Annotated in this window: 55 protein-coding genes; 42 read left to right on the forward strand and 13 right to left on the reverse strand. The window is 60.5% G+C overall.

Going from position 1 to position 56,721, the window contains the following annotated elements:
* Window positions 1–56: 56 nt before the first annotated feature.
* A complete protein-coding gene (locus VGO04_RS09400; protein ID WP_327495676.1) occupies window positions 57–1,196 on the reverse strand; it encodes an IS481 family transposase in 1,140 nt (379 codons plus the stop codon).
* Window positions 1,197–1,560: 364 nt separating this feature from the next.
* On the opposite strand from VGO04_RS09400, the gene VGO04_RS09405 reads away from it, so the two are divergent.
* Complete coding sequence (locus VGO04_RS09405) at window positions 1,561–2,334, forward strand: NAD(P)-dependent oxidoreductase (protein WP_327495677.1); 774 nt, start codon at window positions 1,561–1,563, stop codon at window positions 2,332–2,334.
* 55 nt (window positions 2,335–2,389) lie between these two features.
* Here the strand turns inward: VGO04_RS09405 and VGO04_RS09410 are convergent, their stop codons facing one another.
* The 7 genes from VGO04_RS09410 to VGO04_RS09440 form a co-directional block, all read right to left on the reverse strand.
* The gene (locus VGO04_RS09410; protein ID WP_327495678.1) at window positions 2,390–3,040 is read right to left on the reverse strand and encodes a hypothetical protein; all 651 of its coding nucleotides are present in this window, start codon (window positions 3,038–3,040) and stop codon (window positions 2,390–2,392) included.
* A gap of 605 nt (window positions 3,041–3,645) precedes the next feature.
* On the reverse strand, window positions 3,646–4,989 hold the full coding sequence (locus tag VGO04_RS09415) for a phosphoribosyltransferase-like protein (RefSeq protein ID WP_327495679.1): 1,344 nt from the start codon (window positions 4,987–4,989) through the stop codon (window positions 3,646–3,648).
* Between the two features lie 13 nt (window positions 4,990–5,002).
* Entirely contained in the window at window positions 5,003–5,956 is a 954-nt protein-coding gene (locus VGO04_RS09420; protein ID WP_327495680.1) for a hypothetical protein, read from the reverse strand.
* A gap of 542 nt (window positions 5,957–6,498) precedes the next feature.
* Window positions 6,499–6,879, reverse strand: coding sequence for a hypothetical protein (locus VGO04_RS09425; RefSeq protein WP_327495681.1), 381 nt, complete (start codon window positions 6,877–6,879; stop codon window positions 6,499–6,501).
* Between the two features lie 61 nt (window positions 6,880–6,940).
* Window positions 6,941–8,293 carry a TniQ family protein gene (locus VGO04_RS09430; protein WP_327495682.1) on the reverse strand — a complete coding sequence of 451 codons (1,353 nt, stop codon included), beginning with the start codon at window positions 8,291–8,293 and terminating at the stop codon, window positions 6,941–6,943.
* Window positions 8,286–9,449: an ATP-binding protein gene (locus VGO04_RS09435; protein WP_327495683.1), complete on the reverse strand. Its 1,164-nt coding sequence runs from the start codon at window positions 9,447–9,449 to the stop codon at window positions 8,286–8,288. The genes VGO04_RS09430 and VGO04_RS09435 overlap by 8 nt, the downstream gene beginning before the upstream one ends.
* 2 nt (window positions 9,450–9,451) lie before the next feature.
* The gene (locus tag VGO04_RS09440) at window positions 9,452–12,055 is read right to left on the reverse strand and encodes a Mu transposase C-terminal domain-containing protein (RefSeq protein ID WP_327495684.1); all 2,604 of its coding nucleotides are present in this window, start codon (window positions 12,053–12,055) and stop codon (window positions 9,452–9,454) included.
* On the opposite strand from VGO04_RS09440, the gene VGO04_RS09445 reads away from it, so the two are divergent.
* From VGO04_RS09445 to VGO04_RS09610, 34 genes are all read left to right on the forward strand, one after another.
* Window positions 12,000–17,873 carry a DUF3990 domain-containing protein gene (locus VGO04_RS09445; RefSeq protein ID WP_327495685.1) on the forward strand — a complete coding sequence of 1,958 codons (5,874 nt, stop codon included), beginning with the start codon at window positions 12,000–12,002 and terminating at the stop codon, window positions 17,871–17,873. The two genes, VGO04_RS09440 and VGO04_RS09445, sit on opposite strands and share 56 nt — an antisense overlap.
* Window positions 17,870–18,178 (forward strand): hypothetical protein, encoded by a 309-nt coding sequence (locus tag VGO04_RS09450; protein WP_327495686.1) that lies wholly within the window; start codon window positions 17,870–17,872, stop codon window positions 18,176–18,178. Before VGO04_RS09445 ends, VGO04_RS09450 begins: the two co-directional genes overlap by 4 nt.
* 5 nt (window positions 18,179–18,183) lie before the next feature.
* Window positions 18,184–18,702 (forward strand): hypothetical protein, encoded by a 519-nt coding sequence (locus VGO04_RS09455; RefSeq protein ID WP_327495687.1) that lies wholly within the window; start codon window positions 18,184–18,186, stop codon window positions 18,700–18,702.
* Window positions 18,703–20,137: 1,435 nt separating this feature from the next.
* Window positions 20,138–20,380 carry a flagellar biosynthetic protein FliQ gene (locus tag VGO04_RS09460; protein WP_327495731.1) on the forward strand — a complete coding sequence of 81 codons (243 nt, stop codon included), beginning with the start codon at window positions 20,138–20,140 and terminating at the stop codon, window positions 20,378–20,380.
* Window positions 20,381–20,452: 72 nt separating this feature from the next.
* Window positions 20,453–21,262, forward strand: a complete 810-nt coding sequence (gene fliR / locus VGO04_RS09465; RefSeq protein ID WP_327495688.1) for a flagellar biosynthetic protein FliR — start codon at window positions 20,453–20,455, stop codon at window positions 21,260–21,262.
* On the forward strand, window positions 21,262–22,356 hold the full coding sequence (locus VGO04_RS09470) for an EscU/YscU/HrcU family type III secretion system export apparatus switch protein (RefSeq protein WP_327495689.1): 1,095 nt from the start codon (window positions 21,262–21,264) through the stop codon (window positions 22,354–22,356). Before fliR ends, VGO04_RS09470 begins: the two co-directional genes overlap by 1 nt.
* Window positions 22,353–24,452 (forward strand): flagellar biosynthesis protein FlhA, encoded by a 2,100-nt coding sequence (gene flhA / locus VGO04_RS09475; protein ID WP_327495690.1) that lies wholly within the window; start codon window positions 22,353–22,355, stop codon window positions 24,450–24,452. Before VGO04_RS09470 ends, flhA begins: the two co-directional genes overlap by 4 nt.
* 36 nt (window positions 24,453–24,488) lie before the next feature.
* Window positions 24,489–25,277, forward strand: coding sequence for a flagellar hook-basal body protein (locus tag VGO04_RS09480; protein ID WP_327495691.1), 789 nt, complete (start codon window positions 24,489–24,491; stop codon window positions 25,275–25,277).
* Between the two features lie 55 nt (window positions 25,278–25,332).
* Entirely contained in the window at window positions 25,333–26,127 is a 795-nt protein-coding gene (gene flgG, locus VGO04_RS09485; RefSeq protein ID WP_327495692.1) for a flagellar basal-body rod protein FlgG, read from the forward strand.
* Window positions 26,124–27,170 carry a flagellar basal body P-ring formation chaperone FlgA gene (gene flgA, locus VGO04_RS09490; RefSeq protein WP_327495693.1) on the forward strand — a complete coding sequence of 349 codons (1,047 nt, stop codon included), beginning with the start codon at window positions 26,124–26,126 and terminating at the stop codon, window positions 27,168–27,170. Before flgG ends, flgA begins: the two co-directional genes overlap by 4 nt.
* On the forward strand, window positions 27,167–27,766 hold the full coding sequence (locus VGO04_RS09495) for a flagellar basal body L-ring protein FlgH (RefSeq protein WP_327495694.1): 600 nt from the start codon (window positions 27,167–27,169) through the stop codon (window positions 27,764–27,766). The genes flgA and VGO04_RS09495 overlap by 4 nt, the downstream gene beginning before the upstream one ends.
* A gap of 5 nt (window positions 27,767–27,771) precedes the next feature.
* Window positions 27,772–28,914 (forward strand): flagellar basal body P-ring protein FlgI, encoded by a 1,143-nt coding sequence (locus VGO04_RS09500; protein ID WP_327495732.1) that lies wholly within the window; start codon window positions 27,772–27,774, stop codon window positions 28,912–28,914.
* Window positions 28,915–28,937: 23 nt separating this feature from the next.
* Entirely contained in the window at window positions 28,938–29,330 is a 393-nt protein-coding gene (locus VGO04_RS09505; RefSeq protein ID WP_327495695.1) for a hypothetical protein, read from the forward strand.
* A gap of 23 nt (window positions 29,331–29,353) precedes the next feature.
* Entirely contained in the window at window positions 29,354–29,767 is a 414-nt protein-coding gene (gene flgC, locus VGO04_RS09510; RefSeq protein WP_327495696.1) for a flagellar basal body rod protein FlgC, read from the forward strand.
* A complete protein-coding gene (fliE, locus tag VGO04_RS09515) occupies window positions 29,764–30,090 on the forward strand; it encodes a flagellar hook-basal body complex protein FliE (RefSeq protein WP_327495697.1) in 327 nt (108 codons plus the stop codon). The genes flgC and fliE overlap by 4 nt, the downstream gene beginning before the upstream one ends.
* 46 nt (window positions 30,091–30,136) lie before the next feature.
* Entirely contained in the window at window positions 30,137–31,618 is a 1,482-nt protein-coding gene (fliF, locus tag VGO04_RS09520; protein WP_327495698.1) for a flagellar basal-body MS-ring/collar protein FliF, read from the forward strand.
* Between the two features lie 2 nt (window positions 31,619–31,620).
* Window positions 31,621–32,316 carry a hypothetical protein gene (locus VGO04_RS09525; RefSeq protein WP_327495699.1) on the forward strand — a complete coding sequence of 232 codons (696 nt, stop codon included), beginning with the start codon at window positions 31,621–31,623 and terminating at the stop codon, window positions 32,314–32,316.
* Window positions 32,313–33,227, forward strand: a complete 915-nt coding sequence (locus VGO04_RS09530; protein ID WP_327495700.1) for a FliH/SctL family protein — start codon at window positions 32,313–32,315, stop codon at window positions 33,225–33,227. Before VGO04_RS09525 ends, VGO04_RS09530 begins: the two co-directional genes overlap by 4 nt.
* Window positions 33,224–34,645: a FliI/YscN family ATPase gene (locus VGO04_RS09535; protein ID WP_327495701.1), complete on the forward strand. Its 1,422-nt coding sequence runs from the start codon at window positions 33,224–33,226 to the stop codon at window positions 34,643–34,645. Before VGO04_RS09530 ends, VGO04_RS09535 begins: the two co-directional genes overlap by 4 nt.
* On the forward strand, window positions 34,642–35,151 hold the full coding sequence (locus VGO04_RS09540; protein WP_327495702.1) for a hypothetical protein: 510 nt from the start codon (window positions 34,642–34,644) through the stop codon (window positions 35,149–35,151). The genes VGO04_RS09535 and VGO04_RS09540 overlap by 4 nt, the downstream gene beginning before the upstream one ends.
* Complete coding sequence (locus VGO04_RS09545; protein ID WP_327495703.1) at window positions 35,151–36,239, forward strand: hypothetical protein; 1,089 nt, start codon at window positions 35,151–35,153, stop codon at window positions 36,237–36,239. Before VGO04_RS09540 ends, VGO04_RS09545 begins: the two co-directional genes overlap by 1 nt.
* On the forward strand, window positions 36,236–36,634 hold the full coding sequence (locus VGO04_RS09550; RefSeq protein ID WP_327495704.1) for a flagellar hook assembly protein FlgD: 399 nt from the start codon (window positions 36,236–36,238) through the stop codon (window positions 36,632–36,634). Before VGO04_RS09545 ends, VGO04_RS09550 begins: the two co-directional genes overlap by 4 nt.
* A gap of 32 nt (window positions 36,635–36,666) precedes the next feature.
* A complete protein-coding gene (gene flgF, locus VGO04_RS09555; protein WP_327495705.1) occupies window positions 36,667–37,842 on the forward strand; it encodes a flagellar basal-body rod protein FlgF in 1,176 nt (391 codons plus the stop codon).
* Between the two features lie 3 nt (window positions 37,843–37,845).
* Complete coding sequence (locus VGO04_RS09560; protein ID WP_327495706.1) at window positions 37,846–38,718, forward strand: flagellar motor switch protein FliM; 873 nt, start codon at window positions 37,846–37,848, stop codon at window positions 38,716–38,718.
* A gap of 110 nt (window positions 38,719–38,828) precedes the next feature.
* On the forward strand, window positions 38,829–39,179 hold the full coding sequence (locus tag VGO04_RS09565; RefSeq protein ID WP_327495707.1) for a FliM/FliN family flagellar motor switch protein: 351 nt from the start codon (window positions 38,829–38,831) through the stop codon (window positions 39,177–39,179).
* 47 nt (window positions 39,180–39,226) lie between these two features.
* Window positions 39,227–39,574 (forward strand): flagellar biosynthetic protein FliO, encoded by a 348-nt coding sequence (locus VGO04_RS09570; RefSeq protein WP_327495708.1) that lies wholly within the window; start codon window positions 39,227–39,229, stop codon window positions 39,572–39,574.
* A gap of 149 nt (window positions 39,575–39,723) precedes the next feature.
* On the forward strand, window positions 39,724–40,335 hold the full coding sequence (gene fliP / locus VGO04_RS09575; RefSeq protein WP_327495709.1) for a flagellar type III secretion system pore protein FliP: 612 nt from the start codon (window positions 39,724–39,726) through the stop codon (window positions 40,333–40,335).
* Between the two features lie 19 nt (window positions 40,336–40,354).
* A complete protein-coding gene (locus VGO04_RS09580) occupies window positions 40,355–41,173 on the forward strand; it encodes a sigma-70 family RNA polymerase sigma factor (protein ID WP_327495710.1) in 819 nt (272 codons plus the stop codon).
* A gap of 74 nt (window positions 41,174–41,247) precedes the next feature.
* A complete protein-coding gene (locus VGO04_RS09585; protein ID WP_327495711.1) occupies window positions 41,248–41,841 on the forward strand; it encodes a tetratricopeptide repeat protein in 594 nt (197 codons plus the stop codon).
* A 40-nt stretch (window positions 41,842–41,881) separates the two neighbouring features.
* Window positions 41,882–42,292 (forward strand): hypothetical protein, encoded by a 411-nt coding sequence (locus VGO04_RS09590; protein ID WP_327495712.1) that lies wholly within the window; start codon window positions 41,882–41,884, stop codon window positions 42,290–42,292.
* Window positions 42,293–42,745: 453 nt separating this feature from the next.
* Entirely contained in the window at window positions 42,746–43,177 is a 432-nt protein-coding gene (gene tnpA / locus VGO04_RS09595) for an IS66-like element accessory protein TnpA (RefSeq protein WP_327495713.1), read from the forward strand.
* Window positions 43,174–43,509 carry an IS66 family insertion sequence element accessory protein TnpB gene (tnpB, locus tag VGO04_RS09600; protein ID WP_327495714.1) on the forward strand — a complete coding sequence of 112 codons (336 nt, stop codon included), beginning with the start codon at window positions 43,174–43,176 and terminating at the stop codon, window positions 43,507–43,509. The genes tnpA and tnpB overlap by 4 nt, the downstream gene beginning before the upstream one ends.
* Window positions 43,510–43,584: 75 nt before the next feature.
* Window positions 43,585–45,090 carry an IS66 family transposase gene (tnpC, locus tag VGO04_RS09605; protein ID WP_327495715.1) on the forward strand — a complete coding sequence of 502 codons (1,506 nt, stop codon included), beginning with the start codon at window positions 43,585–43,587 and terminating at the stop codon, window positions 45,088–45,090.
* A 417-nt stretch (window positions 45,091–45,507) separates the two neighbouring features.
* Window positions 45,508–45,894: a hypothetical protein gene (locus VGO04_RS09610; RefSeq protein ID WP_327495716.1), complete on the forward strand. Its 387-nt coding sequence runs from the start codon at window positions 45,508–45,510 to the stop codon at window positions 45,892–45,894.
* 16 nt (window positions 45,895–45,910) lie between these two features.
* On the opposite strand, the gene VGO04_RS09615 is transcribed toward VGO04_RS09610, so the two are convergent.
* The gene (locus VGO04_RS09615; protein WP_327495717.1) at window positions 45,911–46,150 is read right to left on the reverse strand and encodes a hypothetical protein; all 240 of its coding nucleotides are present in this window, start codon (window positions 46,148–46,150) and stop codon (window positions 45,911–45,913) included.
* A 178-nt stretch (window positions 46,151–46,328) separates the two neighbouring features.
* Here VGO04_RS09615 and VGO04_RS09620 point away from each other — a divergent pair, with 178 nt between their 5' ends.
* From VGO04_RS09620 to VGO04_RS09635, 4 genes are all read left to right on the forward strand, one after another.
* Entirely contained in the window at window positions 46,329–46,976 is a 648-nt protein-coding gene (locus tag VGO04_RS09620; protein ID WP_327495718.1) for a hypothetical protein, read from the forward strand.
* A 17-nt stretch (window positions 46,977–46,993) separates the two neighbouring features.
* Window positions 46,994–48,208 (forward strand): PfkB family carbohydrate kinase, encoded by a 1,215-nt coding sequence (locus tag VGO04_RS09625; RefSeq protein WP_327495719.1) that lies wholly within the window; start codon window positions 46,994–46,996, stop codon window positions 48,206–48,208.
* The gene (locus VGO04_RS09630; protein WP_327495720.1) at window positions 48,205–48,828 is read left to right on the forward strand and encodes a 7-cyano-7-deazaguanine synthase; all 624 of its coding nucleotides are present in this window, start codon (window positions 48,205–48,207) and stop codon (window positions 48,826–48,828) included. The genes VGO04_RS09625 and VGO04_RS09630 overlap by 4 nt, the downstream gene beginning before the upstream one ends.
* A gap of 157 nt (window positions 48,829–48,985) precedes the next feature.
* Window positions 48,986–49,459 (forward strand): hypothetical protein, encoded by a 474-nt coding sequence (locus VGO04_RS09635; protein WP_327495721.1) that lies wholly within the window; start codon window positions 48,986–48,988, stop codon window positions 49,457–49,459.
* Window positions 49,460–49,508: 49 nt separating this feature from the next.
* Here VGO04_RS09635 and VGO04_RS09640 read toward each other — a convergent pair whose 3' ends face one another.
* Both VGO04_RS09640 and VGO04_RS09645 read right to left on the reverse strand, forming a co-directional pair.
* A complete protein-coding gene (locus VGO04_RS09640; RefSeq protein ID WP_327495722.1) occupies window positions 49,509–52,259 on the reverse strand; it encodes a phosphoribosyltransferase-like protein in 2,751 nt (916 codons plus the stop codon).
* A 13-nt stretch (window positions 52,260–52,272) separates the two neighbouring features.
* Window positions 52,273–52,680 carry a hypothetical protein gene (locus VGO04_RS09645; RefSeq protein ID WP_327495723.1) on the reverse strand — a complete coding sequence of 136 codons (408 nt, stop codon included), beginning with the start codon at window positions 52,678–52,680 and terminating at the stop codon, window positions 52,273–52,275.
* A 172-nt stretch (window positions 52,681–52,852) separates the two neighbouring features.
* Here VGO04_RS09645 and VGO04_RS09650 point away from each other — a divergent pair, with 172 nt between their 5' ends.
* Genes VGO04_RS09650 through VGO04_RS09660 form a run of 3 tightly spaced genes read left to right on the forward strand, consistent with a single transcriptional unit; the run spans window position 52,853 to window position 55,007 of the window.
* Window positions 52,853–53,185 (forward strand): hypothetical protein, encoded by a 333-nt coding sequence (locus VGO04_RS09650; RefSeq protein ID WP_327495724.1) that lies wholly within the window; start codon window positions 52,853–52,855, stop codon window positions 53,183–53,185.
* Complete coding sequence (locus tag VGO04_RS09655; RefSeq protein ID WP_327495725.1) at window positions 53,185–54,402, forward strand: PfkB family carbohydrate kinase; 1,218 nt, start codon at window positions 53,185–53,187, stop codon at window positions 54,400–54,402. Before VGO04_RS09650 ends, VGO04_RS09655 begins: the two co-directional genes overlap by 1 nt.
* A complete protein-coding gene (locus VGO04_RS09660) occupies window positions 54,399–55,007 on the forward strand; it encodes a 7-cyano-7-deazaguanine synthase (protein WP_327495726.1) in 609 nt (202 codons plus the stop codon). The genes VGO04_RS09655 and VGO04_RS09660 overlap by 4 nt, the downstream gene beginning before the upstream one ends.
* A 57-nt stretch (window positions 55,008–55,064) precedes the next feature.
* Here the strand turns inward: VGO04_RS09660 and VGO04_RS09665 are convergent, their stop codons facing one another.
* The gene (locus tag VGO04_RS09665) at window positions 55,065–55,889 is read right to left on the reverse strand and encodes a hypothetical protein (protein ID WP_327495727.1); all 825 of its coding nucleotides are present in this window, start codon (window positions 55,887–55,889) and stop codon (window positions 55,065–55,067) included.
* The gene (locus VGO04_RS09670; RefSeq protein WP_327495728.1) at window positions 55,886–56,467 is read right to left on the reverse strand and encodes a DNA adenine methylase; all 582 of its coding nucleotides are present in this window, start codon (window positions 56,465–56,467) and stop codon (window positions 55,886–55,888) included. The genes VGO04_RS09665 and VGO04_RS09670 overlap by 4 nt, the downstream gene beginning before the upstream one ends.
* Window positions 56,468–56,721 lie beyond the last annotated feature (254 nt).

A 56,721-nucleotide genomic window follows, 5' to 3' on the forward strand; every position in this document is an offset into this window, starting at 1 on the left:
TGTACAGACTGGGGACATAGTGAACACCTGTGCGGGGACATGGTGAACACTTTTCATTAGACGGCGTTCGTGCTGGCCAGGTCAATCACCAGGCAGCGATGGTGGGCAAAGAACACCTCATAGCAACCATCCTTGCCAGGCTTGGCCCGGATGCCCACCCGGTGGCGATGCAGGGCATTGCTCAGCTTGTAGCGCCTGCCCCTGAACCGCACGATCCCGTTCCAGTCGACCGTGCGCACTTCGTCTTCGCTGGTGTACTCAGGCGGGCTCAACTGCTCAGGGAACTCCCTCTTGCTGGGGCGGTAGCGGGTGACCGGCGTGGCTCCGTTCAGTGCCTCATGTGGGCGCTGTTGGTTGTAGACCGTGCGCCAGCCATCCAGAGCCTTCTGTACTCTCTCCAGACTCTCAAAGCACCGGCCCCTGAGCACTTCAAGCTCCAGCGTGCGATGAAAGCGCTCGTCCTTGCCGTTGGTCTGCGGGTGGTAGGGCCGGCTGTGGCTCAGGCGGATACCCAACTGCACCAGCCACACCCCCAGCGCTGTGAGCTGGCCCGGTGCGCTCGGTGAACCCCAGGGGGCGCCGTTGTCGAAGTTGATCTGTGCTGGCAGGCCGTAGCGGCGAAACACCTGTGTCATATGGGCCTGGACGACCTCGGTGGAGGTCCTGCCACAGGCCTGCAGCGCCAGGTTGAAGCGCGAGTGGTCATCCAGGATGGTCAGCGGTGAGCAGCGCCCCTCGAACGTCTCAAAGTGGCCCTTGAAGTCGGCTTGCCACAGCGCGTTGGGCTCTGTGTGCTCAAACCGCTGCCAGTGCCCGGCGGCCTCGCTGGCCTCGGGCGTGATCAGGCCGTGGCGCTTGAGGATCGAGGTGACGGTGCTGGTGGCTACAGCAGGCCCTCCCAGGTTCTGCAGGCGCCATCTGATCTTGCGGCTGCCCCAGGCGGGGTGTTCGCTGCGCACTGCAACGACGGCAGCCTCCACTTCTGGTGATGAAATGGTGGGGCTGCTCAAGGGCTTGCGTGAGCGATCTGCCAGCCCCTCATGCCCTTGCTCTTCAAAGCGGTTGAGCCACTTGTAAGCAGTCGCAGGGCTGATGCCAAAGCGCCGGCACAACTGGCGCCGGTTGGCGCCCTCTTGCCGAGCCAGTTCGATGAATTCCTGTCTCAGGTTCATGGTGTTGCGAGCCTTCCATGGCATGGGGACCTCCGGCGAAAGTTCGCCCAAAGTGTTCACCATGTCCTCGCACACCTGTTCACCATGTCTCCGGTCTATACACGACGCAAGAGAAAGTTACTGCGCCGCCGGGCGCACATCCCGGCTCCCGCCCCCAACAAAGGCACGCGGCCACTACAGAACACGCCCCGTGAAATCCATCACAAACCAGGCAATGCGATCCGAACATGCATCGGCGGCGACGGCAACAAATGCAACCCAAGCCGTGAACAAATTCACCGCCTCGCCAATGCATCACAGCTCGGGGCGGTGACATCCAGGGGGACTGCATGGAATGATCGCGCCCAGGCTCTCGAAGCCCTCCACACCAACCATCCATTCAGACCCCATGAAACGCATCCTCATCCTCGGCGCCACCGGCTCCCTCGGCCGCCATGTGCTCGAACAGGCCGTCGCCGCCGGCCACCAGGTCTCCGTGCTCGTGCGCAACCCCGCCAAGCTGCCCACAGAAACCCGCGCCCTCATCACCGTGCACCAGGCCGACCTCGGCCAGATCGCCACGCCGGACCTGGCGGCCCTCGTGCGTGGCCACGACGCGCTCATCAACTGCGCGGGTATGGTCACCGAAGGCCAGGTGTTCGTGGACCTGGTGGGGCACATCGCCGAGGCGGTCGAATCCCTGCCAGCCATGGAACGGCCCGTCTGCTGGTTCCTGGGCGGCGCTGCGGCGCTGGACATCGGCAACACCGGCCGCAAGGGCGTGACCCTGCCCAAGGTGCGCGACACCTACTGGCCGCACGGCAAGAACTACGAGCGCATCTGCGCATCGCCGCTGGACTGGCGCATGCTGTGCCCGGGGCCCATGGTGGAGCAGCCGGCACTCGGCCAAGGCCGCATGCGGATCTCCACGGAACACCTGCCCGTGCACATACCCGGCTTGGCACGTGCGCTGCCGGCCCCGCTGCTTTTGCTGGTCTTCGCGTCCAGGATTCCGCAGATGATCGTGCCCTACGCCGATGCCGCAGCGCTGATGCTCGCGCACCTGGAGCCCGCTGACGCGATGTCACGCCACCGCGTGGGGCTGGCACTGCCCGAAGGCATGCGCGGCAAGAAGGACACCTGGGCCGCCCGGCCGGCCGCATCATCATCAGCAGCAGCATAAGGAATCTGGGCCGAAAGCAACGCCTGCCAGGCCCATCCGCCGCAGACGACCCCGCCTATTGGAGCGACAGGTTGAAAAAATACCTCTTGGGTTCGTCCCTGTAGACGCGATCCCAAGGGTCGCGCTTGAGAACCACCGCCGTTTCGCTCCATTGAAGGACATCCTCAATGCGCCAGCCTTCAGGGGTCTTTGCCAGCACGTATCGGTACTGGAAACCGTGCTCAACGCCTTTTTTCGCGTAATTCGGCACCACTTCATCCGGCTTGGGACCTATAGCGTCCCGCATCACCACTTCGATGACGGAACGAGTCTCCGTTTCCATGTGAACCTTCTTGATCTGCCGGTCAATTTTCGTTTTCTGACAGCCACCGAAAAGGGACTGCCGGGCTTTGAGTGGATCGCCGGCGAGCAGAAGGCCGAGAGAGTTGCGGAACTCCGTGACTTCGGATGAGAGCTTTTGGCACGTACGGTACTCGTACTCTTGCTGCTCATCCAGATAGGCCCACCAGGACTTCAAGGCAAAGTCGGGGGTTGACGTATCAATCTTCGGCACAACTGGACTGGGAGCACCGCCAACAGCTACCGCAACGGTATCTTTCAAGCTCGGCGAGTTCGGCGACTCAACAGGCGCCTTGTCCGAGCACGCCGTCACGGCCGCAGCCACGAACACCCATCCGACCATCTTTTTCTGCACGTTGGTCCCCATCTTCTGCTCCCTTCAGCAGGTTCAATTGCAATACCGCGCGGAAGCGCGTTTGCCCCATGGGCTGGCGCATGTGGCCCCGCCCGGCCCAAATCAGACACGGCAATCGGCTCCCGAGTGGTCACCAAATGCCTGACGGGAGACGGGCACACGGAGTCTTGCAATGCCCACGGTTCGGCACCGCAATGCAAAGCACCTTGGCAAGCGTGCCGAGCGCCTTGGCTATTTGTCTATTTGCCAGGCTCAAGCAGGAGCGGTGGAAGCACGAACATGCCGCGCAGCGTGTCGCTGGAAGCATATCCGTTCCAAGAGGCAACCCATATACGTTCCGCCTGATCAATTTAGCCAGTGCGCGCAGGTGCTGCGTACTTCGGATCTTTTAGCCATCCGTTCCGGCACCGTGGACGCCGAGTTCGGCACCATGAGTGGAGGAAAGTAGATTGCCGGCGAACTCCTCCTAGAGGAACTGTTGTGGCAGTGGGCTAGCTAGACTTGCGCTATCGGCCAAAGCAGTCTGTGACGGGAGATGAAAGCGGACGCTCGGTTTGCCACTTTTCGTCTGAAGCCTTGCCCGAGTTGGTGCCTACAAGGACCGCCATCACCACCGGTCAGCTGTTGGGGAAAAGCGGGCTCCAGTTGACTTCGGATCCGTTGAGTTGAACTTTACCGCTGCCCCAAAATAGTGGGAGGCTTGCTTTGGGGATGGAATGGGAGAAGCCGTGCGTCAGGCCAAGTCCATGCATTCCCACTGAGGCGCGCTCGATCTTCTCTGGCGCCCAAGCAGACCAGCCGGCGGTCACTTTCATGGCATCTACATAGTTGCTGAAAAGCTGGGCTCCCACCGTTTTTGAGAATGCAACAGCGCGTGCAACGTCACCGTGCGACATGCCTTGCCCTTTCAGGGCCTCAAAAACGTGTGGCCGCAACAGGGCACTCTCAGGTCCCGCGTCCCTGATGGACGACAGTGCGAATGATGGGTCTCTCATCTGCGCGAGCAACTCTGGCTGAGCGATCTGCAGCACGTCAGAGCAGTGGATCTCTACGTTTGGCAGCTCATTATCGTCTAGGTACCTGCGCAGCAGTGCCTGGCCATAGTCGGTGCCGACGGCATAGGCAAGCCTGAAACTCGTTTCACGCAGCAGTTCAGGCACCTGCAGACGAGCAGTCTTCAGCTTGGAATCGCGCCTGCCCAGCAAGCTGTCGATGATCCCCATTGCCTCTGTTCCCGACCATAGTCCGTCTTCAAAGAGCACCACACGTCGCTGGCCACCGATTTCGATCGCAGCCGCAGGTGACGGGTGCACCTTGCGGCCAATGAATCGCTTGTGAAGCATGTTGCCCAGCACATCAGCAGATTTGAATCCGCCCCGAGGTTCGCGGCTGACGCAGATAGCCGCGTCAGGGTCGACAGTCATATTGAACAGTGTTTCGCTCAGGGCAGCACTCGATGTCAGCCTGACCTGGCCAAGTAGCGCCTTGCCGATCCAGCCATTGCGGTCAAGACGCACGAATTGCTGAAGCCAATGCTCCACGTGGGCACGATTGAGCGACGCGTGTGACCATTGTTGCGCCATAGAAGAGGCAGCGCTCACAACGTCCAAGCCGCTTCCCGTGATGAGCGACTTGACCAACGGGTTGCCCCGATTCTCTCGCGCAGTGAGGGAGGCAGCACTGGTGATTCTGAGGTCGAACTTCAGCGGGACCTTGAGTGCTGGCAGTTCAAGAAACCTAGCGATCTCGCGTGTTGCTACTACTTGGCAGCCTTCATTGGCCTTGCGCGCTTCGAGTACCCACGAAATGACTTGATTCTGGGCCTCTTGCATCACGAGGTCCGGGTTTACCGCGTATGCGGTGACCATCGCGCCGATCAACTGCGGATGGGCGTGAGCTTGGATATGGACGAGCACATCCGCAAGATGCCGCGGCTCGCAGAGGATGAGCACAGGACGCATGGGTCTGGTGCCCTTACAGTGTCGATGGTTCGACCAGGCTGATCCAGGTACCTGCAGAAATGTTGATGGCCTGCAGTTCGCTCAGGGTCATTACGTCGACCGCGCTGTGCAGCAGCTTTCGCATCCTGGCCAGCTCATCACTTGGTGCGGTTGATTCTGCTGCGTCGGCCGACAAGGTGCGTGAGCCTCTTGCGATGAGCTGCGCAATTGGCTGCTGCTCGATCGCAGAGTACAGCTGAATCGTAGGTGGGCGTACCGGCCTTCCCACTGGCCTGGCCAGACGCAAGATTTCCGCTACGCGTGACGCTTCGACACCAGCCTGTTCAAGCTCGGACTTCAGGTGGCTGGCCACCTTTTCCGTACGCAAGATCTCCCACTTTTTAAGAAGGTTGACGGCATGCGCGTGTGATTTGCGCAGTCCTGGAATCCAGGCCCTGTAGAAGTCCTCTGTCTGGCTTGCAGCGGCAAACAGGTCCTGCAAGGAGTGCTCATTGGCAAAGTCGCCAGCCCATTGCTGATATTCGCGGGCCTCTACTCGGCGCAGGCGCACGGCGTGTTCTGCCACTGGCGCGTCCAACGGCGACACCATGACCACACCAGCCGGCGTGGCGGTGACTATGCAATCGAGTTTGGGGTTGGAGAAAAAGCGCCACAGATCTGCGCCGGAGACCTCGCGCTCGTGCTGAGGGGGCTGCAAGGGCCGCTTGGTGCTTGCGTTCGATGAAATGATCTCGTAGACGAAGTCGTTGGACTTGGCGGCCGTAGTTACCAAGCGAACGTGCTCGCTCAATTGGTCTTGCACCACAGATCGCAACCCACCGAAATCTTTGGTGTTCTGCGGAGCCAAGGCGTCATTGATGAGAATGCCCAGCTGAGAGCCAAGGATCACGGGGCCACTCGCGGCGGCACGCAGCCCAAGTTCCACAGCAATTTTGGCGATGGACTCGCCAGGCAGGATAGTCAGCATATCAACACCTCGTACGAACAAATCACCTCAAGCGAATACGCCTGAGGTGATCTATGGAAAATGTTCTGGATTGAGGCACAGCGGGTACGCTGCGGAAGGCATGACCTTCTGTCGCTCGACCTGTGAAAACCACAGCCGTTCGTAGCCAAACGGGAGCTTTTGATCCAAGGCACCCTGGGGAGGATCAGCATTCCAGGAGTGGAGTTTTCGCGAAAAACTCAGAATCGAACCCTGAAAAGGGTGCTAGCAGCCGAAAAGATAGAGGAAGAGATCCCGTATCACTCGTCGAATGTCTGCATTTTCCATACTTTTTGCTGGTCAGTCAACACTTCGACGACACAACCATTTGACGCAAAGCGAGTTTTGAGCTTGGGATTCGGCCGGCAGCTAACCGAACGTCGACATGACCTCCTCCCAGATCGAAATTAGTCGGCGTCCTCATGCGGCCCGCTCATCCAGGCTTGGGCGGGCCGCAAAAGCTTTGCGCGCAAGAATGACGATATCCTGGGCGGTCGTCGGTGGCGATGTTCTGTGCGCCGACACTACCTCACACTCCGCGAGAACAGATCATCTCGCGCCGGCCATTGCAGCTGCCTGGCCGTATGCCGCACCACCCATTCGGCTTGCTCGCGCGAGCACCAGCCCTTGCCCAGCAACGCCTCGAACACAGCGTTGAGCGTTGCCTCCTGATTCCCGTTGAACTTCTCCAGCTTGCGCTGACAGTAGGGAATCATCTGCTGGACGAGATCCTCACAGACCTCGTAGGCCTCGTGGGCCTCCGAGGGTGAGGTACCCACCGCGTAGTAGCGGCCGTCCTCCTGCACCATGCTCAGCTTCGGCTGCACGCCGCCGAGTGCCGACTGCATGGCTCCGATCGGAAAGTCCTCCGGCACGCCGGGATACAACGATCTGTCGACTGACATTGGAAGCTCCTTTCACATACATGGCGGGCCCGCTCGCTGCCTCTGCGGGTCCCGATTCCTCTCAGCGCCCATAGACTGCAGCCCTCATCTCTTCGTAGGCATGAAAAAGATCGGGCCGCATCAGCGAGATGCGCCTGGCAGCAAGTTCACTGTTCACCCGCATCCGGCTGGGATATTGGCCCGAGGCCAACAAGCGCTGAAACGCGGCCTTCAGCAGTTCGTGGTCAGTCCGGTATCGCAACTCAAGCCGGCGGACCTCGCACGCACGGTTCTTGCGCACGATCTCTGCGCACTGCGTCGGGAACCAATACTTGAGGACGGCACTGGTGAAGCCGACCTGCTGGGCGATGGCCTTCAACCGCCGGTTGTCGTGGGGGTCGGCCAAAATCAATGCCAGCTGCTTTTCGATGTCTTCGCGCTGCTGAAATCCAATAAAGGGATTGGACTGGCGCGGTTGGACCGGCGCGCAAATGGGAGTCTCCCGGCTAACGTGCTCCAGGACGTCCGGCAAAAACATAGCGGATGGCATGACGCCAACGCCGTAGCAAAGCCGAAGCAAGACAGAAACGGATGGCCTTTGGACTTTGCCGAACCAGTGGTTCAAGCCGTAGATCCCCATCCCGACAGCGCTGCAAAGCCCCACCTTTCCTGAATCCGAGAAGTGATCCACGAGCACATTGACGTTGTGCCGGAACTGGGCCAGGCTACCGCGTGCCTGTAGAACCTGGCGCTTCGCCACCAGGTCCTCCAATGCGATCGCGCACCAGATCTCAAACTCGTCCTGCGCGGGCTCCAAGCGCGTCGATTTTCCTGGTGGAAGACTCACCATGGATGCCTGGCACTCACTGCACACCAGAACGCTGGGCAGCGTTGGAATACTGGACTGTAGTGACCCGCACGCAAGGCAACGCTCCAGCATCACCGCCTTGTGCCTGGTACACACTCGATAGAACTCAAACGACCACACCAAGGGCCGGTACGGCCGCCGTCCCGACCGCAACTGTTCACAAAGACAGAGGGGACACCAGCGAGGCTGCTTGGCAAGGAGACCCACCCCCTTGCGCGCGAGCAGATGAGACAAGGGAAGAAGCGTGAGCTCACTGCAGGTCCGCTCGCCGGTAACGTCGCCCAGAACCTCAACGAACAGCTTGGCATATCCGTCCATCCCGTTGGCGGTCAAGCTGTGGTTCAGATAGAAGCTCGCACCAATGTTCATGAGGCGATGCTCTGGCGTACTCCTTATGAGGTGCGAGATGAACGGACGGGGATTCACACAGTGCGCATGGGCAAGTGCGAACATCCACGAGAGCATGGCCTCAGGGGCCTGCGGCTCGCCTTCAGGCGCAACGCTGTAAAGTGAAGGCCTTGATGCTCCAAGCACCTCGCCATTGTCGATATCAAGCTCTTTAGGCATTGGGCCCTCCGCGGACTGGATCGCGTGAAGGATTGCGCTCACCGATGCGGCGCGCCCCTCGGCCCTCGCCGCTGCTTGCCTTCTTCTTGGGTGGATCAATGGGCGGCGCTTCCCTGGCGAAGACCCTTTCGAGATCCTCGAACTTCGAATCCACCAGGAGGGCCTCGCCGGAAAATGCATCGCGGGCCATCCATGTGGCGGAATTGTTGTGTGGAGCGTGCTTCAGAATCAGCTTCTCATCCATGGTTTCACCGTCGAGCAGCGCGGTTTGGTAGGCGCGCAAAAGCGCCTCCTTCAGCGCCCCAATGCAACCGATGGTTCTTTTGTGAAGCTCGGCCAATGCGTCCTCGCTCAGCGCGGGGATACGCTGCTCAAGTGGCATCTGCCCGAGGAAGTTTTCCACAGCCGCGAGGAAGAATCCGTACTCCTCTGGATCTTTTTCCTCGTAACGCCGAAAGTGAATGATGTGCTCGCGCATGAGCCAGACAGAAGGAACGCACTGGCGCACCACGTCATAGCTCCCCACCAAGACGAAACGGGTGTTGGTTTGCGACGCAAGATCGGTGAGCATCTGCTGGCTGGAACGGCAGGAAGCACGGTCCCCTTCAGGAAACAGACGCTCCGCGCGGTCTATCAACACCACTTTCGTGCGGCGTTGCTGCAGGCCATTGATGGCTCTGAGCATCAACATGTCCACTGTCTTTTCCTTGAGGACTGGAGCCGTTGGGGTAGCCAGCATCCGAAAGCTCTGCGGATCCATGAACATACGTTCGTCGAACAGGCGCTCTCCACAGCCTTGGAGAATCAGCTTGAGAAACGTGACCCAGTAGGTCTTGCGAAGCTTGCCGGCGTGGTTCGGCGCATCGATCAAGATGGAGGCCGGGCTCCTCTCCGCGTCGGCAGGCATGTGCCCATCAACCGCATTGGGCTGGTAGTGCTCCCAGATCCTGCGAGCCAACAAAGACTTGCCGACTCCGGTAGGACCGACTACCGCCACGATGCGGTGAGCGGAGGAGCGGTCAATACAATCAAGTGCAAACTGCCGCGAGCTTTTCAGATGCGCATGGGCAATGAGCTTGCGGTCGAAGTAGTCGCACTTTTCTTCGGCGCTGGCGGACAACAGAGCGGGATTGAACAGGGGGTCGATCAACGGCATTGTCAGAAGTCCTCCAGAATCTCAAACTTGTAGTTGCTTGGCAGTTGGGGCAGGTCGTGCCCCTGGCCACGAGGGAGCTTTTTGTTTGGGAAACTCAAGACATTCGTGACGTCGCTCGCGGGCACGTCGATCACGTTCCCATCCTCCACAGCACCCCGCTGTATCCGGTCGCGCTTGGCCTGCAGTTCGCTTGCCAGCAATGACTCGGTCGCCTTCACCTGCTCATTGAAAGCCCCCAGGGCATCTGCCTTTGCCAAGGACCGTGCGTAGGCGCGCGAGTTGTTCACACCGATTTCCAGGGAAAGCTGCGCAATCTCCTTGGCCGAGCGCCCAGCGAGCTGGTCTGCATACATGCTGATTCCTTCAATCCAACCGTTGGCCCCCATGACGAAGGCATGCGAAACATCGAACGGGTCATGCCGCACTTCCAGGTCTTGCCCAACGTAGGACCGCAACTCGTGGGCAAAGAATTCGATCGACTGCGCCTTGAATGAGGAATTTTTCTGAATCCTGGCAGTCCCCTTGGTGGTGGTCGGCAGGGTTGCGATCACGAAGTTACGGTCGTAGACGATCCACGTATGCCTGCGGGCGCCGGAGTGCAGCAACCCGAGCTCTCGGGCTTTGAGGGGGGACAGGCCCAGAGCCGGGTGCTCGACCACGTGGTACACCGTGTCCAGATAGCCCTGAAAGGCGGCGCTGAATGCCCGCAGGTTCCAGATAGCCAGTTTGCGTGGATCGTGGGATGGAGACATCCTGCGCGGATTCAGCAGAGCCTTGTTGTTGCCCATCAGGTTGTGAATGAACTCCTCGTTCGTAAGACCGAAGAAGCGCTCGATCACGTTCCCAAAGCGCGGTTTGCTCTTGGGCCGCAGGCGCTTGTTCACCCCCAGGAAGGCCAACAAGCGGTCAAAGTGGCTGCTTATGAAATCGCTGCCGTGGTCCACGATGATGGTGCTTGGAAGACGGCCGTGCAGCTTCACGCAACGCCGGATCACCAACATGCAGCTGCGGTAGCTGGGCGGATCAAAGAGCAGTACCCAGGCGAGGACTTCCCGGACGTTTGAGTCCATCATCACCGTGAGCCAGGCCTTGCCCATATTCACACCCGTCTCCTCGTCGACAAACTGAAGGTCCATCTCGGTGTGGTCGATATGGGCATGGTCGAATGGCCTGGTGCCATGCTTTGGGGTTTCCCGCTTCAGGCTCAGGAAAGGCAGCTCAAGGTCATAGCCCGCCTTCTCACCCTCCCGGGCCTTCTTGAAATCCTCGGGCGCGAGCAGGCGCTTGACCTCGGCCATGAAAGTCTTCTGGCTCGGTTCAAGAACTCCGGCCGCAGTGCACTTTTTTCTCGCACTGATCCAGCAGTTGACCAGCCCCTTGGCCGCAGGGGAAGTGACCTCGGTTCTGATCACCTCGTGCATGATCTCTAACGTGCGGGGGTCCAACTTGCGCAGGCGGTTGCCGCGCTTGCGGATGGCGGGGAGCAGACCCACAAACCCGTTGCCGTACAGCGCCAGACCATCACGCTCAAACCGCCGCCACTTGCGCAACGCACGGTCGGAGGCGGAGTAGCGCTTCTTGTCGTCTGGGCGGCTCTCAGGATGCAGGCAGTAGTGGCGATACATGGCCTGCTCCACTTCTGCACTCGTCGCTGAAGCCAGCAGGGCGTTCGCGGTCGCGCGCCGGGGGTCGGCCGTGAGCTCGTTGGCTGCCACCAGGTTTTCAGCGACCAGCACCTGGAACTCCGACAACGGCATGTGTTTGATCGCAGGGCTCTTTCCAGACCGCATGAAGATCTGGCTTTCACCGACGTTCACCACTTCCCACGGCTCCCCGTCCCAGACCACGGTGGCGCCAGGCTCCACCGCTACCTTCGAGACGGGGTTGGTCTCAGCCGGCACCTCACTGAGGTCAGCCAGCCACTGGTGGCGCGAATCGAACAGCGCCTGCGAGCTGAACACCCGGACATTGCGCGACTCGTTCATGAGCGATGCAACGCTCAGGTCGACGAACAGCTTTTCGTCAACGATCAGTTTGTGGACAACATCCGCGGTGAGCACAGGGTCGCTGCCCACCAGGTCGACCAGCCAGCACCATCCGAGTTCGCGCATCTGATACCGGGCCAGCTCCAGCTGCTCATCCGTGGACGGCGGGCATTCCTCCAAGAAGTAGTCGGCCAGGTCGGCGATGTTCTTCCCCTGGATGGGGTCGCTGTCAGCAGAGGACCACACAGCAAACTGGAGTCCCACCTCCTGTGCGTAGCGCTCCGCCGGCGGGCAACGCCAAACGCCTTGCTCGTCGCGGACGAAGTCGTGCCTGGCCTTCTTGGTCTGGTCCTGGAGCCAGCCCTCGGCTTTGCATTCCACCCACCCGATGAAGTCCTTGGACAGGACGAAGAAGTCCGGCGTGTACAGGGTGGCAGTCTTCCTGCCGTCGGCCCGCTCGTAGATCTTTTTGATCTTCGGAGGCTGGTCATAGAACTCGTAGGTCACCTTGTCGTGGTCCCACTCGTAGAGCGCGGCCAGTTCGGTGCGCATGGCCTCGGCCTTGATGACCCGGCGCCTGGGCAATGTGCTCACCACCACGGATGCGCTCAACAACGTCACCACCAACACCTACGATGCGTTGGGACGACTGGCCTCAAGCGATGGCCCTGCCTCGCCAATGACCCGGTTTGTGCGCGACGCGCACGGCAACGCCATCTCCGTCACGGAGGAAGGCGGCTATTACGATGGCGGCAACCGCGTCACCCTGACGAAGTACGACAGCCACAGCCACGCGCTGCAGGTCACTCGCGTCAGCGCGGATGCACAAGGGAACAGTACCTCCAGCAGCAGCTTCCAGTCCTTTGACGCCCGTGGCCAGGTCTCGCGCCAATGGCAAGTGGTGCAAGGCAACTCGGGCGCAACGCAGACCTTGTTCAAGGGTTTCAAGTACGACGCACTCGGCCGCACGACCCACACCTACACGCCGGTCGGCATTAGCAGCCTGAGCGCCAGCTCCGCTGCGCTGGCTGCCCAGCAAGGCGCTGGCTTCGTGGACCAGGACCAGGAGTACAACGCCTTCGGCGAAGTCATCAGCCGAGGCACGAACGGCTACGAGGCTCGTGAGACTTATCTCTATGACAACGGAGGAAACCTGGTGCGCAGCTACGCTGCGGGGCAGGAAGCCGCGAGCAGCGGCAAGGGTGCACTCGTCACGTTCACTCTGTACGACCTGCTGGGCCGCCAGACGGTATCTATCGAAAGCGATGGCGAGCATGGCCTGAGCGAGGTCCTGGACGCACCGACCGCCGATGCTTTGAGCCACGCTGACGTGCGCCGCACCGACTACCAGCGCGATGTGCTTGGGCGGGCCGTGCAGATCAAGCTCGCGCTTCGCGAAGGCAATGGAGGTGGTGCTGCGACCCGTCCAGCCGTACTCCAGACGTTTGACCGTTGGGGTAACACACTCAGCCAAAGCGATCCACGCTCGCCCGACTGGGTCACGCACTACCAGTACAACGCCTTCAATCAGGTCGTTCAGCGCGTGCAGCCCGTGGTGGGCACCCTGGGCTCTGGCGAAGGTGCAGGTCAGGTCACGCCCACCACGGAATACTTCACCGATGCGCTGGGCCGCCAGATCGCCGAGCGCGATGCCAACGGCAACCTCAATGGGAAGATGCTTGATGCTGCCGGTCGCATCACGCGTGAGATGCACGCCGATGGCGGCAACGTGAACTACGCCTACAACTCGTTCGGTGACCGCACGCAGGTGACCGACGCGATGGGCTATGTCACCAAGTACACCTTCGACCAGCAGGGCCGCCAAACGGAGATCATCAACGACTCCCTGGAAACCTATGCCTTGAGCGGCGACAACGTCGTGAGCCAGGGCAACCTGCAGATCAAGACCAAGATCGTCTACGACCAGGCTGGCCGTGTGCTGAGCAAAACCAACGGCGCCGGAGAAACCACGAGTTTCGAATACGACGCTCGCGGCAATGTGATCGCCACGACCCAGCCCCTGGGGCAGGTCAGCCGTGCAGCCTATGACTCGCAGGGCAATGAGATCGCAACGCAGAACCTCAATGGAGACCTGACCCAGGCCAGCTACGACGCGTTTGGACGCATGCTCAGCCGCACCGACATCGGTGGCGCGACGATCAGCTTCACGCATGACCATGCAGGCCAAGTCACCAGCAAGACCAGCAGCCGCGGCCAAGACATCGACTACCAGTACGACAACGCCGGCAATCTGCTGCACGTGACGGACAACGCAACGCAGACCGTCTCGCACTATGAGTACGATGCCCGCGGCTCCCGCATCTTCGAGCAGACACAGAAGAACGGGGAAATGCTCCAGAACCAGACGCTGGGCTATGACGAGCTGGGCCGCCTGACACGAATCGATGGCATCGACGGCATCAGCGTCATTCGCACCTACGATGCGGTTGGCAACGTCATCCAGCAGTACGTCCAGAGCAACGTGCCCCTGCCAAGCACGACCGAAGGCATGAAGCTCAAGGACGTGGGCAAGGCCTGGACCCAGGTGGACACCAAGACCGAAGTGGTGATCGACCCGGCCACTGGTCAACCCAAGGTCGACCCTGTCACTGGTGCGGTGGTCACCCGTGAAGTGCCAGTCTACGGCTGGAAGGACTTCAAGCAACTGCGCAACGACATCAGCACCGAACAGGGCAGCCGTACGACCCAGACCCAGTACTTCGCATACGACGAGATGAACCGCCAGATCCTGGTGGACGGCGCGGTCAACAACAACGCGAATGACCAGGCCAACCTCACGGCGGATCAGGGCCACATCCTGACCTATGACCTGAACGGCAACCGCACCAGCGACACCTACTTCGGTCGCCAGGTCGTGGCCACGGCTCGGCCATTTGCCCGTGATGAGAACGGCAATATTCTCCTCGACGAAAACGGCAATCCCCAGTACGGCTTCGTGAGCGACCGGGAGAACGAGGGCAACAGCGGCAGTGGCAACGGAGACGAGGCCCTGGGAGCCACCTACTACAGCGCCCAACTGGGGGCTGTCACCCAAACCTACACTTATGACCGGGGCAACCGCATCAAGACGGTGAGTCAACGGTCGGTGGATGCCCAAGGAGCGCCTACTGGCGCCTCCAACCTGCTCGACACCCGCAAGTACGATGCAGCCGGCCGCTTGATTCAGACCGGACCAGACGGTGGCATGGACGCCAACTTCGTGCGAGCCCTCACGGGTGAAAGCCTGGCCGGCAGCGGTTTGGTCACCAAGAAGAGCCACTTCAACGCCAACGGCCAGCTCGAACGCATGGAGGTCTTGAAGGCCGACGGTAGCTTGAGCTACAACGTCTACTACGACCAGCAAGACGCCATGGGCAACGTCACGCAATACCGCGTGGTCGACCACAAGAACGTCACCCAGACCTATACCAGGACGTACGGAAAATACGACGGGTATGTGGAGACGGCCGTCCACGGCGTGCGCTCGGACAACACGAGCCGCCCGAGCGACAGCGCCAGCACCTACGACGTCAACGGCAACCTGATCAAGGTCAGCGAAACCCACTGGCCCGAGGACAACCCGAAGGCAACGGCACCGCTGGCCAACCTGGAACGCTTCTTCAGCAACGACACCAACGGCATCATTCTGAAGAAGGAACAAGAGGGCAATGTCCTCAAGCAACTGGTGGTCAACAACAACGTGGTCACCAGCTACGGCAAGGGCGTTGACAGCGACAAGCCTTACGACGAGAAGGGCAAGACCAATTACGTTGCCCAAGGCGAGTTCGGCCTGACGTTCAAGGCCATTAACAGCCGCAGTGCAGCTGGCAGCACCAACTACACGATCCGTGATGGCGATACCCTCAGTTCTATCGCGCTGAACGTCTGGGGTGACGCCAGCCTGTGGTGGAAGATCGCCGATGCCAACGGTCTGGCAGCCACCGGACCAAACGACGGACTGACCAAGGGACACACCGTCACGCTTCCGGGTCAGGTCGGCGGCGTGCACAACAACGCCGAGACCTTCAAGCCCTACGACCCGAGCGAGGTCGTGGGTGATACCACCCCGAACATGCCTGCACCGCCCCCTACGGGCAAGGGCGGATGCGGCATCATCGGCAAGATCATCATGATCGTGGTGGCGGTCGTCGTGACGTTCTTCACGCTGGGAGCTGGCACACCCGGCGTCATGGCGGCAATTCAGGCAGGTGCGACAGCAGCCTTCAGCGGTACGGCTGGTGCATTGGCTATGGCCGGTGCAGCAGCCGTAGGCTCAATCGCAAGTCAGGCGGTGGGGATCGCCATAGGTGCGCAGGAGAGCTTCAGCTGGAAGGCAGTTGCCTTGTCTGCCGTCAGCGCCGGCGTCTCCGCAGGTGTTGCGTCATTCATGCCCACCAACATGGGGATGCTTGGTACAGCGCTTTCGTATGCTGCCTCCAATGCCATTACGCAAGGCGTGGCAGTGGCTACCGGACTGCAGAAAAAGTTCGACTGGAAGGGTGTTGCCGGCGCAGCTGTAGGTGGCGCGGTGAGCGCTGGCGTCGGGCAGATGCTCGGAGCCTCAGCCAACACCATGTGGGGCGCAGGCCTCAGAAGCTTTGCTAGTGGTGTCGCAACTGGGCTTGTGGGAGGCGGCAAGGTCTCGATCACGCAGGTGGCCGTGAACGCCTTTGGCGCCGCCATCGGGCAAGGACTGGCTAACACATCGCCGACGGCACAAGAGGCTTTCCGCGCAAGCGAACTCAAGGAACAGAAGGCGGACACGACGCCGCAAGAGACCTTCCGAATGCTGGAACTCCAGCAGCAAAGTGCCGGCACGACACCGCAGGAGACCTTCCGGATGCTCGAGCTCCAGCAGCAAAGTTCCGGCACGACACCGCAGGAAACGTTCCGTATGCTTGAGATACAGCAGCAGAATGCAGAAGCAGGATCGTTGGTGGCAGGAGGCGGGCTTAGCTTCGCTGATGATCGTGCTATGCGCAACGCTGCGCTTGATCCGCTTGGTATCAGGAATATGGGGCCTCAGGCAGCGGTGACTGCAGTTGAATCTGCCCCGAGCAGTGCACCTGCACAGCCCGCTTCCTACAAGGTGGTGAAGGGGGATAGCTACGCAAAGATCGCTCGAACTGTGTACGGAGACGAACGTTTTGCTGGGCTGGTGATGGCTGCTAATAAGGTGGACACGACCTACAAGAACGTTCACACCCTGCAAGTCGGAACGGAATTGAATCTTCCAAGCTTGGAGGGTTTCGATTCAGACACCATCGCGGGCTTTAAATCACAAGGCGGCAAACTTATTTCGGCTGATCAGCGCATCACCGATGTGCTGACCGCACAACGAGCTCAAGATGTCGCCAACCGTGCTGCGCAAGCGCAGGCGGCCACTGCAAATCCTGCTACGGGGCCCTCAGTGCGTGATGTTGAAGGCTATGGACAGGATTACACGGCTCTTGGCCGAGACATCAATTCCATCAAAGAATTGATCGAGCGCAAGGTGTTGACGCCTGAGCAGGGGGCCGCGATGTTGACGTCGTTGCCGCGGGCGAACATGACTCTACGTAGCGACTTCGAAGTATCCACGGTGCCGGCGAATGCCCAGCAAATGTCTGCATGGGATGGCGTGGCGCGCCTCTCTCCCGTAGACAACTATGCGCGGGGCGGGTTGAGTGTTGGCGAGCAGGCTCGACTCAACAGTCTAGATTTTAGATATGGACAAAATCTCTCACAATCCTTGGCGATCGCTCCCCTTGCCAGCCCGCCCGGCCTGATCGCTACCTCGTTTGTGTCCGGATTTAACTTGGGCGCGAATGTTATGCAGGAAAATTGGAAGGGCGCTGCTTGGAACGGAGCTGAGCTTCTTCTGAACTTTGGTGCTGCTTCAGCGCTTCAAAAGGCTGGATCACTCGTGAGTGCTGAAACCCGAGTCCCGGTCAGTGCACCGCTAGAGGGTGTATCGCCGCAAGAATGGGTAACGTTATTTCATGGTACAAACGCTCGTGGCGCGGCCTCTATTAGAGCAACGGGCATTGATCTCGCGCAAGGGTCACCATACGCAGATTTTGGGAGAGGCTACTATATGACTATGTCGAGGGAGGAGTCCCTAGCTTCAGCCATGCGACATGAAAGGTTCAGCCCCGGATCTGGCCCATATGAAGTTTTGGAATATAGAGTTCCAAAGTCAGAATTTAATTCTCTATCAAGAATGACTTTTGGTGAAGCTGATAGCGCCTGGCAAGAGTTTGTTGTTTATCATAAGACGAACGGCTTTAAAGCGGACTTGCTTCATGGAGGAGAACGCTACGATGTGGTCACTGGGCCGCTTTATAAGGGGGGGCTGCGCTCCTCTAGCGGCCCTTACCCATTCACAGACAGGTCGCCACAAATCAGCATTCACACTCAGGAAGCGGCGGACATGTTTAACATGTATTTGAAGAAATGAGTTCAGAAAATATTTTTCCGGAGAACGAGGAAGTTGCAGGCCTCTTTGAAGAGGCCGGCAAATTTCTTATCGATAATTTTCATTATTCACAGGCTGATGCGGCGAGTGTTGTAGATAGCTATAAAATCAAATGCCGTCAGGCAGCCAATAAAGAATCCGGCGTCGGAATTTTCCATGATGACGATTTTTTGCTTCACGAAGGACCACCTTCAGTCGCTTTAATTGCTTATTACTTCGTGATCGTCAAGGGCCCCTCGGATTACTCGTCTTTTGTGGCTTGGCGAAAAGAATTTCTGAAGGGATAAATTCCATGGCGGTTATTATTGAAGCAATTTCAGTAGTCTTGAATGGCGACGCCCTAAAAAGCAAATACCTAGGTGGCGTTGAAAACTTCTTAAAATCCCTCCCCAATGATAGTATTAGAGGGGATGGAGATCTGGTTGCTTTGACCTTTACATCGCCCCAGGCTGTTCAAAAGTATGTAACAGAGCTTGAGTCGGCTGGGTTGATCTACAAGCTCGAAGAAAGATCAATCGATATCTGTGTCGTGGATCAGCGCGACGGAATATTGGTTGCTTGCTCTTGGGCCCAGTTTGGCCATTTGTTTTGGAACAATGACGCCCAGAAAAAGGTAGCGGTTTGCGTTTCCGATCCGAATATCGCTCAGCGCATTGTGGTGCCCGCTGGATGGTCATTCGAAGAGTCACTGACCGCCAAATCAATTTACATGGAGCAGATTCCAGAAAATCTGAAAAAAATTCGGGAAAATATCACCGAGGATGTATATGTCGACAAAAATACCGGACAGGAATTCTACTTAAAAAAGTAGCACATCTTTCCGGTCCACCTAATGCAAGATAAGTTTGAAATTTTTCAATGCGAGTGAGATGACTAATTTCCAATGAGTGACTGCGGCTTGCTGAGAATGTTGTTTTGCGCGACATTTTTGGTTTGATTGGTTTTGAATTTCATCAAATGATAATTTTCAGAAAAGAAGTCGTTGGGATTAATTTAGTTTTTCTGCCGCCTCTGGTTGCTGTTGCGAGCGGGCCTCGCCCGTCCAGCCAGAACGACTTCTTCAATTACCCGAGCTGCAGCAACCTGTCTCCCAGATCGTCGGTGCTTTTCAAGCCAGTTGAACCATGACAACCTGCACCTTCAGCGGAGGCGCGGGACGCATGGATGGCTTGCTAACAATCGTTCCCCCGGTGTCCACCACATTTGCGCCTGCTTGCGAATCTCACCTTCAGGTGAAATTCTCACGCTGCGGTTCGCTTTCTGAATTTTCCTGGTCTCCTCGCGGAGGTATAGACCGTGAACCGCTGACGAATTGATTGCGAAGTCGGGCGACCACCCTGGAGGCACAGTGAGTCGTTTCTGGCAGCTCGTGCCGCTCGCGTTTCGTCTTCAAGCGTGGCGCTCTGGTTCTTTTTTCACTACAAACACGTGCTGCCTACACGCCAGCGTTGCTCCCAGCACCATCAAGTTTTGAGCTTCACACCCGGAAACTTGGAACTTGATAGCGACGCGACGTCAAACATATCATTGCCATTGCCAACACTGGAGTCTTGTGGAGCACAATGACCCAAATGGGTGGATCAAGCACTGATGCAATATTTCGGGCCTCAACCACGTCTTCGACTGAGGATTGTCACCTCACCGCAGACGCGGGAAATCTGCGGCTGTTCAAGGTCGCCGCCAACGAGATGTCTATACGACTTCAAGCCGAATCCCCCGCTAGCAATTCCGACTTACTGCTCAGTAGGAGTGGCCACTTACCATTTAGTAAGTTTGCATTGTTTTCGTTGTAAATTTGCAAAGACGTAACGGTTCTATCCGGCCTGTGAAAAATTGCACAAAGCCAAGTAGACTCGCGCTCGGTCGCCACGTAGCAGGCAGCTAAAGCTTCGTAAAACAGCTTTTGCGCGTGACACGAACGACCAAGGCACGAGTACAAAAAAGTATTGATGCCCAACGGACTTTCATTCAGAAAGCCGGGCTCAAGCAGCGCTGTTTCGACTAGCTCTGCGCAAGCTTTTTCGTCGAGTGCGAGTATTGCTGTAGGGATGGGAATGAAGCTATAGACCTGGAACCGGGCAAGCTTCATACGGGAATGCCAATCGCTGTCGAAGTGCGACTCGACGGCCTTGGACGTTTTTTTTCCAGTACCAAATTTATTGCCTTGGCGCGCGCCTTGCAGCGGAGCTGTGCGCGTCTGCTTTTGAGAGCTTGTTTGGTTTATGAATGCGGACCTTGCGTTGAAGATGCTTTCAGACCTGTTCTGGACAGGTCTCATTGTCTGCCTTCCCGTGCTGGGGCTGACGATGCTGGTTGGCCTGTTCATCAGCGTGCTCCAGGTGGTCACGCAGGTGCAGGAAATGTCGCTGACCTTCGTTCCCAAGCTGCTCACCGCAGGAGCAGCCATTGTGATTTTCGGCCCCTGGATGCTCAAGAAGCTCGGGCAGTTTGCCACCCAGTTGTGGACCGGCATTCCCAGCATGTTCTGAGCGTTCTGCGCCATGGCTTCCGGCTCTCTCGATACGCTCGTGTTCTCCGCACTGCGCGGTGAGACTCGACCCATGGTGCTGATGGCACCCGTCTTTCTGCTTTCCCTGCGCATTGCCATCGTGCTGGCCATGACGCCCGTGCTCTACGCCATGCCCATGCCGGGAAGGGTGCGAGCCATCGTCGTCGTTGCCCTGGCTGTTGCGTTGGCGGCAGGTTTGCAAAAACCGGTCGGCGCTGCTGTGGATGGCGCAGGTCAGTGGATCCAAGCCGCTTTGATTGAAGTTGCATTGGGGGCGACGCTCGCCCTCGGAGTACTGCTGGCCTTCGCGGCTTTTTCGATGGCGGGCAACCTACTTGACGTGCAGATCGGCTTTGGATTGGCGCAGGTGTTCGACCCCGTAAGCCAGCGGCCTTCCGCCTTGCTCGTCTCGACGTTCAACTACGCCGCGGTGCTGGTGTTCTTTCTCGTCGACGGGCACCACGCGCTCTTGCGCGCACTGGCCTATAGCGTCGAGGCCTTCCCGCTTGGTTCGCCCTGGTCGCCCGATGCCGCGGCAACGGCAGTACTGAAGCAAGCTGGCGGCCTGTTCAGTCTCGGCTTTGCGTTGGCGGCTCCCGTGGTGTTCTGCATTCTGATGGTCGAGCTGGCACTCGGCGTTGTCTCTCGCAACCTGCCGCAGATCAACATGCTGGTCCTGGGCATACCGACCAAGATCGTCGTGGGCCTGGCTGTACTGTCTCTGTGGTTCGCGGGTATGGGCGGGGCAATGAACCGTGTCTACGCAAACATCTTCGACACGTGGCAGGCCATCTTTCTGGCTGTGCCAGGCGCACCTGCACCGTCACAGACTGGCCTCGGCGATCGGGGAGTGGCTCGGTAATGGCTGATCAAGACCTCGACCGCAACGAGGCGGCAACTCCGTACAAGCTCGAGAAGGCCCGAGAAAAAGGCCAGATCTCCAAGAGCGCAGACGTCGTATCCGCCATCGTTTTCGTGGTCGCCGTGGTGTATCTGAGCTCGCGCGGCTGGGAGACCATGCGCGAGCAATTCCAGTTCGATCAGATGCTGCTGCTGCAGAGCGGACGCATGGACCCCGGCGGCGCAAGCCTCTGGCCTCTGATTGCCGGAGGGCTCAAGGGCACGCTGTACTGGCTTGCACCATTTCTCGCCACGATTGCCTTGGCCGCGCTGCTGGCGAACGTTCTGCAGACGGGCATCATTTTGTCGCTGGACCCGGTGAAGGCTGACATCAGTCGGCTGAACCCCGTCAACGGGTTCAAGAAAGTGTTTTCCATGCGCACGCTGTTTGATACCGCTCGGGCGTGCGTGAAGCTGGTGCTGCTGGTGGTCACTGCGTACTACGCACTGATCGCACTTGCGCCACAGTTCTACAACCTGTCAGGACTTTCGCCGTTGGGCTACGTGCACACCCTTTTGGGGGACATGGCCAGCCTTGGCTTGAAGATGGCAATGATTCTTGGTTTGATTGCCTTGGTGGACCTGCTGTTCACCAAGCACGAGTTCGCCAAGAAGATGCGCATGAGCAAGCGCGAGATCAAAGACGAGGCCAAAAACAGGGATGGAGATCCGCGCATACGCGCCCGCATGCGCGAACTGCGCAACGAAGCGCGCAAACGCAGCCAGGCCTTGCAGCAAACCAAGAACGCGGACGTTGTGCTGACCAACCCTACACATGTGGCGGTAGCGCTGCGCTACGTTCATGGCGAGATGGACTCGCCCCAGGTGATTGCCAAGGGGGCTGGGCATCTGGCTGCGGTGATGCGCCAGGTGGCGGCGCGCCACAACATCCCGGTGGTGCGCAGCCCAAGCCTCGCCCGCAAGCTGTTCAAAGAACTAGAGATCGAGCACTACGTGCCGCCCCACATGTTTGTGGAGGTTGCGCGCATCATCGTCTGGGTGTTCGCCATGAGAGACCGCAACGCTGGTAGCGGGCAAGCGAGGGCTGCGGCATGAACGCGCTCCAACGCTTCTTTGCCAAGCACAGCGACGTTGCCATGGTGCTCGTCGTGATGGGCGTGCTGGTGGTGCTGTTCGCGCCCATCCCCAGCCCGCTGCTGGACTTTTTGATCCTCACGAACTTCAGCTTCGCGTTCCTGATCCTGCTGCTGACGTTCTACATGGCGCGGCCGGTGGAGTTCTCCACGTTTCCTTCGCTGCTGCTGATTGCCACGCTGTTCCGTCTGTCGCTGAACGTGGCGGCAACGCGCCTCATCCTGTCGGACGGCGACGCTGGCCAGGTGATTGGTGCCATCGGCGCCTACGTGGTGGGCGGCAACTACGTGATCGGCCTAATCGTCTTTCTGATCCTGATCGTCGTGCAGTACGTGGTGGTGACCAATGGCGCCCAGCGGATTTCCGAAGTCGCAGCCCGTTTCACGCTTGACAGCATGCCTGGTCAGCAGATGAGCATCGATGCGGATCTGAACATGGGTTTCATCGATCAGGAGGAAGCCCAACGCCGGCGCAAGAACATCGAAAAAGAAGCGGGCTTCTACGGCGCCATGGACGGGGCCAGCAAGTTCGTGAAGGGTGATGCCATCGCGGGCATCATCATCCTGCTGATCAACATCGTGGGCGGACTGGTCATCGGCATCCTCCAGCACAAGATGCCTTGGGATCAGGCGCTGCGGACCTACTCGCTTTTGACCATCGGCGACGGGATCGTTACACAGGTTCCTGCACTGATCATTGCGGTTGCCACCGGCATCATCGTGACGCGCTCGGCGTCGGACGGAAACCTGAGCCAGGAGGTGCTCAAGCAAATCACGTCCTTCCCCAAGACCCTGGTGCTGGTGGGCGCAGCCCTCTCCGGACTTTTGTTGCTGCCGGGTATTCCGATGCTTCCCACGGTGATGCTGATCATCTTCGTCGCGGGAGTTGCGTGGCTGACCTACCGCGCTGTGAAGTCCAAGGCCGTACAGACGGCAAGCGTGGAAACCTCGGACGGTGATGGCGCGGCGCAGGCAGGCACAGAGGACAAAGCGGAAGACCCTTACGCTGCCCTGCAGGTCGAGCCCATCGAAATCCACGTGGGAAGCCAGTGGGCCACCCTGGTCAATGAGCCTGGCAGCGCCTTCATGGAACGCATCGTCTCCTTTCGCAAGCAGCACGCGCAAGAGCTCGGTTTTGTTCTGCCAAGAGTCCGGTTCAAGGACGCGGTGCGCCTGGGTGCGGATCGCTACGAAATCCACCTCGATGGGGTGATTTGCGGTCGGGGCGAAGCACGGGTGGACAGGATCCTGGCCATCCACCCCTCTGGCAAGACCGAAGGCTTGCCGGGCCAGGCCACGCGCGATCCTACTTACGGACTTCCCGCTCTGTGGATTGAAGAGGAGCAACGGGAAGCGGCGATAGCTGGCAAATTCACCTTGGTCGATGCTCCCACGGTTTTCATGACGCACCTGACCGAGGTACTGAGACGCGAGTCTGCAGCGCTTTTGACGCGCGCTGAGGTCGACAAGCTGCTGTCTCGCGTGCGCCAGCAGCACGCGAGCCTGGTGGAGGAACTGATTCCTACCGTTTTATCGGTCAGCGATGTTCAAAAGGTCTTGCAGAACTTGCTTCGCGAGAAGGTTTCCATCCGCCACATCGAAGCCATTCTGGAGACCTTGGCCGATGCCGGGCGCCAGTCCAAGGACGCCGGCTACCTGACCGAGCTGGTTCGTCTGCGCCTGGGGCACGCCATCTGCCAGGGACTCATCGGCGAGGCCACGGCCCTGCATGTCCTCACGCTGGACCCTGTTGTCGAGAGCCAGTTCCTGCAGAGCGTGCAGACCGCCCAGGCAGCCGGAGCAGACAACCCATCTGCAGTCACCAGTTCTTTCGTGCTGGAGCCCAAGATGGCCGAGCAGTTGATGGTCAAGCTGATGCAACAAGCCGAACGGATGATGAAGGGGAACATGCTGCCCGTGCTGCTGTGTGCTCCGGAACTGCGCAGGCACGTCCGCTCTCTGTCCGAACGCGTGATGCCGCATTTGCGCGTCCTGTCGATGGCAGAGATCCCGCACACCATAGAACTGAAGTCCTACGCGGTGGTAAGCCTGCAGTAAACGCCTTGCCCTGACATTTTTGAGCAACACCTACCCATGCAAGAAGTTCTCGCCATCGCTTTGCAGTCCATGCACACGGACATGCAAAAGCTTGACCGTGTCGGCAGCAACCTGGCCAATGCACTGACCGCAGGCTATCAGCGCGAAGTGCTGGCCAGCCAGCCCATCGGTGTGCCAGCGCAAGCGTTTTCTTCGGTGGTTGAAGGCATGCAGGCGCAACTCCCAGGGACCGATGCGCCAATCGCGGCGGCAAGGATGCCTTCAATGCTGGTGCAGACCGACATGCGCCCAGGCACCCTCAAATCCACAGGCCAGAGCCTGGACGTGGCGCTGGCGGGTCCAGGGTACTTTGAGGTGATGACCGAGACAGGGCCAGCTTATACGCGCCAGGGGGCGTTTCAGGTCGATGCCCGCGGCCGTCTGGTGAATGCGCAGGGCCTTCCTGTCATGGGCAACGGCGGCGAAATCGTGTTGAACAGTGACCGGCCGTTCATCGACGCCGTTGGCAACGTGTTCGAGTCGCGCACCGGAATTGCTGAGAACACAACGCCGGTTGCCCAAATCAAGGTCATGCAGCCTGAGGACACCAAGGCGATGCGGCGCCTGGGCGAAGGGCTGTTCTCGCCGGACGGATCGTTTGTGGCCATGAAGGAGGCAGACGTCCAGATTCGCCAGGGTTTCCTGGAGAACTCGAACGTGAGCTCCATGCAGGAGATGGTCCAGCTCATGCAGACGATGCGCCATTTCGAGTCGATGCAGAAAGTCGCTTTGGGCTACGACGACATGACCGGCCAGGCTGTTCGCAAGCTGGGCGAGCTCTCCTGATATCCATCCTTTTGCCATCCGACACGCTACCTCTTCTTATCCATCGGAAACTTCCATGTTCGACGCCCTCTACATCGGTGCCACGGGTATGCAGGCACAACAGCTCAATGTCGACACGATCGCGAACAACCTGGCGAACGTGAACACCACGGGCTTCAAGAAAGGACGCATCGGGTTTTCTGACCTGGTGGCCAAGGATCCGACGCGGCTGGCATCCGTCCAGGCAAACGCCGAAGCAGGTCTGTTGGGCCCGAGCGTGCGCGCCGGGGCCGGGGTGAGCGTGGCAAGCCTCTCGAAACTATTCGACATGGGCGAGCTGAAGAAGACCGACTCCGCTCTTGACGTGACAGTGCAGGGTGACGGCTTCATGGAAGTGCTGATGCCCGACGGCACATCCGCGTACACCCGCGGCGGCACCTTGAAAGTGAACAAGGAAGGCCATCTCGCGACCCAGGCGGGCTACCCCCTGAAGCCCAGCATCAGCGTGCCCGAGGGGGCGCAGGATCTGACCGTATCGGCCGACGGCCGTGTCCAGGTGCGCGTGGCGGGACAGTCCAGCCCCACTGAGATCGGAAAACTCGATCTGGTGCGCTTTGCCAGCCCACAGGGCTTGGCGGCGCAAGGGGACAACCTGTACCGCAGCAGCGTGGCTTCAGGAGAGGCCATCTCCGCACGTGCTGGCGAAGACGGAATGGGCACCTTTGCCCAGAGCTACCTCGAGGGCTCCAACGTCAAGATGGTCGAGGAGATGGTGAACCTCATGGTCGCTCAACGCACCTACGAAGCCAACGTCAAGGTCGTTCAGGCGGCGGACGACATCATGGGCATGGTCAACGGGCTGCGTCGATGAGCTTGTTTCGCAGGCTGATCCGCGCGAGGTTTGTAGCGGCGCTCGCCGGTATGGCGCCGTTGGCCCTCTGTGCGCAGGCGGCTACGCCTTCGCTGCGGGTAGAGATGTTGCCGTCCGCCAACGTGCTGCAGCCCCAGGTGGCGCTGGGTGCCATCGCCTACTTGAGCAGCCCGGATCTGGAGCTGCTGCGCCGGGCTGTGTCGCTTCCGGTGGGCATGGCTCCGCGCGCTGGCGAGTCGGCTGAACTGGACCGTGAGCGTCTTGCCCAGTGGGTCACCAGGCGTCTGGGCATCCCCGCCGAGAGTGTTCGGTGGGAAGGCGTGGGCTCCACGGTGGTCCAAAGCGCTTCTCAAGAACTGTCCGCGGATTCCCTGGTGGCGATCTCGCAACCGGCCCTTGAGGCATATCTGCAGGCAGCCGCCCGTGCCAAGGGTCTGTCTGGCGCCCGTGTGGAAGTAAGCCCGATCTCGCTGCCTTCAAGCGTGTTCGTGCCGGTTGGTGACACGCAGCTGCGGGTGAGACCGCTGGCAGCCGTTGCACCTGGCAAGCGCATGCTCGTCTGGGTCGATGTCTTCGCCGGCCAGCGCCACGTCAAAGCCGTTCCTGTTCGCTTCGAGGTAAGCGTCTACGCGCAGACCAACTTGGCAAAGGAGCCTATGGGCCCTGGCGAAGCCATTGGTCTGCGGGACATCGTCTCAGACCAGGTCGACGTGGCGCACCTTCTCGCCAGGACTGGCGCAGGCGGTCTGGCTCCCATACGTTTCTCGGATCCAGCCCAGGAGCCGTTGACGCAATCGCAGACCCGGATAGCCATCAAGGCGGGCGACGTACTCAGCGCCGAGAAAGTGAAGCCCGCTGCCGCCGTGTCACGCGGCGACCGGGTGACCCTGGTGGCCCACAGCGGGTTGGTGTCTTTGGAGAGCAAGGTGGAAGTGTTGCAGACCGGCGAGGTGGGACAAGTAGTTCGGGTCAAGGCCGGCAACGGCTCGGCGCCCGTGATGGCCAAGGTCATTGGGCCGGGGCAACTGGAGCTTCAACCATGAATGCCCGCCACATCCTGATGGGCGCGCGCGCTCTTCTTGTGCTTGTTGCGGCCCTGACCTGGCAAGCCGGCGCTGTGCACGCTGAAAGCCTGTATCGGGAGCAGAGCTACCGCCCTTTGACGGGTGACAACAAGGCGTTCCGGGTGGGTGACATGCTCACGATACAGGTGTTCGAGAACTCCAGCGCAAGCACCAGCGCCGATACGGGCACGCGTCGCAAGAACGGGATCTCCACCGAACTGTCCCATCGCTCTGGTACCGCATCGCAAATGGGACTCTCGGTGGGAGGCGACTTCGATGGTGGAGGACGGACGCAGCGCACGAACCGTGTGCTCGCCACGTTGACGGTCACCGTGAGGGAGATCCTTCCCAACGGCGAGCTCGTGGTCGCTGGGGAACAACTGCTCACTGTGAATCAGGAACCTCAGAAGGTAACCCTGGAGGGGCGCGTGCGGCCGATCGACATCTCCGACGGAAACATCGTGCTGTCCACGCGCCTGGCAGACGCCAAGATCAGCTACGTGGGTGATGGTGACATCGCCGAACGCAATCGCAGGCCCTGGTGGCGCAACCTGCTTGATGCGATGGGGCTTTGAACAGCATGCACACTCGATTCTTTTCAGGCCGGCTTGGTGCGGTCCTAAGTTGCGCAATTCTTGGCGTGGCTGCGCTGGTTGGAAGCGCCAACGCGCAGCCAGTGCGCGTCAAGGACCTGGGCAAGCTGCAAGGTTGGCGAGAGAACGCGCTGGTGGGGACAGGCATCGTGACCGGCCTCGCCGGTACCGGTGATTCACCATCGAGCCGCGGAGCACGGCAAGCACTCTCCAATGCCATGTCGCAGTTCAACCTGAACATCGCACCGGAGCAAATCCAGAGCCGTAACGTGGCTGTGGTGATGGTGAGTGCTTCCTTGTCCCCGTTCTCGCGCGAAGGGGACAACCTCGATATCACCGTCACCTCGGTCGGCGATGCCCGCAGCCTGGTTGGCGGCAGCCTCCTGCTGACGCCCCTGAAGGCAGTCAACGGGCGCGTCTATGCGCTGGCGCAGGGGCCGCTGTCCGTTGGTGGCTATCGCTACGACGCCAACGGCAACGTGGTGCAAAAGAACCATCCCACCGTAGGCTCGGTACCAGGAGGCGCGACCGTGGAAGTGGGTGTGCAGTCGCAAGTGCTCTCGGAGAACTCCCGAATGACCTTCGTGCTCAGCGAGCCGGACTACACCACTGCCAACCGCGTGGCGGACGCAATCAACCTGCGACTGGGCGCAGGCCTTGCGCAAGCGCGAGATGCGTCTGGCATCGAGGTGTATGTCCCAGAAGATCAGCGCCGCCAGGTGGTTTCTTTCGTGGCCAAGCTGGAATCGGTCACCGTGGAGCCGGATCGCCGGGCCAAGGTGGTCCTCAATGAGCGAACCGGGACGGTGGTATCTGGCGGAGACGTGCGCATCTCCAAGGTAGCTGTCTCCCATGGCGACATCAAGGTGTCCATCCGCAATGAGGTGGCGGCCTCGCAACCCGTGTTCATCGGGAATGCAGGAGACGGCGTGCGGACCGCACTGGTGACCAACACCCGTGTGGACGTGGACGAGCAGAACGCAGGTGCTGGCTTCATCGCAGGTGCCACTACGGTCTCCGACCTGGTGCAGTCGCTTGCGCGCATGAAAACCCCCACACGGGACATCATTTCCATCTTGCGTGCCATCAAGACCGCCGGTGCTTTGCACGCCGAATTGATCATTCAGTAACCCTTCTTCCCACGGACTAGCCCATGACGGACGGAATCGAAGCCATTACCCAGACCAGCCTATCGCTGGCACTCGATGCGGCGACGCTGCGCCACCAGGTGATTGCCAACAACATCGCCAACTCCAGTGCCGAAGGCTTCATCCCCATGCAGGTGAAGTTCTCGGCACAGATGGAGGAGGCCCGCCGGCAACTGAGCGAGGGCCGGCGCCTGGAACAAGGGCATTTGGCTGCCATGGCCGAGTCTTCAACTTCACTGGAACCCGCTCCCCTCGCGCCCGGGCTCACGCAACAGGTCCGCCTCGATTCCGAGGTCGCTCAGATGGCACAGAACGCCGTTCACTACCAGGCTCTGCTCAAGGGCTTGTCCCGCCACATGGGCATCCTGTCCTTGGCGGTGGCCGACGGCAAACGTTAACGCAGTTCAAGGTAACACTCTTCATGGAATACGAACGCACATTTGCCATCAGCGCCAGCGGCATGACGCTGGAGCGCACGCGAGTCGAAATGGCCGCATTGAACCTGGCCAATGCCAACACCGTAGCAGGGCCCGATGGCAACGTCTATCAGCCTCGACGTGTGGTCGCGACCCGCGCATTCGCGGATGCGGTGACCCAGGGGCTGTCCGCCCCCAGCATGTCACTGGAGGTCACCCAGCAGGCGCCGCGCATGGTGTATGAGCCTGGGCATCCCATGGCCAACGCCAAGGGATTCGTCGCCTATGCGTCGGTCGACGCTGCCACTGAAATGGTGAGCTTGATGAGCGCCATGCGCTCTTACGAAGCGAACCTCGCTGCGATGACCACCTCGCGCAACCTGGCCCTGAAGGCGCTTGAAATCGGGGGCAACCAATGAGCGAGCAAGCACTGGCTGCAGTGTCCGCCATCACCGCAGCGTCTCCGGAAGCGGCTGCCAACATCTCCTTGGAGCCAGTTGGCGCCAAGAGCGCAGCAAGCGGCGCTGGGTTTGGCGACATGGTCACCCAAGGGATCAACCATGTGAACCAGCAACTCATGGTCAGCCAGACAGACCTTCAGCAACTGTCAGTCGGTAACGCCCAGAACCTGCACCAGATCATGATCCGCCTGGAAGAGAGTCGACTGTCCTTCCAATTGATGATGCAGGTGCGAAGCCGGCTGCTGGAGGCCTACCAGGACGTCATGAAGATGCAGCTTTAGCCGCGTGTCGCTTCCCTTCGTACCTTACGCACTTGAGATTTGAAAAATGACTGAATTCTGGGAGGGGTTGGGCCGCTCCGCGCGCGCAGGCCTGATCGTGGGAGTCGTCTGCATTCTGCTGGCGACTTCGGTGTTTGGCTGGTGGATCATGCGCAGTGACTACCAAGTGCTGTTTTCTGACCTGAAGCCTCAGGACGCGACCGCCATGTCCGCCGAGCTGGAAAAGCTCAAGATTCCCTACCGCGTGGACGATGCAACTGGCTCGATCCTGGTGGATAAAGCCCAGGTGCACGCCACGCGCATCAAGCTCATGGGCAAGGAGATGCCGCTCCAGGGCGCGGTGGGCTTCGAGCTGTTCAACAACACGGACTTCGGCATGACCGAGTTCGCGCAGAAGATCAACTACCAGCGGGCGCTGCAAGGCGAGCTGACGCGCACGATTTCCTCTCTGTCGGAAATCCGCGATGTGCGTGTGCACCTTGCCCTTCCCGAACAAGGCCTGTTCAAGCAAGCCAACGTACGGCCCAAGGCCGCAATTACGGTGAGTCTCAAGGAAGGCCAGGCACTCAAGCCCGCGCAGGTCAACGGCATCCAGCGCCTGGTCGCTGCAGCCACCCCGGGCATGACCGCCCAGGACGTGACGGTGGTGGACAAACAAGGGATGGCGCTCAGCCGATCGCCCGACGAACCAGTGGATGGGGCGACAGCCGGTTCCGGCGGTGTTCGTCTGGAACTCAAGAAGGACACGGAGCAACAGTTGGCCAAGAAGGCTACTGCTGTGCTTGAGCAGGCCTTTGGCAAGGGCCAGGCGCTTGCTACCGTGGACGTCACCCTGAACATGGACCACGTGCGCGTCACCACTGAAGACGTCCTGCCCGCACCCTCGCGCGGCTCGGACAGCCGCGGTGTGATCGTCAAAGAGCGTGAGTCGGTGCGGGACACGGCAGCAGGTTCTTCCACAGACGCCACGCGACCTGGGGGTGGCTCGGGTTCCAGCACGCAGCGCGATGTGGACTACCAGGTGGGACGGCGCGTTGAGCAGGTGACAAGCCAGGCTGGCTCCATCCGCAAGATCCAGGTGGTGGCGGTGGTGCGCCAGTCCCTGGACGCCACACAGGAGGACAAGGTTCGACGGATGCTGGCAGCCGCAGTGGGAGCCAGTGTGGACCGTGGCGACCTCGTTGTCGTGCAATCGCTCAATGCGCTGGTGCCCGCAGCCGCTGCAAGCCAGGCTGCTGCAGCAGTCCCGTCCGACATGACAACCGAATTTCAGGACGCACCTTCGCAGACCATGAGGACTCCAGCTTCCGCGTCTGATTTTCCCTGGCACTACGCAAGGATCCTGGGCGTGTTGCTGCTGATCGTCCTGGCCCTCCTCATCGTCATCCACGCCGCCCGCCGCCGTTTGAACCAGCCAGCGACCTTGAGCGAGGCCGAGCGCCAGGCAGCGCTGAGGAAGGTGCAAGCCTGGATGCAGGCGGGTGATCGCGGACCGGTCGCACTCGACCCGGCAGGCCTGAAGCGGTAAGCATGATGTTCTCTGAACTCGCATCGATACGCATTGACGGCGCCAAGCAGGCCGCCCTCTTGCTGCACTCGCTCGCACCAGCCGATCGCGCCTGGGTGCTTTCCAAACTGGATGCTGATCAGCACGGGGAGCTTGCCCCGCTCATCGCCGAACTGAACAGCATGGGTTTGTCCAGTAGCGTGACTGCCATGGAACGCGAAGCCATTGGACAAGCACTTGATGGCGCGGGCAGCGCGCCAGACATGGAACTCGCGCTTCCAGCCGCAAACCGAGGTTCCTCCGACAGAGCCTCCTGGACCGACCTGGAGTTTCTGAAGTCGCTCAATGCCGAGGAAGTTGCCTTGTTGGCCCGAACCTGGTCGGTGGAGCAACCCGAATTGGTGGCGTACGCGCTCAAGCTACAACCGTGGCCCTGGCAGGAGAAGCTACTGGAGCACTTGCCGGTGGCGCAGCGGGGCCGGGTTCAGGCAGCGGTCGAAGCAATGGCGTCTGTGGCAGCGGAAACCAAGCTGGCAACCGCTGTGATGGTACGGATGCGCAAATACTGCGGTTCGCAAGGCAACGACACCCCCGTGCCTTCCTCCGCCGCCAGGGTGCGGGCGAGTGCCGATGGCGCCGCCAACGTGGCTCAGCCTTTGCAGAAGCTGTTTCAGGGATGGAAGCGGTGGGCCTCTGGCCTGCGGCGCGAGGCTCCATGAACACTCCTGCGCAGATCCTTCGCGATGTGGCGATGCTGGCCGAGTCCCGCCCGCTGCGCCGCCCTGGGACAGGCTCGGCCGCTGGTGCGTCTGTGCAAGGGGCTGGCTCGCCCTATCTGCAGTCTTCGGCTCCAGCGCTGGGCTCGGAAACCTCGCTGTCTCCTTATGGTCGTCCAGAGCTGTCTTCGGAGACGCTCCAGCATGGTGCGCAGCAGAAAGACCTTGAAGCACTGTCTGCCGCTGATTTCGAACGCGGCCGGGAGCAAGGGTACGAGCAAGGCGTTCAAGAGGGCATTGCCCAGATGCAGCAGCAGCTCGAGCATCGTGCTGCGCAGCTGGCCACTTCGCTGGCGCAGGAACAGATTCAGCAGGCCCAGGCGCATTTCCAGCGGGAGGCCAACCAGCAGATTGAGCAGCTGCACGCGCAGCTGGCGCCGCAATACGAGTTGTTGGTTTCCTTGATTCGCAAATTGCCACTTGAGCTTGAGCGCCGACTGGCCGAGGCCGAAGAGGATGTGGTGGCCCTGGCCTTCGAGGTGATCTGCAAGGTCATGGGGGAGAAGGCGGCAACCCCTGAAGGTCTGGCAGGGCTCGTCAAGACCACCGCGAAGAACTGGCATGGGCGTTCAGCACTGGAAATCCATCTGCACCCTGACGACTGGGAGATGCTGCAGAGCCACTTCAGTTCGGCTGAGCAGTCGGCCACGGACAAGCTTGGGTTGGACGGGCAGGAGCTGCGCTGGGTAGCGGACTCGAAGGTGGCGCTGGGGGGATGCATGCTCCAGTCCTCGGAAGGCATCCTCGACGCCCGCCTTGAACTGCAGATGGAGCAGCTTCGAGGCAGCCTGCTGCGAACACGCGCCGAAAGAAAGCGGATCCAAGCGCTGATGGCCCAGGAGGGACCGGCATGAATGCCGCCATCGGTACCCGCTCTGGACTCTTGCGCGACTACCGCGTTGCGCTTGGAGAGCTTGAACTCTCACGCCGAATCGGCTGGGTACGCCAGCTGCAGGGCATGGCGATTGAGTCACAGGGGCCCGATGCCACGGTTGGCGAACTGTGCCGTATAGAGCCGCGTTCGCGCGCATCATCTTCTGAAGCGAGCCAGTATGCGCAAGGCGTTCTGGCGGAGGTTGTCGGCCTGCGGGGCGGGTCCATCACGCTCATGCCCTACGGCTCCATGCAAGGTGTGGCGGTGGGATCCCAGGTCGTGGCGCTTGGGCGCCAGTCGTCCTTTGGAGTGGGCCCTGAGCTGCTTGGTCGCGTGATCGACGGCTTCGGCAAAGCCATGGACCAGTTGCCTGATCCTGACATTGCCGTGCAGCGGCCGTTGCACGCGGCGCCGCTCAATCCGATGCAGCGGCCCCGCATCCACAAGGTCTTGCAGACGGGAGTGCGCAGCTTGGATGGCCTGCTCACCTTGGGGCTGGGGCAGCGCGTGGGGATCTTTGCAGGCAGCGGTGTGGGCAAGAGCACCTTGCTGGGCATGATTGCCCGCCACGTCGTTGCAGACGTCAACGTCATCGCGCTGATCGGCGAGCGTGGCCGGGAGGTGCGCGAGTTCATCGACAAACAGTTGGGCGCCGAGGGCCTGCGCAGGTCCATCGTGGTGGTCGCCACCTCGGACCAGCCCGCGCTCGCACGCATCCGGGCGGCCCATGCCGCGGTCACCATCGCCGAGTACTTCAGGGACGCTGGCAAGCAGGTGCTGCTCACCATGGACTCGATTACGCGCTTGGCCATGGCCAGGCGCGAAGTAGGCCTCGCCGCTGGCGAGCCTCCGACCGCGCGGGGCTACACACCCTCAGTCTTCGCCGAGCTGCCTCAGTTGTGCGAGCGGTGCGGCACAGCGCCTTCGGGAGGCTCCATCACCGCGCTCCTGACTGTGCTGGTAGAGGGCGATGACATGAACGAGCCCATCGCAGACAGCCTTCGCTCCATTCTGGATGGACACATCGTGCTGTCGCGCCACCTGGCCCATGAGGGGCAGTACCCGGCCATCGACGTCCTGCGCAGCGCAAGCCGGCTGTTGCCAGACCTCACGACCCGAGAAGATCAGGAGTTGATCTCGGACGCCATCAAATGTCTTGCGCTGTTGGACAGAAACCGCCAGTTGGTGGACATAGGCGCCTACGAAAAAGGCGCCAATCCAGAGCTCGACCGGGCCCTTCTGCTGGCCCCGGACCTTCAGCTTTGGTTGCGCCAGCATGAGGGCGGCATCTCCAGAGCAGAGTCCATGCAGAGGCTGAGGGAGGTGCTGTGGGCGGGGCGCGCTGCTTCCACGCCAGTTGCAACCGCTCAAGCCGGTCTCGTCCGAGGAACGCCATGAGCAAAGACCAGATCCAGAGCGCCCAGGTCGACATCCGAGGCTTCACCTACGCCTTGGCGCCCTACATGCGCAAGCAGGAATGGCAGCTCGAACTGCTGGAGAACCGCCTGGCCCAGTCGCAAAAGGCACTGGATGCGGCCCGCATGGAGCGCGAGCGCCTGGACGGGGTGTTCAACGAGCAACTATCGCATCTGCAAGTGCAGTCGCACTCTCGCCCCAACCCGCAAATGCACGGCCGCGGGATCGCGTACCTGGCCGATTTGCGCAGCCGCATGGCGTCGCAGGACGAGGAGGTCGCGAAACTGCGCGCACAGCGTGACGAACTACAGGCACAACTGGTGGCGCAGACGCGGGCTATCGATGGATTGATCGAACACCGTGCCAGCGCCCTCAAAGAGTTCGTCGAGGAAGAAACCCGCAAGCAGGCAGCTGAAGCGGACCGCGACTGGATCGGCCGCTCATTCGTCCGGGCCCCGCAGCAGGCGCAGTGGGAGGGAGGACTTTGATGGCGACCGTCGACACCACCAACAGCGCGGCTTCGGCTTACCTGGCACCTGCATCCAATACGTCCCAAAGTGAGCCTGCCAACAAGGGCGCCGGCAGGCAGGCCTGGTTGCGCGAGATGGAGCGTGCCCAGACGTCTGGATGGTTCCAACCCTTTCAGGAGTCTTCTCTCGCAGATCGCGGCGCCAACAGCAACGGCACGGCAGGTGATAGTGCAATGGCACGCCCGGTGGCTCCGATGCGCTCGCCCATGGCCTTTGCGCGGCTGCCCCAACAAGATGCCGGTACCGAAACTGCCGCTTTCGAGTCCGCTGACCGCCAGCGCGAACTGGCTCAGCCGGATGCTGCACCCAGTTCTCCCGCACCAGCAAGCCAGGCTATGGCCGAGACCGGGGGGCAAGGGGGTGAAGACAGTTTGCAGGCGGCATCTGACAGCGATGCGGCACACGAATTCGGCATTGGGCAGTTCGACCCTGCGGCTCCTATGACCGACAAAGGTTCCGAGGCAACGCCCCAGGGTGTCGTCTTGAACACGCACATGGGATTGTCCAAAGGCAATGGCTCGCAGGCCTCCGACGCGAATTCGCTGCTTAGACGACAGGCGGTAGCACCCTTCATGCCAGCTATCGCGCAGGCGGCCACAGCCGCCACAGAGCTTTCGCTGCTTTCGGCCCGCGAGATAGCAAAAACCGACGCAACCGCAGTCTCGAAGTCGCGCACAGACGATGTCGACGGGCCGCTGAGCAGCGCAAACCTTGCCAAGGCGATCCTGTCTGGGCACTCGTCGACGCGTTTGCACACAGCCTGGACCCAGGAAGGGCTCAACCTCTGGCTGGGCATGGATGGCTCGGCCGTGCAGGTCAGTGCCCAGGCCTCCATGATTGTTAGCACCTTGCAGCAAACGCTTAGGAGCCACGGGCAGCGCCTGAACCGGGTGGTCTGCAATGGAAGCGTCGTGTTTGATGCGAGCATCCCTTCGGTTGCTACCAATGGTGACTTCTTTGCCGAGCTTGAGCGCCATGCCTCGGGCTGGCCGTCCGCCCAATCTAGTTCTTCCCGTTCTTTTCTGTCCCAGAAGGAGACTTCATGAGCATCGATAGCATTGCTTCCACAAGCACGAACCTGCGGGCCAACAGCTTGAACCAGGAGGACTTCCTCAAGATCCTTCTGACGCAGCTGACCTACCAAGACCCCATGAAGCCGGTGGACAACCAGCAGTTCCTGGCTCAGATGGCCCAGTTCACAAGCCTCGAGCAGACCCAGCAGCTCAACGACAAGATCGCAGTGCTCATCAGCAACCAGGCTGCGCTCCAGTCGGTTGGCCTGATTGGCCGCACGGTGGATATCACCGCCAACGGCTCGACGGTGACCGGATCGGTCACCGCGCTGTCGCTTTCCGGCGAGTCGCCCTTGATCACCGTCAAAACCGCGGCCGGCGCCACGCTGGCCAACATCAGCTTGAGCCAGGTCACCGCCGTGCGCTAAGTCGGACCACCTCCCAACGCCAAGGATAAAAAATGATTGATTCCATCTATGTCGGGATGACTGGCCTGTCCAGCTTTTCCAAAGGCCTTCGGGTGATCGCCAACAACACGGCGAACATGAACACGCCTGGCTTCAAGAGTTCGTCGCTGCAGTTCTCCGATGCGTTCTATTCCAGCGGAGGCTACACCGGCAAGCAGTTCGGGCAAATGGGTTATGGCGTGACCACTGCCGGCACGACAATGTCTTTCAAAGCCGGTGAACTGCGCCAGACGGGCAAGGGATTGGATCTGGCCATCGATGGCCAGGGCCTGTTCACGCTCAAGGGCGAGGATGGCAAGATCACCTACACCCGCGCAGGCCAGTTCCAATTCAACAACAACGGCGTGCTCGTGGACCAGGCCACTGGGGCCAAGGTAATGGGCGTCGGCGCCGACGGTGGGCACACCGAGATCGTCGTGGCCAATTCCAAGACCAACGCCGGCAAGCCCACGACGACCGTGAAGTTCACGGGCAACCTTTCCTCTGCCGGCACCGATCAGACCGTCAACGGCGTGCGCGTCATCGACGGTGCGGGTGGCGAGCACCTGTTGACCGCCAAATTCACCAACACCAACGCCACCACCCCTGGCAGCTGGAAGGTCGAGCTTCTGGAAGGCACGACCCTGATCGCGACCCAGCAGCTGATCTTTGCGACGGGGCGGCCGACAGCGGGCACGTCCAAGCTCTCGTTCTCGTACACACCTGCTGGCCAGGCTGTCATGCCGGTCACCCTGGATTTCAGCACCGATGTGACGTCGTTCGCCTCCGGAACCTTGTCCACGCTCGCATTTGCTTCGCAAGACGGAAGTGCTCCCGCAGAAATGAGCGGAACCTCGTTTGACTCGAGCGGCACCCTGGTGATGACCTATGCCAACGGACAGACGGTCAAGGGCGCAAAACTGGCACTTGCACGCTTTGATACACCGGAAGCCGTCGGCGCTATCGGAGACAACCAGTTCGAGGCACTGGACGGCAGCGCATGGCACACCGGTGTTGCAGGTGGAGCATTTGGCTCCGTGCGCTCGGGCTACGTGGAATTGTCCAACGTCGATCTGTCCCAGGAGTTCAGCGATCTTGTGATCGTTCAACGTGGCTACCAGGCAAGCTCGCAGGTCATCTCGACCGCGAACGAGATGCTCCAGGAGCTCTTCTCGATGAAGAGCCGCTAAGCCGTGATCACCCAGCCTCTAAAAGCACCGACTGGCACGCCGGATGCTGCATCGGCAAGTCCTTTGCTTTCCATCGAGGACTCGCGCCGACTCGCCAGGCCCTTGCGCTCGCGCAACCACGCCGAGCGCGAGCTCGTGCGCGATACGCTGCAAAAGATCTACTCCGACTGGCTTGCACAGTGGGCTCTCCCCTCCGCGCAGGCTGGCGCCCCTGCGCAAATCAGGTTGGTCGATACAGTGATCGAATCTGTGCTGAGCGACGAGCGCGCTCAGGAGCTGACGAAGCTTGTCCTGTTCGGGGAGCGTGTTACGCGACCTGACCTTACCGCCCGGTCAAACGATGGCTGGGCAATGAGCGAGGACCTTGGGAGCGACGCCTGGAGTGCATGGCAGGCTGCCTTGGCGCCTCTCTTTGAAGGCACTGGCCGCATGGGCGTCTCTCCAGGGCGTGTGGACCCATGGTCTGGAGCACTGCACATAGCGTTTCCATGGGCGGACGGCGAGTGGGTGCTGCACTTGAACGCGCTGCAGGTCGATCGACTCCTGGGACGGCGCCGGGCACAGCCCGTGCCCAACCCTCCGTCCTCCACCAAATCCCCCAGTCTCATACCACTGTCCCGAGCGATGCATGGTCATGCGCTAACGGTCCGCGTCGAACTGGGATCGTTGTCCCTGAACCTGGGGCAGTTGTGGTCGCTGTCGGTTGGCGACGTTGTCACCCTTGACCATGCGCTCGATACCCCGGCTGCCATGTACCTGGTTTCTTCGGGCAGTGACAACAGCAATTCCGCGCAAGCGGACACGGACCCGCTGTGCGCAACCTGGCTTGGGCAGGCTTCGGGCCAGATGGCTGTCGAGCTCCTTCCCCTTTCCTGAATACGACTTTCTGAATCATGTCACGACCAATTTCTTCGACGGGCTCCGTTGAACCGGGCTTGTGCGCCCACCCGTCCTCCCATGCCGCCGCGGCATCCGCCGCAGAGAGCGTGCAGCAGGCGCAGCGCATTGAACTCAGCGAACTTTCCACTGCCTCCGCAGATGTACCCCCTTCGGCCGGGAAGGGTGCTCCCCTGGTTCCCAGCTTGCATCCCCTGCACCAGGTGAAGACGACCCTGCAGGTCTGCGTCGGCTCTGCGACGCTTACCGTTGGTGAACTCCTGGGCGCGCAGGAGCAGCAGGTGCTTCAGCTCGACCGCGATATTCACCAGCCAGTCGACCTGCTCCTTGAAGGGCACGTTGTGGCACGCGGTCAACTGGTCGCCGTGGGTGATCGATTCGCGGTGCGCATCACCGAGCTGCCTCTGCCAATGAACATTGACGGTTCCGTGCAGCCATGAGCTTTCCTGAGAGCATTCCTCTGCGGCGTGAGCCGCAAGGGGAGCCCATGACTGCGGGTACCGAACTCGCATGGCTTGGACTATTCATCCCCCTCGCCCTGATTGCGATCCTGGTGCTGCGCCGCATGCAAAGACAGCGCGGCTCCAGTGCGGCAGGCAGTGCTTCGGGTGATCCCAAGTCGATGCTGGGTTGGCTCAAAGGAAACTCTCAAGGAACGCTGCTGCTGCGAGAAAGCCGCCGACTGACGCAAACCCACAGCGTGCACGAGGTGGAGTGGCGCGGGCGCACGCTTCTGATCGGCTGCAGCAATCAGTCGATCCAACTGCTTGGCGAGCTTCCAGCGCAGACACAAGACGCCGTCGCCACCAAGACTGCAGCAGGTGAGCCGCAATGATGGGCGCTTGCAAGCGAATAGCTGCGCACATGCCCTCGGGTCGTGTCGCTGGAGCCTGGATAGCAGGTGCGCTCATTGCTCTATCCCTGTGCGGCGTCGCACACGCGCAATCCGCCGCGGGCTCCCCTGGCGCCGAGACATCCCAGGCCTTGCGAATCGTCCTCGGCCTGACCGTGCTGGCGGTGCTCCCAGCGTTGCTGGTCTGCATCACCGCCTTTCTTCGCATCATCATCGTCCTGTCGATGCTTCGGCATGCAATCGGCATGACTGAAACGCCGCCGAACACGGTGCTGATCGGGCTAGCTCTGTTCCTGACGCTGTTCACGATGGCGCCAGTCTTCGAGAAGGTGAATCAGGAAGCTTTCCAGCCCTTCATGTCGGGCAAGCTGAGTATGGAGGCTGGCTATGCAAAGGGCATCTCGCCACTTCGGGACTTCATGGTGCGCCAGACCCGTGAGCAGGATCTTGCGCTCATGGTGGAGCTCTCCAAGGCGCCTCCTCCCAAGTCGATGGAAGACATCAGCAATGTCCAGCTGATTCCTGCCTTCATGCTCTCCGAACTGCGAGCCGCTTTCCAGATCGGTTTTGTCGTCTTCTTGCCGTTCCTGCTGATTGATCTCATCGTCTCCAGTGTGCTGATGACGCTGGGGATGATGATGATGCCGCCAACATCCATCGCTCTGCCCATCAAGATCCTCATGTTCATCCTCATCGATGGCTGGAGCTTGTTGCTCAAAGCGCTGGTGGGCAGCTTCCACTGACGGTGCTCCACAGAGCCAGATGACTGAAGCCGCACAGAGTTCCAAGTCGTCCGAGACATCGGCACATGAGGCTGAGCTGTGGGCTCGCTGGTATGGGCTGCGTGATGAAGTCGCTCGGGAACAGCTGATCGCATTTCACATGCCGCTGGCTCGAACCCTGGCGGCGGTGAGTTTCAAGGGCAGGTTCAACGACGAGGTCGAGTTTGCCGACTACCTGCAGCTTGCCTGTGTCGGTCTCATGGAGTCCGTGGACCGCTACGAGCCAGGCCAGGGCGTGCCCTTCAAGTCCTACGCGGGCCATCGCATCCGCGGAGCCATCCTCAACGGTCTCGACAAGGAAACAGAAAAGAATCAGCAGATTGCCGCCCAGCGGCGAATCCGCAAGGATCGGCTTGAATCCTTGAAGGAGGGTGCCAAAGCAACGCTTGGGCAGGAGGGCTCTGTGCCAAAGCCGGGATCCCACAAGGCGCAGCAAGATCTGCTGAACTATCTTGCCGAGGTGGGCATCGGATTGGCCATTGGGGTGCTCTTGGAGGACTCTGCGATGATCGTCGGCGAGGACATGCCCGACACGTCGGAACTCGCATCCCCTGAAGTCAGCTACTTCCGAAAGAGCGAAACACGCAGATTGCGCGACGCACTGCAAACGGCCATGGTGCGCCTTGCCGACAAGGAGCGCAGTGTCATCCAGTACCACTACCAGCAGGACATCGCATTCGAGGAAGTTGGAAGGCTGCTCGGCTTGTCTCGAGGCAGGGTGTCTCAATTGCATCGGCAGGCGCTCTCGAAACTGCGGATAGCGTTGGGTCAGGGCCCGCCACTGGACGTAGCCTGGTAGCAACCGCTCGGCTTTTACTGATTTGCGTTGCGAGACCCAACAGCCAACATGAACACACTTAACGGGACACCAAAATGAACACCACTGCTGATTCCCTGCACCCCCTGGTGCAGCAAGCCATGGCAGCCAGCCAGTCTGGCGACAGCGTTCGCGCTCTGGAGTTGCTGCACCAGGCATCGAGCGCCCAGCCCGATTCGGGCATCCCGCATTTCTTGATGGGGTCGGAGTACGCTTCTCTCAGCCAGTTTGAACAGGCAGAGCTCGCGTTCTCCAACGCTGTGCTGCTCTCGCCCAACATGCCGGTGGCACGCTACCAGCTAGGCTTGCTCCAATACAGCAGTGGGCGCGCACCTGCTGCGCTGGTGACCTGGCAGCCACTGCTTGCCTTGGGCGATGCCAGTCCCCTACCGCACTGGGTGAAGGGCTTCGCGGCACTCGCCCAAGATCAGTTCGACACGGCCAAAGCGTGTTTCGAAGAGGGAGTGCGATTGAACACGGACAACCCACCGATGTCCTCGGACATCAACAAGATCATTGCGGAGATCGAGGCAGTGCAGCGCGCCAACGCGGAGAACACAGGCGCCGTCGCGCAGGCCAGTTCTGACGAGGGAGACAATTCCTCGCACTTCCTCGTCTCGAACTACGGCCGCCAAGGCCCGATACACTGAAGAGTTAGCGGGCGCTTCGTTCGCCATTTCGCCCTAACCCATGACTCGCATTGACGCTGCTGCTGCCTTGAACGCACTGCTCAGGTCTCAACCTGAGGCTGCGATCCGCTCGGGCATTGGTGCGAACAATGCGTCCGCAGCCAACCAGCAGACGCGCCAGGCCAGTGAGCGGGCAAAGAGCGAGGACCTGGCAGCTCAGCAACATGAGTCGCAGTTGCTGCGCCGCGTGCGGGAGCTTTCTGCGAAGGACCCGGAGCGCCGACGCAAGGCGTTCCGGCTTTTTCTTGAATCCGTTCTGCTCAAGCAACTGGGCACCGCTTTGGAAGCGGATCAGGATTTCAGCCGCATTGTGGACAAGGTAGAGCTGCAAATCGAATCTGACCCGGATTTGCGCGAAAGCAGCAGGGTCGCGGCCGACATTCTTATCGAGCGCGCAATTCAGAAGTCTTGATGAAATTTTTTAGGATCAGCGCAGCCCTCAACTTGCGTCTGCGCCCTTATCTACAGAGCCAAAAGCGGATCGCTTGAAAGGGCACAGGGATAGCGATATTGCAGAGGCGGGTCAATTGACCTAACGCTTGGTCTGCCCTGGCACAGCGGGGGCATGTTTTGCCTCAAGCCCGGTCATCTACCACGTTGAAATCAAAGCGGAACTGAACCGCCCCCCTTTCGCAAAGTGTCACTAAGACACGCGTCTCTTGCGGGTTGAGTTCGGTCCCACCATCTGCTACGACAGCCCCGTTGGCAACCGCTAGCGTCTCATCTTTGGAGGTGCTGGTACGGCGGGCGGCCTCCCAACCAAACTGCCCTGGCCGTAGTTTCTGGCGCTGAATCCACGCCGAGATCGCAACAATCGTAAGCGGACGGTGAACCCATCTTGAACCAGTTCTCCAGATAGGGCATCGTGTACACGAAGGAGATCGTGGACACGATGCTAAGAGAGTCGACACTCGAAGTCCCCAAGCGCCGGACATACAGTGCGCAGTTGAAGGCCCAGGTCCTACTGCAGTGCTCCCAGGAAGGTGCGTCGGTTTCCGGCGTAGCGCTCAGCCACAGCCTCAACGCGAACATGGTTCACCGCTGGATCAGGGAAGAGCGCCAGCGCGTTTTGGTCGAAGCGGCCGAAGCATCCGGTCGACAGTTCGTACCGATCCAGTTGCAGGACGCCAGTGTGATCGAAGCCGAGACCTCCACAGCTCCTGTGCAATCTGGGACTACCGGTGCAAGCAGTGCGATCCACATCGAGGTGCGCCGCGGATCTGCTGTCGTATCCATCAACTGGCCCACCGACTGCGCCTCCTCCTGCGGTGTCTGGTTGCGCGACTGGCTTCGATGATCCGCATTGATGCCGCCTGGCTGGCCATCGCCCCGATGGACATGCGCGCAGGCTCCGAGACGGCACTGGCGCGTGTGGTCATCGTCTTCGGAGCGGCACATCCCCACCATGCCTACCTCTTCACCAACAAGCGCGGCAACCGGTTGAAGGTGCTTGTGCACGACGGGATTGGCGTCTGGCTGTGCGCGCGCAGGCTGCACCAGGGCCGCTTCGTATGGCCGACACCCGGGGACAAGCACCAGCTCTCGATCAGTCAGGCCCAGCTGAGTGCCTTGGTCCTCGGCCTTCCATGGCAGCGCCTTGGCGACGACGGCGTCATCGCGCTGGTTTGAGGCGATGCCACCCACCTGGCAATCCGGGCATTCGACAGTTCCTCGCAGGGCTGGTTGGATCCACACTGCCAAGCCATGGTGGTGCAGTTGCAATCCCTGGATGGTCTCAGCGCAGCGCAACTGCGCGAGCTCACCGTCCAGCTCAGTGCAGAGGTCAAGCACAAGCAGGCGTTGATCGACAAGCTCACCCACGAGAACGCACTGCTCAAGCGCATGAAGTTCGCCGCGCAGTCGGAGCGCTTCGATGCAGAGCAGTTCAGCCTGCTCGACGATGCTGTCGCTGAGGATCTGGCGAGTGACGCAGACACCCCGGTGGCGCAGGCCATTGGCCATGGCCTCCGAGCGCAGCCCAAGCGGCATTTGCTCCCGCCCCAGTTGCCACGCCGCGAGGTGTTGCACGAGCCCGAATCGACCGTGTGCCAGTGCGGTTGCCAGATGAAGCGCATTGGCGAAGACATCGCAGAGAAGCTGGACTACGCCCCAGGCGTATTCACAGTGGAGCGCCACATCCGCGGCAAGTGGGCGTGCAGGAAGTGCGAGAGGCTGGTGCAAGCGCCAGTCGCCGCGCATGTCATCGACAAAGGCGTTCCCACGGCTGGCCTCCTCGCGCACATCCTGGTGGCCAAGTTCGCCGATCACTTGCCGCTGTACCGCCAGGAAGCCATTTTCGGCCGCGCAGGCTATGCGGTCCCGCGCTCCACGCTCGCGCAGTGGGTTGGCGCCTGCGGAGTGCAACTGCAGCCTCTCGTTGATGCTCTGCGCGCCGAGGTTCTGGCCTATCCAGTGCTCCACGCCGACGAGACACCTGTGGCGATGCTCAAGCCTGGAGCCGGCAAGACGCACCGCGCCTATCTCTGGGCATATGCACCAGGTGCGTTCGAAGACATCCGAGCGGTGATCTACGACTTCTGTGAGAGCCGAGCTGGAGCGCATGCACGCGCGTTCCTGCAAGGTTGGCAGGGCAGCCTGGTCTGCGATGACTTCTCCGGCTACAAGGCCCTGATGGCCCAGGGCATCACTGAGGTCGGTTGCCTGGCCCACGCCCGGCGCAAGTTCTTCGACCTGCACGCTACGAGCAAGAGTGTCGCAGCCCAGAGTGCCTTGCTGCAGTTCGGCAAGATCTACGAAGTCGAGAGAGACCTGCAGGGGTCAAGCGCCGAGGAGCGACTGGCTCAGCGCCAGGCTCGTTCTAGCCCCATCCTCGACGCGCTTCATTGTTGGATGGTCCAGACGCGACAGAAGGTCGCGGACGGATCCGCCATCTCACGCGCCATCGACTACAGCTTGAAGCGCTGGGAAGCGCTGACGCGCTTCGCATCTGACGGGCGATTGCCGATCGACAACAACCACGTCGAGAACCAGATCCGACCCGTCGCCATCGGCCGCAGCAACTGGCTGTTTGCGGGGAGCTTGCGCGCGGGCCAGCGAGCAGCTGCAATCATGACCCTGATCCAGTCAGCCAAGCTCAACGGACACGACCCATTCGCCTATCTTAAGGACGTTCTGGAGCGGTTGCCGATGCACCCTGCCAGCCGGGTCGAAGATTTGCTGCCGCATCGTTGGCAGCCCGGGTTGCGCTAGTGAGGGGAAAGCGTCAGGCCAAGCGACCTTGCCTGCGCCAAAACTTCCTCATGGCCATCATTGCACTGAGCTTCCTTGAAGAGCTTCCGCTGGCAGGTGCTATTGCTTGACGACAGACCAGGAAAGCCAAGTCGGCTTGACGACGTCCTTGGCGAGGGTCGTTGCACTACTGCGTTCGTAGCCTTCTCGTCGCTCAATCGCGACCACTACAGCCGAGCCTTCATCTCTCACAAAAGACCATGGCCAGCCAGGCTGCAAGGCATCCTCCATCACCAGGTCGGGATGTACGTCTTCGCATCCGGGACGCCGCTTCAGCGCGATCAGTACAGGCGAAAGTTGGGTCGTGTTCATGGCAGAAAAGTAGGCTGCTGGTGAGATCATATCGCTGGGTTGTCAGCGTGCCAGCGTGGCCGAGAGATGTTGAAATCAATACGCCATTTTTGTGCCAAAGATCAACCAATCTTCAATGCTCCCACCGGTGAATCAAGCTCTATCGGAGCTTTAGACTCCACCGATATGACAAACCGCGCCAAGCTGATCCGATCCGGTTTCTCACCAGTCCGCTACGAGGGGCAGGATGGCGAGTTCCTTGCAAAGAAATTGAGGCTCCAGGACATGCCTCGTGCAGCGGCGCAGCTGGTCGATGACGATACGTTCTTCGGCGACATGGAGGTGATCACTGAGGTCACCCCTGACGGGAGGGTTCACTTCCTGATATTGGAAGTGGACTATGTGGAAGGTCCTGTCCCGCTTGACTCACCAGATGCGCAAATGCTGCTCAAGGATGCTGGTCTGATCGACTGAGCCTTTTGCACCAGCGTCAAGGTGAGATTGCCGAGCGCTTACCAACAATCTCCGCGTCAACTTTATTCTCAAGAGATCGAGGAGTCTTAGCCTGGCCAGAAAACTCGTAGCGGTCCTCGCGCAAGACCCATTTGAAAAGCAGGTGCGGCATGGTCAGCGGGGGGCGAAAGAAGTTGGACAGCCGTAACGGCGGGAACTGGACACCGAGGACGACTCTCGTGGCCATGCCTAAGTCGTCGCCGATGAGCAGCTTCACCGAGCCGCCTTCTTGGGTGATACAGGACACTAGCGCGAGCAGCTGGACTTCCGCCATCGGCCGAGGCTGTCGTTGCGCAGGCTACCCTGAGTGGCGGCTTTGCAGCGGGTGTGGCCGGTCGACGTTGTCCACCGAACGACAGCTATCGGCCGCCATGTTGGCGTCCGCAGAGGTGCTAATGTGGCGCAGTTCGGCAGACGAGGATTGCAGCTTTTCGTTTTGGCCAGCCGCTTATCTGCTGCGCTCTGGCTCGATAGCCCAGCTCGGCATGCCGATTGAAAATCCGCGTGTCGATGGTTCTATTCGGTCGAAGCACGCGCGGATCTGTTTGGAGACGAACTGCTTCGATCGGGGAAGATCAGATGTTCAACGCCAGTGGTGCGATGCAAATGTCGCCATGCCTGTGGCTTCGCTCACAATCGCGCCTGGGGCTCATAATCACAACTGGCGCGAAGCGCGGGGGGAACTCCCGCCAAGCGCGAATGGAAAACCTGGAGAATTGATGTCCGGATTTGACGGTACGGGCGGTCCGATATCCCCCGGCGGCAGCTGCGAGGCACTGGTCATCGACACACTGATCGCCTCACCCAAGCCACTGGTTGTCGAGCACCTCAATCCCGGCGACGTCCTTAATGTCAGACTCGCCACGAGCGATGGCGGCGAGACGGTCGTGGAGGTCGTGTTCATGGATCAGCCTGCGGGTGGTCTTGCTTCGCCCGCTATCAGCCGCCTGCGTGAGTGCATCGAGGGCGGAACGCTGTACTCAGCTCGTGTCACTGCCAAGCGCGAAGCCCTCGTTCGTGTGCGCGTGACTGCCGTTCGATAGTGACCGAGGTTGCGAAAATGGACGTGGTGGGCGGTGCCTACGAAGAATGGTGCTTGAGACCATCGTGGCACGAAGTCTTCGGCTCAGCCGGTCGAGCCGCTTCGGCCATCGCTGCCATGGCGGACGACGTCAAGCGCACCCTGCATTGCTACGCCGATGCGCGCACTGCGCCCGTCCTCGAAGCACGCTGCGCGCTCGAAGGCACGCGCCTGGTCGCGACTGCCGTGGCGGCGACCTGCTCTTTCCGCTACACGCACGCTCTCCATCGCCCGGAAGTCGAAGCACCGAGATCGACCTACACCCCCATTGTCGTGAAATCGGAGGCCATCCTGCGCTTCGGCATGCTGGAAGGCGATGCAGTCGTGCACGGCAAGCGCGTTGTCTACGACCCGCAAGGCGGCTTGACCGGTAGCCCGTTCAACTCGAACAGCTCATCCGCAGATGAACTGTTCGTTGTGCTCAACGAACGCGAGGCGCGGGCATCCACGGGACTGGGCGGCGACACGACTCCTTATGAGCTGGCTCACGCAACGCGCGCGCTCCACGCGGCTCGCGGGGTCGTCCTGAAGCGCGGCCCCCTCGGTGCGCTCGTTCTCGATGGCGACGATTGGTCGGAAGTACCTGCATTCCAAACTGATACCGTGTGGAAGATCGGCTCAGGAGATGTCTTTGCTGCCCACTTCGCGTTGGGGTGGGCGACGCAGGGTCGTTCGGCCGCCGACAGCGCGCTCCGCGCCTCGCTGGCGACTGCGGTCTACTGCGATGGGCGCGGGTTCCCCACACCCGCAATGCTTGATGCCTTTCCGGCAAAGCCTGTCCAAGCATCCGAGCGCTGGAAAGCTGGAAGGCGGCCTCGCGTCTACCTGGCCAGCCCAATATTCACGCTCGCACAGTTGTGGCTCGTCGAACAGGCTCGTGAAAGCCTGAGGGGGTTTGGGCTGGACGTGTTTTCGCCGTACCACGACGTCGGCTACGGGAGCGCCGACGATGTCGTGCAGCTCGACCTTGAGGGCATTCACATTTCAGACCTTGTATTTGCCATCGGAGATGGGCTGGACTCTGGCACCGTTTACGAGATCGGATACGCGCGCGCGCAGAAAAAGCCTGTCGTGGTCTATTGCGAGAACGAGTTGAGCGAAGATCTGAAGATGTTCGAAGGCTCTAACTGCGTGCTCTGCAAGGACTACGTGACATCCATCTACTGCGCGCTGTGGACGGCGATGGTCCTATGAAGACGGCGCTCCTCCTGTCAGGTGGCATGGACTCGATCGCAATTGCCTGGTGGAAGCGTCCGAGCTTGGCCATTACCATCGACTACGGTCAGTTGCCAGCCCGAGCGGAGATAACAGCCGCCACGGCGGTTGCCCAACGCCTCGGCATGGCCCACCATGTCGTCAAGGTCGACTGTCGGTCGCTCGGCTCCGGGGACATGGCGGGCGGGACCGCGAACGAACACGCTCCGGCCAGTGACTGGTGGCCGTATCGCAACCAGATGCTGGTGACTTTCGCGGCGATGAAAGCGATCAGCCTGGGCGTTGAAAAGTTGTACATCGGTTCCGTCCTCTCGGACGGCTTTCATCGCGATGGCACGCCTGCGTTCGTGGAGACATTGAGCGACCTGTTAGCGCTTCAGGAAGGGGGCATGACCGTCTCGGCGCCGGCGATCGAGTTAAGTACTCTTGAGCTGATACGCCTCTCCGGAGTCCCGGACACGGAGCTGGCGTTGGCGCACAGCTGCCACAAGTCCGACGTTCCGTGCGGTAACTGCCGCGGGTGCAACAAGTACTTCAAAATTCTCGAGGATCTGAACGATGGAATGGCCGGACCTCAAGAACCCACGCCCACGGTCTGAGCCCAAGCCATATAGGCCTGTCGTCTGGCCGGAGGTGCAGTTCGTCCCGCTGCCCGAGGGCTCGATCCCAGACACGCCACCCTTTGCCTCAGTCGTTGAGGCACGCAGAACTCGATATTCGTTTGCTCCTCTTTTGGATGACCAACTGGGTGCGCTCATGCAGTTCACATGCCGAGTCAGAGCCGCGCTTGCAGGACCGCTGGCGTTCGCCCAGTCCCACCGGCCCGCGCCTTCAGCAGGTGCCATTCACCCGGTTCACGTGGTGGTGCACCGACCGGGCGATGCAGCACTGTGTCGCTACGACCCTTTCGAACATGGGCTGAGCAAGCTTGACACATCTCTCAAGCCGTCGGCCCTGCGCACGGCCATGCACGAAGTCCTAGACGCTCCTGCCGGCACGCTGCTACTCTTCGTGGCCGAACCCGGTTTGACTGCATCGAAGTACGAGGACGCCGCAAGCTTGGTGTGGCGCGATGCCGGCGTCCTCTTGGGAATGTTTTCAATGGCTGCGGAAGCGTTGTCGCTGAACTTCTCGCCGATGGGCGTCACCGGCGAGCCGTGGGCGAGTCAACTGATTCCGGGCGCGTCACTTGTAGGCGTCGGCGCAGCCTTCGTGGGCGCGCGCGCTTAGCGTCAGATCGTCGCTACTCGGCTGACCTGGTGCGACGGCGCCGTCAACTTCACGTCTTCTTCCGTCGAGGGAAAAGTGCATTCCAAGGCTGCCCGTCAACCTCCCCGTCCATCCAGAGCGCTGTGAGTGTCTGGGTGGGAGTGTTGAACGGTGTCACCAGCAGCAATCCTCGATTGCCGTACCCGAGTAATCGTTTCTCAAGCTTTTTCTTATCGAGCGGTCGAGCGCGCGGTTGAGACATCACCAACTGTCGACCAATGTCTTCGCAGCGAGCCAAGAATGAAGTGACGGCCTCTGGCGCTATGCCTCCACCCTGCGTCAGAACCTCAGAAGCGAAGGGGAGTTGCTCATCTCTTAGCGAGGCAAAGACGGTAGCGTTCAACCCAAGCTTCGGGAGTATCTCGCGAATCTTTTCAAGACCGGAGTTCCAGCCGGCGACAAACAGGAGGGCAATGGGAACAGCACGCACCGCGTCCGCCTGGTCTGTTGGAAGTCTCTCACGCTCCTCGTCGAGGTCACTGCGAAGGTCGTCACGGCCCATCATTGCGGCGAGAACATCGCTGGCTTGACTACCAGACCCGGTGAGGTCGTCGACAAAGATGATTGGTCGACCTGCGCCGCGAGTGACGTAGTGCTCAAGGCTACCCAACTCAGAGACCAGCCCTGCAGTCCGCGCGTCCCCTGCGAAATACGCCTGGACACTGCCACTGTCCTTTGCCTCTCCGAAGGGGGTGACCCAAGCGTTCTTGAAGCCCGGATTTTCCTCAAGAAAGACCGTGAGCGCCTTGAAGAGGTCATCACGGTCAAGCATCTTGACGTGAGCGAGCAGGCGAACAGCGCAGGTTACGTAACTATCGTCGTCGAACTGTCGCAGCCAGTCTCTGGTATCGGTTGCAACTATGCGAGCGCGTCGAATGCTGTTTTCCGAGGCAGGCGCCAAGTATTTTGTTCGCAGGTCGTAAAAGGATGTCAGCTGCCGGGGCAGTTCTGGCCGCTTCAGCCGCGCAGGCATTGGACGAATGTCATAGGGCGTCCGGTCCCAGTAGCCCCTCGTCCAAAGATCTCTCTTGAGGGTTTCGATCTTCCTCGAATCCCGCTTACTCGCCTCGATTGAACTCTCGGGCAGCCTGACTTCGTATTCAACGCGGGCGACCCGCTCGAAGGCGACGAACACTGCGTCAGCGATCTCCGGCGGGCAAAAGACGTGGTCGCGAGGCTGGCCTGCGTTGTAATGATCGAGCCAGCTTCCGCGAGCGGATAGTAACTCCGAGAACTGGTAAGACTTTTGAGACGACCGAATGATGTATGCACGCCCTACTTCGGTCTCACTGGAAGTAGCCTCAAGCGACCTAGCGGACACAAGCGAGTCAAGCGCAAGACGGCTCCATCTTCCCGCTTCGATGAGCTCAAGGACGCGATGCGTCTCCGCACGAACCTTCCCCATCAGAACCGGCCCCCGCTCGACGTGCCTCAGATCGTCGCGAATAAACTCCAGCTCTGTGGATGCCTCCCGTCCCATGTCGAGCGCTGAGCTCCACTCGGGAAATTGAAAGGCGCGCACCCAAAGACGGCGCTCGCGCAAAGCTGTCAGCAGCTCAGCGGCAGCACCGATCCGCTGATTGGATTCCGTCGCATCAGCTCTCACCGCTAGTTCTTGGGCCAGGCCTGCGGCGCTCTTTCCGAGAAGCGCATCGTCCGACGATGAGAAGAGAAGTCTGAGCACGGCTGAAGCACTGGCGCCGGCGACGAGGGACTCGATAGCAGACCGCAGCATCTGCTCAACCGCGAGCACCTTTGGGTGTTGATAGACCTTGGACGTTGCCAGCATGCGCGCCAGCTGCAGCTCGTCCAGCACGGCGGCCGCAGAAGCCTTTACGCCAAACAGCCAGGTGTCGTCTTTGGCGCCGCCATCAGAGATGGCCGTGAGAATCGCATCGGGCATCTCCTCGAGGTGCATTCGCCGCACTTCGAGCTTCTGCAGCAACCGCTGCTCGTCCATCAACGTGGGCAAGCCGGCGAATCGTGCGTCGCGCAAAAGCGCATCAATGCACTCGGCATCGAACGGGCCCGAGACGATTTCGTGAACCAAAGGAAGGCGGTCATCAATTCTTCGTCCGATGATGGCGAACGATACGTACTTCACGAGGCTTCCCACGCGGTCAGCGATCGTTCCGCCGAGTCCAACTAACGTCGAACCCTCTCGGTCAAGAAGCAGCTCGAGCAACACACGTAGAGCTTCAGATTTGGCTAGAAGGTAGCCCACGACCTGAACAAGCGAGACATCCTCACTGGCAGTATCTGTCTCTGCACGCAAAGCTAGGGAGAAAGCTTTGGGGATGGCTGCAAATTCAGGCAACTCGGAGAGCACGCCTTCAGAAACCTGAGAGAACGCCATCTGAGCGGCTTCCCGCAAAATCATGGCCAGACGCAGTACCTGCTCTGTCGAATCTGAGATGGGAGGAGACTCAGAACCTGTCAACGATCCTTTCGCCGACTGATTGAAGGCGATGACCATTGACCGGACTACGGCCATCGCGCCAAGCAGATGCTCGAAGCGAGTGTGAACTGACCCGGGGTAGACCCAGTGCGCTGCGCCCCGTTGCCGTATGTAGCGTAGGCGCTGCAGAAGTGGCGAGTCGAGCAGAGCCACTTCCATTCGAGAAAACGAAACGGTTCCCCACAGCGCGTCGTTGACGTCTTTCCCGCGCAACACGGGAGACGATTGGAGCTTGACCGTGTAGGCCTCGAGTTGCTGCTTCGCCAGTTCTTCGATAAGCGCTTTGAGAGCGTCAAGCGTCAAAGGGGCAGTCATGTCAGGAGGCGGCTGGCGCGCTCGAACGCAACGGAAAACGCTCGCTGATGACTCGCTCAAGGAACCCAGTATCAATCGAAGATTTCGTCAAGAATCGACCGGCCAATTCAGGCGGCATCTTCACCAGATACTTCACGCCTCGCTTCCCTTGCTCAGGCTGAAGGAACCCACGATCACGCGCCCAGACGATGGCTCTGCGCAGCTTCGCTGAGTTCCCATGTAGAGGATCAGTGAAGAACGTGAAATTCGAACTGACGCCCATGGCCGCTTCTCGATGTGCGAGGTCCTCGTATGCCTCTTGAAAACTTTGATCTAGTTCGCTGTCAAGCAGCTCCGCGTGGGGGTCACGCAACTTCAGCGTCGCAAGAATGAGCGTGACGAACTCGTCAGAGGTAACGATGCGGGTCATCTAGGCTGCTCTCAGGGTATTCTCGATTATTGCACGCCGCCCTTGGTGGTCAGCACAGGCCCGCCTCCAGCTCGAGTCATACCAACGCGGTCTACGCGCCCGAACTAGTCTTGCGCTACGCTGAATTTCTGGCTAGTCTCCTCGGCGATACAAACGACTCAGGGAGAGCGCGATGTCGGGACGAGATAGCCCCAGCACAGGAAATGGCAACAGCGGTCCTGGCTACAGCTCGCCGTGCGACACCCTGAGGTTCGACCTCCAGCTCAGCAGTCCGCAGGCTGCTGTGGTGGCAACCCTGAATGTCAATGACGTACTTCTCATTGCCGTGGTTCAGATGAACGGCCAGGTGGTTGTCCAAGTTCTGAGTAACGGCCAGCCCGCCGGCGGCCTCACCGGCCCTGAGGCTACCCAGCTTCGGAACTGCATCGGACAGGGCCATGACTACACCGCCAGAGTTCTCCAGATCGTCAGCGGCCAAGTCAGGGTGCGAGTCGAGCACGCCTGATGACCATTCACGTTGTCGGCGGTGTCTACCGCGAATACTGCGTTCATCCTCGGTGGTACGACGTTTTCGGCTCTGCCGGACGTGCAGCGCTGGCTATTGCGACCACCGGAACCTCCGTGGTTCTGCACTCGTACACCACTGAGGTGACGCTGGGTGTCATCAATGAGAAGTCTGCGTGGCTGGATAGCTTCGCCGTCGCGCCGACGAGCATCGACAGTGATGTGTCCTTCAAGTACCTCCATGACATGGCCGTGCCGGAGATCGTCGGCGTACCCGACACGCCTCACGAGCCAATCCGCCTGACCGAAGAGAAGGTGGTGCGCTTCGGGATGCTGGAGGGAGACGCCGTCGTCCATGCCACCTGGGCCGTCTATGACCCCCAGAACGCTCAGGGGGCGACACCATTCGGTGCCAACGGCTCGACGGCAACCCACCTTGCACTCGTCCTGAACCTGTGGGAGGCCTCACAACTGGCGAACATGCCCGGAGCTTCACCAGAGGGCATCGCGCCCGTCCTGGCGGCTCAGGAGAAGGCGGAGGTGGTCATCATCAAGATGGGGCCGCGCGGCGCATTCGTCTGGACGGCCGCTGGCGTCGCCCAGGTGCCGGCATACCGGACGAAGCGCGTCTGGAAAATCGGCTCAGGAGACTGCTTCGTCGCCCACTTCGCCAACGGGTGGATGCATGAAGGCTTGAACGCGGCGCAGGCAGCGGACATCGCGTCCCGTGCGACCGCTTACTATTGTGAAACTCGGGGCCTGCCGACGAAGGAGAACCTCGCGGCATACGAAATCCGGCCAGTTGAGCTTTCAGCCGCCCATTTGGCCGGTAAGCAGCGGCAGGTCTATCTGGCGGGGCCGTTCTTCGATCTCATGCAGATTTGGATGATCGAACAGGCGCAGGCAAACCTGAAAGGCCTTGGGCTCAAGGTCTTCTCGCCGTACCACGACGTTGGTCTCGGGTCGGCTAACGACGTAGTCGGCAAGGACTTGGAAGCCATCGTGGACTCGGACATCGTGTTCGCAATCACTGACGGGCTCGATGCGGGCACCGTCTACGAGATCGGCTACGCCCGCGCATTAGGTAAGCCCGTCGTCGTCTACAGCGAACGCCAGAGCACCGAGCACCTGAAGATGATGGAAGGGTCGGCCTGCACCATCTGCACTGACTACACCACAGCGCTGTATTCAACCCTCTGGGAAGCGGTGAAGCTATGAAAGACGCCCTTCTGCTGTCCGGCGGCATGGACTCCCTCGCCATCGCCTGGTGGAAGCGTCCGGAACTCGCCATCACCCTCGACTACGGCCAGCTGGCCGCAGAGGCCGAGAAGCACGCCTCCGCGCAGGTGTGCAAGGAGTTGGGCATTCGACACGAAATCGTTTCGGTCGACTGTAGTTCGCTCGGCTCCGGCGACATGGCCGGCGCACCTCCTGACGCGGCCGCGCAGACCTCCGACTGGTGGCCGTACCGCAATCAGCTGCTCATCACCTTGGCAAGCATGCGCGCCATTTCGCGAGGAATGCAGATCCTCTACATCGGGACGGTCCACTCCGACGGTGAGAGCCACATTGATGGAACACCGGAATTCGTCCAGAAGATCGACGAGCTGATGGCCTACCAGGAAGGTCATCTGAGGGTGGTCGCCCCGGCCATCGGCATGTCCACGGCCGAACTCATTCGCTCGACTGGAGTTCCCGCTGGCCTGCTCGCCTGGTCGCACAGCTGCCACAAGGCCAACATCGCCTGCGGAAACTGTCGCGGCTGCAACAAGTACGTCGAGACCTATCTGGAGCTTGGCCCCGAGTACTCTGGCCGCAGCTAGTCGCGTGCGCGATCGCAAGACCGCATGCGAAGTGGCGCACTACGAGTCAAGCGTTCTTTACCGCGCTAGCGCCAGCTCGGTCTGCACGTGCTTCCGAGTTCTCTCGCGGCCCTCGTCGTCGCTTCCGCGAAGGTGCTCAATGAGGTGCCGCACCGTCAGAGGTGAGGAAGCCATCTCCCACCAGATGACTGCATCAAGCTCTGACGCGCGTACGTCCAGCGATGTGCTCAGGCTGAGGAAGCGCGTCTCCAGTTGGGCGTAGTGGCGCTCGACCGTCAGGTTCTTCGGGAACAGGCCGATGACCTGGCCGACGCGCATGACGTGGATGTCGAGGATGGCAACGTCATCCGCGTCCAGCCAGTTTCGCGCAATCCAAGACGCTGTCTTGTGGCCAATGCCCGGAACGGCCAAGAGCCAGTCGCGCAGTTGCCGGCCTGCCTCGAACTTCGGCGCTGCGTGAGCGAGCGGCAGCGCCGCTGCCAAATATCGTGCCTTTTGAGCAGCGAACCGATACCGGATAGATCTGCCGTCAACATCGAGCGGCTCCTTCAGAAGCGCTTCGAGTTCGGCCTCGCTCACGGGAGTGCCCGACAGGACGCCTCGTTCGCGCATGCGGTCGTACGCAGCCAGGCCGACAGTAGCCGGTATGCCATGACCACCCAGAAGGCACGCAGCCACTTCTTCGGCCAACGTGCGGCCGAGCCGGTAGCCTGCAGGCTTGCCCGCCAAGCGGCGAGCAACTACCTGGTAGGCCCAGTACGCCGGCGTCGGGAAGGCATCAACGGAACCCCATCGAACCCCGTCCATGAGCTCGACTTCCGCGCTTGGCAGCTCGACCTGGATTGAGCCTGTGCGGGTAAGGATTGCGGCGGTCTGCATCATGGCGAGGGACTCCTATGGGTCATCGGGTACGTCTCGTGTAGCCACTGCATGAGCGCCGCTCGTTCGACGATGTCCATGCGTGCAATGCGTTCCTGTAACCGGTCCATCCGTCGGCGAACGGTCTGTCGCTCGCGAAAGTCGGCGCCGACGTATCGGCTGTCATGTAGTTGCTTGGGCGGTTCGAAGTTGAACCACAAGGTCTCGGTCCGAACATCGACGTGAGTTTTCGCCTCGAATGTCTTGGTTCGCCAGTCGCCTAGAATTCTCGCGTAGACGGGGTTAGCGTAGCCCGACAAGATGACCATGCACGGCAGGTCGCGCAGCAAAACGGCGAGCCGCTCATGGTCGTCTTCGGTGTAGTCCAGTCGATAGACGCGTTCTTGACGTCTCGTCGCCGGGTGGTACGGCGGATCGACATAGACAAGCTCGTCTCCTTGGAACGGATAGCTGGCGAGAAAGTCTTCGGCACGCGTGCACACCACCTCTACACCCGCAAGTGGCTCAGCCGCCCATGCCGCAAAAGCTCTCGGGTCAGCCTCGATGCCGATGTTCTTCGCGGCCGCGAGCTTGTGGCGCATGACAGCGCCTCCGCCCAGGTGTGACTCTATATAGACGTGGTGCACGGGCATCAAATTGATGATGTGCTGGTACGTCTTTCCTTTGCCACCTGGGTATCGCATGGGGCCGAAGCATCGTCATTTCTGACGATCTTGTCAATGGGCCCTCCGCTGTAGATCGCCTCGTGTGGACTATCGGTTGACACTGAAACATGGGTCGATCCTCGCGGGCATGCTTCGTCGTCGAGCGGCTCTGCGGCTGACGTAGATCCCGG

This window comes from Ensifer sp. (assembly GCF_035999185.1).
In the GTDB taxonomy this organism is placed as follows: domain Bacteria; phylum Pseudomonadota; class Alphaproteobacteria; order Rhizobiales; family Rhizobiaceae; genus Ensifer.

Excerpts from the sequence above, each read along its gene's own strand:
- fliE (WP_327495697.1), top strand. The coding sequence starts at position 29,764 with ATGAGCGAGCAAGCACTGGCTGCAGTGTCCGCCATCACCGCAGCGTCT.
- VGO04_RS09430 (WP_327495682.1), bottom strand. The coding sequence starts at position 8,293 with ATGCCTAAAGAGCTTGATATCGACAATGGCGAGGTGCTTGGAGCATCA.
- fliF (WP_327495698.1), top strand. The coding sequence starts at position 30,137 with ATGACTGAATTCTGGGAGGGGTTGGGCCGCTCCGCGCGCGCAGGCCTG.
- VGO04_RS09500 (WP_327495732.1), top strand. The coding sequence starts at position 27,772 with ATGCACACTCGATTCTTTTCAGGCCGGCTTGGTGCGGTCCTAAGTTGC.
- VGO04_RS09435 (WP_327495683.1), bottom strand. The coding sequence starts at position 9,449 with ATGCCGTTGATCGACCCCCTGTTCAATCCCGCTCTGTTGTCCGCCAGC.
- VGO04_RS09580 (WP_327495710.1), top strand. The coding sequence starts at position 40,355 with ATGACTGAAGCCGCACAGAGTTCCAAGTCGTCCGAGACATCGGCACAT.
- VGO04_RS09530 (WP_327495700.1), top strand. The coding sequence starts at position 32,313 with ATGAACACTCCTGCGCAGATCCTTCGCGATGTGGCGATGCTGGCCGAG.
- tnpB (WP_327495714.1), top strand. The coding sequence starts at position 43,174 with ATGATCCGCATTGATGCCGCCTGGCTGGCCATCGCCCCGATGGACATG.
- flhA (WP_327495690.1), top strand. The coding sequence starts at position 22,353 with ATGAACGCGCTCCAACGCTTCTTTGCCAAGCACAGCGACGTTGCCATG.
- flgF (WP_327495705.1), top strand. The coding sequence starts at position 36,667 with ATGATTGATTCCATCTATGTCGGGATGACTGGCCTGTCCAGCTTTTCC.
- VGO04_RS09635 (WP_327495721.1), top strand. The coding sequence starts at position 48,986 with ATGCAGTTCACATGCCGAGTCAGAGCCGCGCTTGCAGGACCGCTGGCG.
- VGO04_RS09540 (WP_327495702.1), top strand. The coding sequence starts at position 34,642 with ATGAGCAAAGACCAGATCCAGAGCGCCCAGGTCGACATCCGAGGCTTC.
- VGO04_RS09480 (WP_327495691.1), top strand. The coding sequence starts at position 24,489 with ATGCAAGAAGTTCTCGCCATCGCTTTGCAGTCCATGCACACGGACATG.
- VGO04_RS09505 (WP_327495695.1), top strand. The coding sequence starts at position 28,938 with ATGACGGACGGAATCGAAGCCATTACCCAGACCAGCCTATCGCTGGCA.
- flgA (WP_327495693.1), top strand. The coding sequence starts at position 26,124 with ATGAGCTTGTTTCGCAGGCTGATCCGCGCGAGGTTTGTAGCGGCGCTC.
- flgC (WP_327495696.1), top strand. The coding sequence starts at position 29,354 with ATGGAATACGAACGCACATTTGCCATCAGCGCCAGCGGCATGACGCTG.
- VGO04_RS09415 (WP_327495679.1), bottom strand. The coding sequence starts at position 4,989 with ATGCGTCCTGTGCTCATCCTCTGCGAGCCGCGGCATCTTGCGGATGTG.
- VGO04_RS09495 (WP_327495694.1), top strand. The coding sequence starts at position 27,167 with ATGAATGCCCGCCACATCCTGATGGGCGCGCGCGCTCTTCTTGTGCTT.
- VGO04_RS09545 (WP_327495703.1), top strand. The coding sequence starts at position 35,151 with ATGGCGACCGTCGACACCACCAACAGCGCGGCTTCGGCTTACCTGGCA.
- VGO04_RS09525 (WP_327495699.1), top strand. The coding sequence starts at position 31,621 with ATGATGTTCTCTGAACTCGCATCGATACGCATTGACGGCGCCAAGCAG.
- VGO04_RS09655 (WP_327495725.1), top strand. The coding sequence starts at position 53,185 with ATGACCATTCACGTTGTCGGCGGTGTCTACCGCGAATACTGCGTTCAT.
- VGO04_RS09410 (WP_327495678.1), bottom strand. The coding sequence starts at position 3,040 with ATGGGGACCAACGTGCAGAAAAAGATGGTCGGATGGGTGTTCGTGGCT.
- VGO04_RS09660 (WP_327495726.1), top strand. The coding sequence starts at position 54,399 with ATGAAAGACGCCCTTCTGCTGTCCGGCGGCATGGACTCCCTCGCCATC.
- VGO04_RS09420 (WP_327495680.1), bottom strand. The coding sequence starts at position 5,956 with ATGCTGACTATCCTGCCTGGCGAGTCCATCGCCAAAATTGCTGTGGAA.
- VGO04_RS09670 (WP_327495728.1), bottom strand. The coding sequence starts at position 56,467 with ATGCGCCACAAGCTCGCGGCCGCGAAGAACATCGGCATCGAGGCTGAC.
- VGO04_RS09590 (WP_327495712.1), top strand. The coding sequence starts at position 41,882 with ATGACTCGCATTGACGCTGCTGCTGCCTTGAACGCACTGCTCAGGTCT.
- VGO04_RS09630 (WP_327495720.1), top strand. The coding sequence starts at position 48,205 with ATGAAGACGGCGCTCCTCCTGTCAGGTGGCATGGACTCGATCGCAATT.
- VGO04_RS09460 (WP_327495731.1), top strand. The coding sequence starts at position 20,138 with ATGCTTTCAGACCTGTTCTGGACAGGTCTCATTGTCTGCCTTCCCGTG.
- VGO04_RS09450 (WP_327495686.1), top strand. The coding sequence starts at position 17,870 with ATGAGTTCAGAAAATATTTTTCCGGAGAACGAGGAAGTTGCAGGCCTC.
- VGO04_RS09585 (WP_327495711.1), top strand. The coding sequence starts at position 41,248 with ATGAACACCACTGCTGATTCCCTGCACCCCCTGGTGCAGCAAGCCATG.
- VGO04_RS09620 (WP_327495718.1), top strand. The coding sequence starts at position 46,329 with ATGTGGCGCAGTTCGGCAGACGAGGATTGCAGCTTTTCGTTTTGGCCA.
- tnpC (WP_327495715.1), top strand. The coding sequence starts at position 43,585 with ATGGTGGTGCAGTTGCAATCCCTGGATGGTCTCAGCGCAGCGCAACTG.
- VGO04_RS09425 (WP_327495681.1), bottom strand. The coding sequence starts at position 6,879 with ATGTCAGTCGACAGATCGTTGTATCCCGGCGTGCCGGAGGACTTTCCG.
- flgG (WP_327495692.1), top strand. The coding sequence starts at position 25,333 with ATGTTCGACGCCCTCTACATCGGTGCCACGGGTATGCAGGCACAACAG.
- VGO04_RS09405 (WP_327495677.1), top strand. The coding sequence starts at position 1,561 with ATGAAACGCATCCTCATCCTCGGCGCCACCGGCTCCCTCGGCCGCCAT.
- VGO04_RS09445 (WP_327495685.1), top strand. The coding sequence starts at position 12,000 with ATGACCCGGCGCCTGGGCAATGTGCTCACCACCACGGATGCGCTCAAC.
- VGO04_RS09645 (WP_327495723.1), bottom strand. The coding sequence starts at position 52,680 with ATGACCCGCATCGTTACCTCTGACGAGTTCGTCACGCTCATTCTTGCG.
- VGO04_RS09625 (WP_327495719.1), top strand. The coding sequence starts at position 46,994 with ATGGACGTGGTGGGCGGTGCCTACGAAGAATGGTGCTTGAGACCATCG.
- VGO04_RS09650 (WP_327495724.1), top strand. The coding sequence starts at position 52,853 with ATGTCGGGACGAGATAGCCCCAGCACAGGAAATGGCAACAGCGGTCCT.
- fliR (WP_327495688.1), top strand. The coding sequence starts at position 20,453 with ATGGTGCTGATGGCACCCGTCTTTCTGCTTTCCCTGCGCATTGCCATC.
- VGO04_RS09455 (WP_327495687.1), top strand. The coding sequence starts at position 18,184 with ATGGCGGTTATTATTGAAGCAATTTCAGTAGTCTTGAATGGCGACGCC.
- VGO04_RS09610 (WP_327495716.1), top strand. The coding sequence starts at position 45,508 with ATGTTGAAATCAATACGCCATTTTTGTGCCAAAGATCAACCAATCTTC.
- VGO04_RS09665 (WP_327495727.1), bottom strand. The coding sequence starts at position 55,889 with ATGATGCAGACCGCCGCAATCCTTACCCGCACAGGCTCAATCCAGGTC.
- VGO04_RS09570 (WP_327495708.1), top strand. The coding sequence starts at position 39,227 with ATGACTGCGGGTACCGAACTCGCATGGCTTGGACTATTCATCCCCCTC.
- VGO04_RS09550 (WP_327495704.1), top strand. The coding sequence starts at position 36,236 with ATGAGCATCGATAGCATTGCTTCCACAAGCACGAACCTGCGGGCCAAC.
- VGO04_RS09470 (WP_327495689.1), top strand. The coding sequence starts at position 21,262 with ATGGCTGATCAAGACCTCGACCGCAACGAGGCGGCAACTCCGTACAAG.
- VGO04_RS09535 (WP_327495701.1), top strand. The coding sequence starts at position 33,224 with ATGAATGCCGCCATCGGTACCCGCTCTGGACTCTTGCGCGACTACCGC.
- VGO04_RS09400 (WP_327495676.1), bottom strand. The coding sequence starts at position 1,196 with ATGCCATGGAAGGCTCGCAACACCATGAACCTGAGACAGGAATTCATC.